The sequence below is a fragment of the Pseudomonas fontis genome, from assembly GCF_028656955.1.
Classification (GTDB): Bacteria; Pseudomonadota; Gammaproteobacteria; order Pseudomonadales; family Pseudomonadaceae; genus Aquipseudomonas; species Aquipseudomonas fontis.
The window spans coordinates 1-56,602 of sequence record NZ_JAMDGY010000029.1 but is presented as its reverse complement, the minus strand read 5'-3'; the positions used below and the strand labels follow the sequence as shown (position 1 = coordinate 56,602).

57 protein-coding genes and 1 pseudogene (1 of these 58 cut by a window edge) are annotated in these 56,602 nt (G+C 53.8%); 30 read left to right on the top strand and 28 right to left on the bottom strand.

Annotated elements, in window-relative coordinates:
* Positions 1-1,681, bottom strand: the 5' portion of a protein-coding gene (locus M5G11_RS13105; protein WP_273913324.1) for an SIR2 family protein. 101 nt of this gene lie to the left of the window's left edge; 1,681 of the gene's 1,782 nt are visible here — the first part of the coding sequence; its start codon is at positions 1,679-1,681; the stop codon falls past the left edge of the window.
* 276 nt (positions 1,682-1,957) lie between these two features.
* Between M5G11_RS13105 and M5G11_RS13100 the strand changes: the two genes are divergently transcribed.
* From M5G11_RS13100 to M5G11_RS13060, 9 genes are all read left to right on the top strand, one after another.
* Complete coding sequence (locus M5G11_RS13100; protein ID WP_273913325.1) at positions 1,958-2,797, top strand: toll/interleukin-1 receptor domain-containing protein; 840 nt, start codon at positions 1,958-1,960, stop codon at positions 2,795-2,797.
* Positions 2,798-2,839: 42 nt separating this feature from the next.
* Entirely contained in the window at positions 2,840-3,421 is a 582-nt protein-coding gene (locus M5G11_RS13095) for a toll/interleukin-1 receptor domain-containing protein (protein WP_273913326.1), read from the top strand.
* 481 nt (positions 3,422-3,902) lie between these two features.
* Positions 3,903-6,050, top strand: a complete 2,148-nt coding sequence (locus M5G11_RS13090) for a TonB-dependent receptor (protein ID WP_273913327.1) — start codon at positions 3,903-3,905, stop codon at positions 6,048-6,050.
* A 1-nt stretch (position 6,051) separates the two neighbouring features.
* Positions 6,052-6,843, top strand: a complete 792-nt coding sequence (locus tag M5G11_RS13085) for an ABC transporter ATP-binding protein (RefSeq protein WP_273913328.1) — start codon at positions 6,052-6,054, stop codon at positions 6,841-6,843.
* 5 nt (positions 6,844-6,848) lie between these two features.
* Positions 6,849-7,793 carry an ABC transporter substrate-binding protein gene (locus M5G11_RS13080; RefSeq protein WP_273913375.1) on the top strand — a complete coding sequence of 315 codons (945 nt, stop codon included), beginning with the start codon at positions 6,849-6,851 and terminating at the stop codon, positions 7,791-7,793.
* Between the two features lie 2 nt (positions 7,794-7,795).
* Positions 7,796-8,818: a FecCD family ABC transporter permease gene (locus M5G11_RS13075; protein ID WP_420793863.1), complete on the top strand. Its 1,023-nt coding sequence runs from the start codon at positions 7,796-7,798 to the stop codon at positions 8,816-8,818.
* A 411-nt stretch (positions 8,819-9,229) separates the two neighbouring features.
* A complete protein-coding gene (locus tag M5G11_RS13070) occupies positions 9,230-9,970 on the top strand; it encodes a metal ABC transporter ATP-binding protein (protein WP_273913329.1) in 741 nt (246 codons plus the stop codon).
* The gene (locus M5G11_RS13065; RefSeq protein WP_273913330.1) at positions 9,967-10,839 is read left to right on the top strand and encodes a metal ABC transporter permease; all 873 of its coding nucleotides are present in this window, start codon (positions 9,967-9,969) and stop codon (positions 10,837-10,839) included. Before M5G11_RS13070 ends, M5G11_RS13065 begins: the two co-directional genes overlap by 4 nt.
* A gap of 14 nt (positions 10,840-10,853) precedes the next feature.
* Positions 10,854-11,747, top strand: a complete 894-nt coding sequence (locus M5G11_RS13060; RefSeq protein WP_273913331.1) for a metal ABC transporter solute-binding protein, Zn/Mn family — start codon at positions 10,854-10,856, stop codon at positions 11,745-11,747.
* Between the two features lie 155 nt (positions 11,748-11,902).
* Here M5G11_RS13060 and M5G11_RS13055 read toward each other — a convergent pair whose 3' ends face one another.
* From M5G11_RS13055 to M5G11_RS12995, 13 genes are all read right to left on the bottom strand, one after another.
* Complete coding sequence (locus M5G11_RS13055; RefSeq protein ID WP_273913332.1) at positions 11,903-12,316, bottom strand: hypothetical protein; 414 nt, start codon at positions 12,314-12,316, stop codon at positions 11,903-11,905.
* A gap of 12 nt (positions 12,317-12,328) precedes the next feature.
* The gene (locus tag M5G11_RS13050) at positions 12,329-13,087 is read right to left on the bottom strand and encodes a TIR domain-containing protein (RefSeq protein ID WP_273913333.1); all 759 of its coding nucleotides are present in this window, start codon (positions 13,085-13,087) and stop codon (positions 12,329-12,331) included.
* 11 nt (positions 13,088-13,098) lie between these two features.
* The gene (locus tag M5G11_RS13045; protein ID WP_273913334.1) at positions 13,099-13,695 is read right to left on the bottom strand and encodes an SLOG domain-containing protein; all 597 of its coding nucleotides are present in this window, start codon (positions 13,693-13,695) and stop codon (positions 13,099-13,101) included.
* Complete coding sequence (locus tag M5G11_RS13040) at positions 13,692-14,846, bottom strand: toll/interleukin-1 receptor domain-containing protein (protein ID WP_273913335.1); 1,155 nt, start codon at positions 14,844-14,846, stop codon at positions 13,692-13,694. Before M5G11_RS13040 ends, M5G11_RS13045 begins: the two co-directional genes overlap by 4 nt.
* 37 nt (positions 14,847-14,883) lie before the next feature.
* The gene (locus M5G11_RS13035; protein WP_273913336.1) at positions 14,884-15,402 is read right to left on the bottom strand and encodes a TIR domain-containing protein; all 519 of its coding nucleotides are present in this window, start codon (positions 15,400-15,402) and stop codon (positions 14,884-14,886) included.
* Between the two features lie 134 nt (positions 15,403-15,536).
* Positions 15,537-17,543 carry a threonine--tRNA ligase gene (gene thrS, locus M5G11_RS13030; protein WP_273913377.1) on the bottom strand — a complete coding sequence of 669 codons (2,007 nt, stop codon included), beginning with the start codon at positions 17,541-17,543 and terminating at the stop codon, positions 15,537-15,539.
* Between the two features lie 114 nt (positions 17,544-17,657).
* Positions 17,658-18,251 carry a 6-pyruvoyl trahydropterin synthase family protein gene (locus M5G11_RS13025; RefSeq protein WP_273913337.1) on the bottom strand — a complete coding sequence of 198 codons (594 nt, stop codon included), beginning with the start codon at positions 18,249-18,251 and terminating at the stop codon, positions 17,658-17,660.
* Positions 18,245-18,499, bottom strand: coding sequence for a membrane protein insertion efficiency factor YidD (gene yidD / locus M5G11_RS13020; RefSeq protein ID WP_100851716.1), 255 nt, complete (start codon positions 18,497-18,499; stop codon positions 18,245-18,247). Before yidD ends, M5G11_RS13025 begins: the two co-directional genes overlap by 7 nt.
* On the bottom strand, positions 18,496-19,911 hold the full coding sequence (gene cysS, locus M5G11_RS13015) for a cysteine--tRNA ligase (RefSeq protein WP_273913338.1): 1,416 nt from the start codon (positions 19,909-19,911) through the stop codon (positions 18,496-18,498). The genes yidD and cysS overlap by 4 nt, the downstream gene beginning before the upstream one ends.
* Positions 19,908-21,080 (bottom strand): CobW family GTP-binding protein, encoded by a 1,173-nt coding sequence (locus tag M5G11_RS13010; RefSeq protein WP_273913339.1) that lies wholly within the window; start codon positions 21,078-21,080, stop codon positions 19,908-19,910. Before M5G11_RS13010 ends, cysS begins: the two co-directional genes overlap by 4 nt.
* Positions 21,025-21,945: a GTP cyclohydrolase FolE2 gene (folE2, locus tag M5G11_RS13005; RefSeq protein ID WP_273913340.1), complete on the bottom strand. Its 921-nt coding sequence runs from the start codon at positions 21,943-21,945 to the stop codon at positions 21,025-21,027. The genes M5G11_RS13010 and folE2 overlap by 56 nt, the downstream gene beginning before the upstream one ends.
* A 52-nt stretch (positions 21,946-21,997) precedes the next feature.
* Positions 21,998-23,209 (bottom strand): zinc metallochaperone GTPase ZigA, encoded by a 1,212-nt coding sequence (zigA, locus tag M5G11_RS13000; RefSeq protein ID WP_267273204.1) that lies wholly within the window; start codon positions 23,207-23,209, stop codon positions 21,998-22,000.
* Between the two features lie 48 nt (positions 23,210-23,257).
* Complete coding sequence (locus tag M5G11_RS12995) at positions 23,258-23,659, bottom strand: Fur family transcriptional regulator (protein ID WP_267273203.1); 402 nt, start codon at positions 23,657-23,659, stop codon at positions 23,258-23,260.
* Between the two features lie 184 nt (positions 23,660-23,843).
* Between M5G11_RS12995 and M5G11_RS12990 the strand changes: the two genes are divergently transcribed.
* Positions 23,844-25,043, top strand: a complete 1,200-nt coding sequence (locus M5G11_RS12990; RefSeq protein ID WP_273913341.1) for an N-acetylmuramoyl-L-alanine amidase — start codon at positions 23,844-23,846, stop codon at positions 25,041-25,043.
* 55 nt (positions 25,044-25,098) lie between these two features.
* Here the strand turns inward: M5G11_RS12990 and hemB are convergent, their stop codons facing one another.
* Both hemB and M5G11_RS12980 read right to left on the bottom strand, forming a co-directional pair.
* A complete protein-coding gene (hemB, locus tag M5G11_RS12985; RefSeq protein ID WP_267273201.1) occupies positions 25,099-26,106 on the bottom strand; it encodes a porphobilinogen synthase in 1,008 nt (335 codons plus the stop codon).
* 68 nt (positions 26,107-26,174) lie between these two features.
* A complete protein-coding gene (locus M5G11_RS12980) occupies positions 26,175-26,612 on the bottom strand; it encodes a DUF4440 domain-containing protein (RefSeq protein ID WP_273913342.1) in 438 nt (145 codons plus the stop codon).
* A gap of 101 nt (positions 26,613-26,713) precedes the next feature.
* Between M5G11_RS12980 and hisI the strand changes: the two genes are divergently transcribed.
* The 4 genes from hisI to ykgO all read left to right on the top strand — a co-directional run bounded on the left by hisI (position 26,714) and on the right by ykgO (position 29,155).
* Complete coding sequence (gene hisI / locus M5G11_RS12975) at positions 26,714-27,127, top strand: phosphoribosyl-AMP cyclohydrolase (protein WP_273913343.1); 414 nt, start codon at positions 26,714-26,716, stop codon at positions 27,125-27,127.
* Positions 27,124-28,470, top strand: a complete 1,347-nt coding sequence (locus M5G11_RS12970) for a dihydroorotase (protein ID WP_273913344.1) — start codon at positions 27,124-27,126, stop codon at positions 28,468-28,470. Before hisI ends, M5G11_RS12970 begins: the two co-directional genes overlap by 4 nt.
* 32 nt (positions 28,471-28,502) lie before the next feature.
* Positions 28,503-28,889 carry an RNA polymerase-binding protein DksA gene (gene dksA / locus M5G11_RS12965; protein ID WP_273913345.1) on the top strand — a complete coding sequence of 129 codons (387 nt, stop codon included), beginning with the start codon at positions 28,503-28,505 and terminating at the stop codon, positions 28,887-28,889.
* A gap of 125 nt (positions 28,890-29,014) precedes the next feature.
* Complete coding sequence (gene ykgO, locus M5G11_RS12960) at positions 29,015-29,155, top strand: type B 50S ribosomal protein L36 (protein ID WP_273913346.1); 141 nt, start codon at positions 29,015-29,017, stop codon at positions 29,153-29,155.
* Between the two features lie 104 nt (positions 29,156-29,259).
* On the opposite strand, the gene M5G11_RS12955 is transcribed toward ykgO, so the two are convergent.
* The gene (locus M5G11_RS12955; protein ID WP_273913347.1) at positions 29,260-29,979 is read right to left on the bottom strand and encodes a DUF4198 domain-containing protein; all 720 of its coding nucleotides are present in this window, start codon (positions 29,977-29,979) and stop codon (positions 29,260-29,262) included.
* A 239-nt stretch (positions 29,980-30,218) separates the two neighbouring features.
* Here M5G11_RS12955 and M5G11_RS12950 point away from each other — a divergent pair, with 239 nt between their 5' ends.
* Positions 30,219-31,676 carry a TonB-dependent receptor gene (locus M5G11_RS12950; RefSeq protein ID WP_273913348.1) on the top strand — a complete coding sequence of 486 codons (1,458 nt, stop codon included), beginning with the start codon at positions 30,219-30,221 and terminating at the stop codon, positions 31,674-31,676.
* Positions 31,677-31,684: 8 nt separating this feature from the next.
* Complete coding sequence (locus tag M5G11_RS12945) at positions 31,685-32,236, top strand: TonB-dependent receptor domain-containing protein (RefSeq protein ID WP_337994621.1); 552 nt, start codon at positions 31,685-31,687, stop codon at positions 32,234-32,236.
* A 170-nt stretch (positions 32,237-32,406) separates the two neighbouring features.
* On the opposite strand, the gene M5G11_RS12940 is transcribed toward M5G11_RS12945, so the two are convergent.
* Positions 32,407-32,661 (bottom strand): type B 50S ribosomal protein L31, encoded by a 255-nt coding sequence (locus M5G11_RS12940; RefSeq protein ID WP_273913350.1) that lies wholly within the window; start codon positions 32,659-32,661, stop codon positions 32,407-32,409.
* A gap of 225 nt (positions 32,662-32,886) precedes the next feature.
* Here M5G11_RS12940 and M5G11_RS12935 point away from each other — a divergent pair, with 225 nt between their 5' ends.
* From M5G11_RS12935 to M5G11_RS12905, 7 genes are all read left to right on the top strand, one after another.
* Entirely contained in the window at positions 32,887-33,861 is a 975-nt protein-coding gene (locus M5G11_RS12935) for a toll/interleukin-1 receptor domain-containing protein (RefSeq protein ID WP_273913351.1), read from the top strand.
* Between the two features lie 285 nt (positions 33,862-34,146).
* The gene (locus M5G11_RS12930; protein ID WP_273913353.1) at positions 34,147-34,512 is read left to right on the top strand and encodes a histone-like nucleoid-structuring protein, MvaT/MvaU family; all 366 of its coding nucleotides are present in this window, start codon (positions 34,147-34,149) and stop codon (positions 34,510-34,512) included.
* Positions 34,513-35,160: 648 nt separating this feature from the next.
* Positions 35,161-35,673, top strand: coding sequence for a hypothetical protein (locus tag M5G11_RS12925; RefSeq protein WP_273913354.1), 513 nt, complete (start codon positions 35,161-35,163; stop codon positions 35,671-35,673).
* Positions 35,674-35,846: 173 nt separating this feature from the next.
* Positions 35,847-36,047 (top strand): MbcA/ParS/Xre antitoxin family protein, encoded by a 201-nt coding sequence (locus M5G11_RS12920; protein ID WP_273913355.1) that lies wholly within the window; start codon positions 35,847-35,849, stop codon positions 36,045-36,047.
* Positions 36,048-36,238: 191 nt separating this feature from the next.
* Positions 36,239-36,805: an AbiV family abortive infection protein gene (locus tag M5G11_RS12915; RefSeq protein ID WP_273913356.1), complete on the top strand. Its 567-nt coding sequence runs from the start codon at positions 36,239-36,241 to the stop codon at positions 36,803-36,805.
* Between the two features lie 88 nt (positions 36,806-36,893).
* Positions 36,894-37,808 carry a toll/interleukin-1 receptor domain-containing protein gene (locus M5G11_RS12910; RefSeq protein ID WP_273913357.1) on the top strand — a complete coding sequence of 305 codons (915 nt, stop codon included), beginning with the start codon at positions 36,894-36,896 and terminating at the stop codon, positions 37,806-37,808.
* A gap of 497 nt (positions 37,809-38,305) precedes the next feature.
* Positions 38,306-38,911 (top strand): hypothetical protein, encoded by a 606-nt coding sequence (locus M5G11_RS12905; RefSeq protein ID WP_273913358.1) that lies wholly within the window; start codon positions 38,306-38,308, stop codon positions 38,909-38,911.
* A 103-nt stretch (positions 38,912-39,014) separates the two neighbouring features.
* On the opposite strand, the gene M5G11_RS12900 is transcribed toward M5G11_RS12905, so the two are convergent.
* Complete coding sequence (locus tag M5G11_RS12900; protein WP_273913359.1) at positions 39,015-39,209, bottom strand: hypothetical protein; 195 nt, start codon at positions 39,207-39,209, stop codon at positions 39,015-39,017.
* 255 nt (positions 39,210-39,464) lie between these two features.
* On the opposite strand from M5G11_RS12900, the gene M5G11_RS12895 reads away from it, so the two are divergent.
* Both M5G11_RS12895 and M5G11_RS12890 read left to right on the top strand, forming a co-directional pair.
* Positions 39,465-40,085, top strand: coding sequence for a hypothetical protein (locus M5G11_RS12895; protein WP_273913360.1), 621 nt, complete (start codon positions 39,465-39,467; stop codon positions 40,083-40,085).
* Complete coding sequence (locus tag M5G11_RS12890) at positions 40,085-41,983, top strand: caspase family protein (RefSeq protein ID WP_273913361.1); 1,899 nt, start codon at positions 40,085-40,087, stop codon at positions 41,981-41,983. Before M5G11_RS12895 ends, M5G11_RS12890 begins: the two co-directional genes overlap by 1 nt.
* 106 nt (positions 41,984-42,089) lie before the next feature.
* Here the strand turns inward: M5G11_RS12890 and M5G11_RS12885 are convergent, their stop codons facing one another.
* The gene (locus tag M5G11_RS12885) at positions 42,090-42,530 is read right to left on the bottom strand and encodes a helix-turn-helix domain-containing protein (protein WP_273913362.1); all 441 of its coding nucleotides are present in this window, start codon (positions 42,528-42,530) and stop codon (positions 42,090-42,092) included.
* Between the two features lie 284 nt (positions 42,531-42,814).
* Between M5G11_RS12885 and M5G11_RS12880 the strand changes: the two genes are divergently transcribed.
* From M5G11_RS12880 to M5G11_RS12860, 5 genes are all read left to right on the top strand, one after another.
* Entirely contained in the window at positions 42,815-43,555 is a 741-nt protein-coding gene (locus tag M5G11_RS12880; protein ID WP_273913363.1) for a metallophosphoesterase, read from the top strand.
* Between the two features lie 18 nt (positions 43,556-43,573).
* Positions 43,574-43,882 carry a hypothetical protein gene (locus M5G11_RS12875; protein WP_273913364.1) on the top strand — a complete coding sequence of 103 codons (309 nt, stop codon included), beginning with the start codon at positions 43,574-43,576 and terminating at the stop codon, positions 43,880-43,882.
* Between the two features lie 72 nt (positions 43,883-43,954).
* Positions 43,955-44,452, top strand: coding sequence for a hypothetical protein (locus M5G11_RS12870; RefSeq protein ID WP_273913365.1), 498 nt, complete (start codon positions 43,955-43,957; stop codon positions 44,450-44,452).
* 94 nt (positions 44,453-44,546) lie between these two features.
* Entirely contained in the window at positions 44,547-45,275 is a 729-nt protein-coding gene (locus M5G11_RS12865) for a metallophosphoesterase family protein (protein ID WP_273913366.1), read from the top strand.
* Positions 45,276-45,817: 542 nt separating this feature from the next.
* A complete protein-coding gene (locus tag M5G11_RS12860) occupies positions 45,818-47,188 on the top strand; it encodes a hypothetical protein (protein ID WP_273913367.1) in 1,371 nt (456 codons plus the stop codon).
* A 167-nt stretch (positions 47,189-47,355) separates the two neighbouring features.
* Here M5G11_RS12860 and M5G11_RS12855 read toward each other — a convergent pair whose 3' ends face one another.
* The 8 genes and pseudogenes from M5G11_RS12855 to M5G11_RS27605 form a co-directional block, all read right to left on the bottom strand.
* Positions 47,356-47,811, bottom strand: coding sequence for an amidohydrolase family protein (locus tag M5G11_RS12855; RefSeq protein ID WP_273913368.1), 456 nt, complete (start codon positions 47,809-47,811; stop codon positions 47,356-47,358).
* 97 nt (positions 47,812-47,908) lie between these two features.
* On the bottom strand, positions 47,909-48,139 hold the full coding sequence (locus M5G11_RS12850; protein ID WP_273913369.1) for a hypothetical protein: 231 nt from the start codon (positions 48,137-48,139) through the stop codon (positions 47,909-47,911).
* Between the two features lie 133 nt (positions 48,140-48,272).
* Positions 48,273-49,931: a UvrD-helicase domain-containing protein gene (locus M5G11_RS12845; protein WP_273913370.1), complete on the bottom strand. Its 1,659-nt coding sequence runs from the start codon at positions 49,929-49,931 to the stop codon at positions 48,273-48,275.
* A complete protein-coding gene (locus tag M5G11_RS12840) occupies positions 49,928-51,859 on the bottom strand; it encodes an ATP-dependent nuclease (protein ID WP_273913371.1) in 1,932 nt (643 codons plus the stop codon). Before M5G11_RS12840 ends, M5G11_RS12845 begins: the two co-directional genes overlap by 4 nt.
* A 433-nt stretch (positions 51,860-52,292) precedes the next feature.
* Positions 52,293-52,778 carry a transcription elongation factor GreB gene (gene greB / locus M5G11_RS12835; protein WP_273913372.1) on the bottom strand — a complete coding sequence of 162 codons (486 nt, stop codon included), beginning with the start codon at positions 52,776-52,778 and terminating at the stop codon, positions 52,293-52,295.
* Positions 52,779-53,085: 307 nt separating this feature from the next.
* On the bottom strand, positions 53,086-53,682 hold the full coding sequence (gene gmtX, locus M5G11_RS12830) for a gamma-mobile-trio protein GmtX (protein ID WP_273913373.1): 597 nt from the start codon (positions 53,680-53,682) through the stop codon (positions 53,086-53,088).
* Entirely contained in the window at positions 53,679-56,501 is a 2,823-nt protein-coding gene (gene gmtZ, locus M5G11_RS12825; protein ID WP_273913374.1) for a gamma-mobile-trio integrase GmtZ, read from the bottom strand. The genes gmtX and gmtZ overlap by 4 nt, the downstream gene beginning before the upstream one ends.
* Positions 56,502-56,516: 15 nt before the next feature.
* Positions 56,517-56,573, bottom strand: a pseudogene (locus M5G11_RS27605) (hypothetical protein); the annotation flags it as partial.
* Between the last annotated feature and the right edge of the window lie 29 nt (positions 56,574-56,602).

Sequence of the window (56,602 nt, the reverse complement as noted above, 5' to 3'; positions counted from 1 at the left end):
ATTCTTCGGTTGCGTACTCGTGAGCGAAGCGGTTGATGGTCTCCGAATGCCATGAGATCCGTCCGCCTGCGATGGTTCTGATCTTACGATTGTGAATGATGTCGATCAGCGATTCCTCGCTGATTAGGCGCGTTTCGCAGAAGAAAAGGAAAGAAAGAAACTCAAACCGTTCGTAGAGCAATCCTGCGTCGTGCAGACCTGCAAAATCTGGCGCCCAGCGCGGTGCCAGTACTTCAGCGAGGCGGTTGCAGAACGGTGTAGTGGAGCTGTCTTGCCCCTCGAACATTCGCCAGCGTTCGAACAGGCCGATGCCCGCTTCGACGTACAGCGGAGCGAACCTTTCCCCTATGGTGCTAGGGATTTCGTGGCGGGCAATTAGCGGAGTGCTGAACAGTTTACGGAGCTCTGTCAGGCGTTCAGCCCGGACTAACCCCATTCCGTACGCGTAGATGACCAACGTCGCGGGATAGCTCTTCAGTGAGACCCAATGCTGCCAGCCGGACTGCTCTTTTTGAGATGCGGCATACAGCCCTTTGATGGCGTCCAGTACCAATGGGTACTCGCCACCGCTTCCCCAGCGTCCCAAAACTGCGCAGAGGCGAGCGAGAGGTTCGATAGTGGCTTCGTAGCTGACGACCCGCTCTGTGAAGTCTTTCGGTGCATCTCCTTGAGGCGGTGAAGTGAACAATGGTGTCAGCTGTGTGAGGGAGCGCTGAGTCTGTGCTGTGATCAGGTCATCTAGCTGGATCCTGTGTTCCGGCTTCGCGAGGAAACGCTTGGCCATTGCAAGTGTCAGTTCTATTCCTGCCGGGTTGGGTAGCCGGGACTGTTGGATGGTTTCCAGCTTAAAGCTCAAGTCATCAAAGAACGTGTCCGCATCCAAGCCATTCACCACGGTCGCTCTGCGCTGCGTGATGAGCTCTTGGCCGCGTTCGCTTGGGCGGCCTCGAGCTAGCCAGTATGTTGGATAACGACGAGAGGGGGCTCTGATGAACGCAGCTCTCAGCGCATGATCCCACTCACCTGACCAACCCGCGACGATCAGCCCAAACTCATCGATGATGCGATCAAGGAGCGTATTGAATGCGGGTGGATAGTCTCCCAACTCATCATCCGTGTTGAGGATCCTGGCATCCTTGTAATCGCCATGGATTTTCAGGATGTAGCAAGTCGAGTGGGTAAGCGGCTCCGCGCCGGCGAAGCTATCAGCCGAGCTGACCACACTAGGTTCGATGCCGACATCTCTTAGCGCGTTTTCCATCAGGCGATCGAAGTTCGTTGTCACAATCACGCGAATGTGGCCCGTCTTGACCATGTTCGCGATAGCTCGGTGTGCACGTGTGGGCAGTTTAAGGCCGTCCTCGGCCTCCTGTTCATTCGGTTCGAGAAAACCCTGAATTATGGCTCTGCGTTCGGTTTGGGTCGCCGCCAGGCGCTCAAGCAGCTTAGAGTAGTTGGGCTGTTCACTCGTCTGCGCTACATACCAAGAGACCCAGTCATCCTGATCGCCCGCTCCTGTGGCGATGCCCCAGCGTTTGACCAGTTCCATTGTGATCTCCCAGCCCGTCTGTATTCCTGCGGAGCGGGAGACGCCTGAGCCAACAAGGACTGCGTAGACGCCTTTGTTCTCGAACATGGAGAAAGCAATTTGAGCAGTGGCATCAGGGGCTGTTGCGGTCATGCGGAGTCCTCGGTCATTAAGCGTAATACGCTCATAGGCAGTCGTGCATTTCAGTCCCTTGGTACCGAGCCGACGTAGGCATGAGCTCCATGCCACAAGGATGCTCGCCTCAGTTCACCCCCGTCCAGTCCAAGTGCTGGCAATTTGCCGTGTTTGCGTTCAGAGTGCTGTTGCCTGCCTGCTTCTACACGGGTGTGCTTAGCATTGTCCGCTATGCGGATCAGGTTCAGGAGGTTTCAAAACCTCGCAGAAACTACAGATCAGAAGGGATTCAGTATGTATGTAGGGCTTGAGTTGACCAGCTATGAAAGCTATAGCTCGGTACCCGCGTCGGAAATCCAGAAGTTCAAGGATCAGGTGCAAGGTCAGTTCGGTGAGGTGTCCGACTACCTGGTCGATGTATTCGAAGGCAGGCGTCTGATCGACGCTAACCTGCTGTCGAGGCATATCTTCCCTCAGCAGCAGAGGACGCACGTGTTTCTCTCGCACTCCCATGCTGACGAGGATAGGGCTGTCGAGCTTGCAATTAAGCTCCGTAATTGTGGCGTCAACGTATTCGTGGATTCCTGTGCCTGGGGGGCGTCACAGCATCTTATTGAGAAGCTGATGGCTTTTTACGCAGACCAGAAAGCAGACGGACAGCCACTGAGTGAGCGTGAAGTAAGCGATCTTTCGGCTGGCGTGCATCTGATGCTGGTAGGTGCGCTTCAGGAGATGATTGATAGAACGGAGCTTTTCGTGTTCCTGAACACTGAAAATTCCGTTCCCTTGAAGGCTTACGAAGGTTCAGATCGCACGTTCTCGCCCTGGATATATTCGGAGCTTCAGTTCAGCGCAATGGTGAGACGTCGGGTGCCAGCTCGCCGCAGACGCCGTAGCCCAGAGGTCTTGTCGTTGGAACACGAGCAGGCCAAACGCTTGCTGCCAAATTTTGCTCACAAGGCACTCAACTCTCACCTGCCCAAAGTCGACGGTTCAGAGTTCAGTGGCTGGATTGAGCTTTTGCTCGAAAAGGGTGAGCTCGCTCTTGACAGCTTGTATGGGCGCTTTGAGATACCAGGCCAGTTCAGACGGCTTCGGGCTCAGGCGGCTGCTAGGAGTAAAAAGCTCTTGTAAGAAGGCTCCTGGCACCTTCTCAACACCTACATGGATTGAAAAATGGCATTTTTTACGAAGTCTGAGGCTCGTGCCGCAGCAAGACGAGCGATGAGGAATCGCAGCCTCGGCGAGATGATGACCGAATCGATGGAGTCCAGTAAGCGGGCGACCAGCTTCGACGTTTTCCTGTCCCACTCGATCAACGATGCTGAGCTGGTACTCGGGGTGAAGGTGTTGCTGGAGGAAATGGGCAAAAAGGTCTACGTCGATTGGGTGGACGATCCTGAACTGGATCGTAGCCAGGTGAACAAGCATACGGCGGCGCGGCTGCGGGGCCGGATGAAACAGTCCAAGACGCTCCTCTACATCGCTACCGAGAACGCTACGAATTCGAAGTGGATGCCATGGGAGCTGGGCTATTTCGACGGCCACAAACCTGACAAAGTCGCCATCCTCCCTGTCCTGGATAAGGAAAACCAGAAATTCGAAGGGCAGGAGTACTTGGGGTTGTATCCGACCGTAGACAAAGACAGCTTGAGCGAGCCTTCTCGGCAGAGTCGAGACCCCCTTAGGGATCTGGAGGCCCTGCGCAGGGGACTTCCGGGCGGGCCGCTCCCGGGGTTCGGTAAAATATACCTTTGATCGATGACGTAATTTTCACAATGCGCAGCGTACGTTGAGATAGCTCCCTAATGATTGAGTCCAGCCCGCTCTCCCCATCGCGGGCTTTTTTTTGCCTCCGATTTCATGCCCAGAGAAGGTTCTCGTTTCCTAGACACGCGGAGAGCGACTTGTCCACGAGGCTGCCTGGCCGCATTCCGGTTGTTGATGCCTGAGCAGAGCACCTCGCAAAAACAGACTCACGACTAGATCCCCACTTCAGCTCGAGAAGCAGTGGGCTGACGATGTCATGGGAGAGATCGACGAGAGCCTCCCGCTGGGGCTGGTAACGGAATTCTGATCTCTACCTAGGGGCGATTTGGAGCTGCTTACCGCTCCAAGAATCGCGCCTTGAGGAGTAAGCGCTGACCAGGCCGTGCTGGGTTAATCATAAAGATATGTTATAACGTATCTTTTTTGGCTGGGCATTCATTGCACGGCTACCCAAGGCATGAATGACCTCATGAAATCACTCAGATCTACGCCGCTCCTCCTGTCTGCGCTTTGCCTCCCACTTTTCGAGTCCAGCGCATTCGGCGCAGAGGCCACTCCGATTGCTTTGCCTGCTAGCACCATAGCCGCCGACCTCCTGGAAGACGAATCTACCGTGGGACTAAACGTGGCGACCACGGCTGGGAGTCGTTTGGGCCTTACCGCTTTAGAAACGCCTGCAAGCACCACATCCCTGACTGGGGATAGCGTTCGGAGCCATGGAGACTCCACCGTCCAAGATGCTGTAGCCCGCAGCCCTGGTATCACGAATATTGGCGCGCCTGGCGATGGTGGGACTGCGTTATCTGCTCGCGGATTCACTGGGCAGGGCTCAGTCATGCAGCTTTTCGACGGTACTCGTCTCTATTCGGGCATGGGCTCATCGACGTTTCCCGTAGATACCTGGTCGGTCGATCGTATCGACGTGCTTCGAGGCCCGGCTTCGGTTCTTTATGGAGAAGGCGCGACGGGGGCAGTGGTGAATGTCATCCCGAAAAAGCCATTTGATGGAGAGATCCGCAATCGACTTCGCCTGGGTTACGGTTCCAACGACAGCCAGCAGACGGCACTGGACAGTGGCGGCTCACTGAGTGATGCATTCACATATCGACTGAATCTGAATCAGCTGCGTAGCAATGGATGGATCGATCACGGCGATTCTCAAGGCACATTTATTAGTGGCTCGCTTCGCTGGCAGGTAAACGAGGCGTTCTCGCTTCAGCTATCGCATGACTCGGGTGACCACACCCCGATTAACTATTTCGGTGTGCCCCTCGTTGATGGTCACTACAAGAGCAGTTTGCGATACAAAAACTATAACGTTGGCGGGGCTAAGCAGCATTACGATGACCAGTGGACGCGGCTGACGGCTACCTGGCAGATTTCCGATGCGGTCAGTTCTACCAATGAACTGTATTACCTGAAGTCGCGGCGTCGATGGGCTAACGCGGAAAACTACAATTGGGACACCGATAACCAGCAGCTACTGCGTAGCGGGTTCTACGGTATCAAGCACAATCAGGAGCAGGTTGGCGACCGACAAACCTTCACGATTCAGCACTCCTTATTCGGGCTGAACAGTCAGAGTCTTGTAGGGTTTGATGTCAACCGTATTCGCTTCAAGCTGACCAATAACTCTCCTTACTATGATGTGGTGACGGCTGGCGAGCCGATCGATCTGCACCACCCGAACCGGGACGGATTCCACAGCGCCTCGGAATACCTTCCATTGTCGAAAAGCGTTACCCGCCAAGCTTCATTCTTTGCAGAAAATCGGACTGAATTGACGGAGCGTCTGTCTCTCATCACCGGCTTGCGACGTGATTATGTGGATATCAACCGAGACGACCTGCGAAGCGGCTCGAGCTCCGGAAAAAATCTGATTGGAAATAATTGGAAGGTCGGCATCGTCTATGAGTTAACGCCTGACATGTCCATCTATGGTCAGCAGTCGACCAGCACGGACGGGGTAGGGGGGCTAATCAGCCTGAGCCCGAGCCAGCAACAGTTTGACCTAGCCACAGCCCGTCAGACCGAGATGGGCTTCAAGCAAATGTTTTGGGATCAAAAGGGGTCTTGGACAGTTGCTGCCTATCACATTGTAAAAAAGAAACTCTTAACCGCAGATCCGCAAGCGCCTAGGTCGTCATTACAGGTGGGTCAGCAGTCGTCGAACGGAGTCGAAGCCAGTCTGGATCTTCAACTGCCCTATGACTGGAAGCTCCAAGCAAATGCCGCTCTGGTAAAGGCGAAGTACGACGATTTTGATCAGGCGGTGAATGGCGTTGCGGTGTCACGCAGCGGCAATCGACCGGTTAATGTACCGCGCCGCACTGCCAATCTCTGGCTGGATAAGGCGTTTTCGCAGGACTTGAATGCAGGGGCGGGCCTGCGCTATGTCGATGCTCGCTATGCCGACATCGCGAACACGAACAAGCTTCCCTCCTACACCGTCGTCGATGCAGCCGTTTCCTGGAAAGCCTTGAAGAACACAACATTGGGTCTGCAGCTCAGGAACGTTTTCGACCGAGAGTATGCGAGCACGCAATACAACGAGGGGCAGCAGTGGATCCTGGGCGAGCCTCGCTCCTTCTATCTGACTGCCGACATTGACTTCTGATATGACAGGCGCCCTATTAACCATCAGGGACGTGGGCTGGACATCACCAAGGAGTGGTTCTGGCGTGGAGCCATTCACGCTCAATAACATCTACATGCGCATCGAGTCAGGCGAATTCGTGGGGCTTATAGGGCCTAACGGAGGAGGAAAGACCAGCTTACTGCGCTGCGCCATGCGCTACAGCAAGCCCGAAAGTGGGCTGGTAGGTCTGGCAGGAAATGACCTGTGGGCGCAGCCGGCGCGATGGAGTGCCCAGCGAATTGCTGTCGTTGGGCAAGAGTTCCCTTCGGCGTTCGGTTTGAGCGTGCGGGAGGTGGTGACAATGGGGCGCATTCCGTACCAACGGGGCTTTCAGAGCGAAAGCGTCAAAGATCGCCTAAGGGTCGATGATGCACTCGCGACCATGGACATAGTCCACCTCCAACATCACGAGTTTGGGCTGCTTTCCGGTGGAGAAAAACAGCGGACGTTGCTCGCCCGGGCGGTGGCTCAAGATCCCCAGGTACTCATCCTGGATGAACCTACCAATCACCTTGATCCCAAGCATCAGGTTGAGCTACTGGCTCACGTCAAGAAGCTGGGCGTGGCGGTGATCGCGAGTCTTCACGACCTCAATCTAGCCGCGGCTTTTTGCGACCGACTTTACGTAATCAAGGATGGGCGGGTCGCTGCCCAAGGACGCCCGTGGGATGTCCTTACACCGGACACCTTGTTCGAGACCTACGGCGTTGAAGCCTTTGTTGATGCGCATCCGCAAACCGGGACGCCCCGTATTACTTGGAAAATCGCGTGAAACCTATCCTTACGCTGGCAGTTTTTGCGGTCAGCTTGTTGGCCTCGATCAATGGCCAGGCGAGTTCATATCCCGTCACCGTCAAAAGCTGCAATCGAAGCGTCGTTTTCACCCACCCACCTGCACGCGCGGTAAGCCAGGACGTAAATCTGACAGAAATGATGGTCGCTCTTGGGCTGCAGTCTCGAATGGTCGGGTATAGCGGTGTCACGGGCTGGAATAAACCAACTGCGGGATTGATGACAGCCCTCAAGGGGTTGCCTGAGATAGCCACGCACTATCCAACCATGGAAACCCTGCTGAACGTGAACGCAGATTTCTTCTTCGCTGGCTGGAACTACGGAATGAAGGTTGGGGGTGATGTCACGCCTCAGACGCTGGAGCCTTTTGGTATCCAGGTTTATGAGTTGACCGAGTCCTGCTCGCTCCTTGACTCAAGTGCCGCGGCTAGCCTGGAACAGGTCTACACCGACCTGGCTAACCTCGGGAAAATCTTTGATGTCGAAGATCGCGCACAATTGCTGATCACACAGCTACGCAAGCGTCAGCAGGCGGTTACTCATCGGGTGGCTGGCAAGAAAAGGCCGCGGGTGTTTGTCTACGATAGCGGAGAGGATCGTGCATTCACCGCGGGCCGACAGGCTATCCCTCAAGCCCTGATTGATACGGCTGGCGGGCAGAACGTCATGGACAAGCTGAATGCCAGTTGGACTCAGGTGGGGTGGGAAAGCCTGGTAGAGACAGATCCGCAGTTCATTGTCATCGTCGACTACGGCGAACGAAGCGCGGCGGAAAAGATCCAGTTTCTGCTCGGGAGCCCAGCACTGCAGTCTGTACAAGCGATCCGAAACAAGCGCTTCGTGGTGCTTCCCTACAGTGCGATGACGCCGGGAATTCAGAACCTCGATGCCATCGAATCTTTAGCTGATGCGTTTGATAGGGGGCGATGATCGTGGCCCCGATCAAAACCTCAAGCGCTTACGCCTGGCTCCTTGTATTGCTGGTATGCCTGATTGTGTTTGCTTGCTTATCAGCACTCGCTATCGGTGCTGCGCCTGTGCCGCTCAACGTTGCGTGGCAAGTCGTTCAAAGTCATTTGTTCGGGGCTGAGCCTCTGGATGCCACATATGGGCAGGATCACATCATCTGGTTGATCAGGGCGCCAAGGGTTGTCTTGGCTGTGCTCGTTGGAGCGGGGCTCGCAATGGTTGGTGCTGCTCTCCAAGCGGTAACGCGTAACCCGTTGGCTGATCCACACCTGTTAGGGGCCACGTCGGGTGCGACCCTTGGAGCCGTGGTTGTCGTCATATACGTTGGGGAAATGCTAGGTCAGTTAACGCTTCCGCTGGCCGCATTTTTCGGAGCATCCGCCTCTCTGTTATTGGTGATGGCGATCGCGCGCAAGCACGGTACCTTCACGAGTGATCGGCTGCTACTGAGCGGTGTAGCTGTCTCGTTTGTGTTGATGGCTGCGGCCAATCTTTTGCTGTTCTTGGGTGATCACCGCGCGAGCTCATCTGTGTTGTTTTGGATGATGGGTGGACTTGGCGCGGCTCGTTGGGAGCTGCTGTGGCTTCCGTTCAGCGTGATTCTGCTGGGCGGTTTTGCGCTGTGGGCGTGTGGCCGTTCTCTGAACGCACTGATGACCGGAGAGCAGACGGCAGTTACCTTGGGTGTGGATGTCCATCGGGTACGGATCGCTGCATTTGTCGTGACGTCATGCATGACAGGGGTAATGGTTGCGCTGAGCGGATCAATAGGATTTGTGGGGTTGATGGTGCCTCACATGGCCCGGAGACTTGTGGGCGCCGAGCATCGACGCTTGATTCCGCTCTGTGGGCTGCTCGGTGCGTTGCTAGTGGTGTGCCTGGATGTCGTCGCCAGGACTGTGATAGCGCCTCAGGATTTACCTATCGGTGTCGTATCTGCGGCGATAGGTGGTGTGTTTTTCATTGTTTTGATCTATCGCAGCTAGCCGATGGACGAGGCTCTCTAGGGAGGCACACTGTCTGGCTACCACCCCCGGCCTGCAGCAATAAGGATCTCGAGTATTGCCGTAGGTGAGCTTATGGTCGCCACAGGTATCCCGGGGTGCAGCTCTGCCGCCGTGGATGAGCTCATAAGAAAAGACTGTTCTGATCAGCAATTTCCAGATCTAGCTGATCTCCTGGGGCGCAGGTCTGATCATCGTTCCAGATCAACGGTGCAGAAGGTGAATCTAAGTGATATGTTATAATGTATCATTATGTGATTGGGTCTCCTGCTTTCCTATGCACAAACATTCCTTCAATTCTCTGCTGGCGATGTCCGCGTGGCACCGGCTGATAGGTGCGGCGTTCGCATTGATTCCGTTATGGCTCGCCATCACCTGGGCGGTGTCTTTGCCATGAGCAGCGTAGCGATTTGCGTAGACGATCTATCGGTCTCGTACGGCTCAACTCCCGCCATCCGCGGGGTTTCGGGAGCGTTTGAACATGGAAGTCTCACAGCCATCGCAGGCCCGAACGGGGCTGGTAAATCTACCTTCTTGAAGGCCTTGATGGGGGAGGTTTCTGCTACAGGCACCATCGACCGTGGTGCGTTAAAGGCTCGCGACATTGGCTACCTTCCCCAGGCATCCTCAATCGACAGAAGTTTCCCAATCACGGTGGCAGATGTCGTTTGTTTGGGGGCTTGGAAACACATGGGTTTTTTTGGTGGCGTCTCCTCCAAAGCTACTATCGCCATGCGTCAAGCTTTGCAGGACGTCGGCTTGGTGGGCATGGGCGATCGCCATATCAATGCACTGTCGGTAGGGCAGTTCCAGCGAGTCCTATTCGCAAGATTGCTGGTTCAGGATGCGAAGGTACTCGTTCTTGATGAGCCTTTTACTGCAGTCGATTCTCGTACCGTCCATGACCTGACTCAGATCATTCTGAAATGGAAGCAAGAAGGGCGGACTGTAATAGCGGTGCTGCACGACTTCGATCAAATCAGAGCGACCTTTCCGAGAACGCTATTGCTATCCCATACCGTCATTGGCTGGGGTAGTACTAAAGATGTGCTTACAGATAAAAACTTGAACAGGGCTCGCGCTCTGGCTGAGCAATGGGGCGAATCTACCGATCAAAGGCAGTATTTGGCATGACGCTTTTTTCTTTGCTCATATCGCCATTTGTAGATTACGGCTTTATGCGACGTGCTTTGGTTGCAACCCTTGCTATCGGATTGAGTTCTGGGCCTGTCGGTGTGTTGTTAATGCTCAGGCGTATGAGCTTAGTCGGTGACGCAATGAGTCACGCTGTACTACCTGGTGCTGCGATTGGCTTTATGATTGCAGGCGGACTTTCTCTGCCAGCTATGGGGCTTGGAGGGTTGATCGCGGGCCTCAGCGTCGCCTTGTTGTCGGGGCTAGTAAGTCGAGTGACTTCGTTACGAGAGGATGCGAGTTTTGCAAGCTTCTATCTCATGTCTCTCGCACTAGGCGTAATGATTGTTTCGTTGCATGGCTCAAATCTTGATCTTCTGCATGTGTTGTTTGGGACGATACTGGCGGTAGATAATTCTGCTTTATTTTTAGTGGGTGGCATTACGTCTTGCACCTTGTTGGTGCTTGCTATGGTCTACAGGCCTTTGATAGTAGAGTGCATTGATCCAGGATTTTTACGAGCTGTAGGTGGGCGGGGAGCGGTGTTTCACTTCATCTTTCTCCTGATTGTCGTGCTGAATTTAGTATCTGGGTTTCAAACACTTGGTACGTTGATGGCGGTAGGGATGATGATGCTGCCGGCAGCAATTGCGCAATTGTTGTCAAGGCGCCTCACCACAATGCTGATGATTGCTGCTGCAAGTGCGGTTGTGTCGGGGTATGTTGGTTTGGTGCTTTCCTACTACTTGAGTGTCGCATCTGGGCCCACGATCATATTAGTCTGCAGTTTTATCTACATCCTCGCACTGCTCTTCGGCCCTAATGGCTTTCTATGGCGAATGGTTCGCCCTGTGTCACACAACCTGTGAAATAAGGAGATGAGATGCGACTCCCCCGTGCTCTGCTTGCTCTGATTAGTGCTATAGGATTAGTGATATTTGCTTTGCCAGCAACAGCTAAGACTTTACACGTTGTGGCCAGTTTTACAGTATTGGCAGACGTGGTGAAAAACGTAGGTGGCGATAATGTCCAGGTCAAAAGTCTTGTTCCTGCTAACGGCGATCCTCACGATTTCCAGCCGTCGCCAAGTGATGCTAAGGCGCTCAAGGAAGCTGATGTTACCTTCGTGAGCGGGCTAGGCCTGGAGAGCTGGTTCGAAAGACTCGCACGTGCATCTGGTAGCGAGAAGAACCCTGTCGTCGTTTCGGAGGGAATCGAAACCCACACGTTCGAGGAAAATGGCAAGACCATCGCTGATCCGCACGTTTGGAATAGTGCATCAAATGTAAAAATTTGGGTGTCGCGTATCGAGGCTGAGCTAAGCAAGGCTGATCCGTCTCAGTCGGAGGTTTTCCATGCTAACGCACAGCGTTACTTGGCGAAGCTTAACGCGCTCAATACTCGTATAGGTATGCACCTTGCCGAGGTGCCAGTTGAACAGCGCAAGGTGCTCACTAGTCATGACGCTTTTGGCTATTACGCAAAGGAATACGGGGTTACTTTCTTGTCTCCTCTTGGCGTGTCGACAGAAACTGAAGCTTCGGCAGCAGAGGTGGCATCGCTGATTGATCAGATTCGTAAGGAAGGCATAAAGGTCTACTTCATCGAGAACTCGAATGACGCCAGGCTGGTTAAGCAAATCGCAAATGCAACAGGTGCACAGGCAGGAGGGGAGCTCTATCCGGAGTCTCTGTCCGACACCAATGGCCCGGTGCCGACCTATCTGAAGATGATGGAGTACAACACACAGCAAATGGTGCGCGCTTTCAGAAAGTAGGGAGGAGGGGCTGGCCGCTGTTGAAGACGGCCTAATAGTTTCGCCCTGTATCATCAGCGCTGGAGCTAAGGCCTCCTGACACTACCTTTTAATGCGGTGATAGATCTGAGGGTAGGCCAGGGCACGTTCGAAATTACGAGCCCTGGCCAATCCAACTACGCAGCACAAGACTTGATGAGGTAGACCACGACCACTGCAGTGATGGCCGCGAAAACTGCGCCATGGAAGGCAATCAGCGTTTTGGAACACGAAGCGTTGAACCAGTTTTTCCAGCCCTGACCTTTGTCGATCACCATGATGAAATCGATCTTGTCTTTGTCCGTCGCACGAACTTTGTCGTAGAGCCTCCGGTAGCAGCGCTCGAGCGCCAGGAAGTAGCCATCTAGGCCCCAAAAGGCGATGCCTGGGATGTAGGCCAGGAGAGCGAAACCCTTGTCAGAATCCTTGGCGGACAACGCGAAGAGTGCCGAGATCAGGATGATCGACCAGCCTTTGAGCAGGAACGAGTTTGTAGAAAGGCGATTGACTACGCCTTGAACGAATTCGAGGTGTTTGAGCTTGGCATCCATGGAGAGTATCCGTCAAAAATTACTGTATAAAAGATCGATTGCTTTCGAACCTTTCAGAATAGACGCCTGCAGCATCCACTTTCGGAAATCGCTTTCTGCAATAGATGTTAGGTGGCTAGTAGGTGCCTCATGGGCAACGTTCAAATTCTCACCCGAGTAAACTTCGTTAAGTGCACGTTTGTTTACTATCACAGTTGATTTGCGTGAACGACGACGCACCAGAGTACTGAAATTGAGCTCCATGTGAATCCAGGGAGAAAGCGTCTTTTGTTTCTCATCCACCGAGTGCTTAAGTGAAATCGATTGGTCTGTATTCATGAAGATGACCGTGTCGGTCTGATCAATCATGCGCTGCAGGGCGGTGGTCAGAATCATGTGCACGTGCGCTGTCGAGCGATTACGTTCGTCATAATCGTAAGTTTTTTGACCTTCACGACGACAGTACTTATTGTCGATGGCCTTTAGCAAGTCGTAGATCGAGCCCCAGATGCAAGAGTCAACAAACACATTCAAGCCGCATTTTTCCTGGAGCTCCAGTGCGATTTGGATCGCTTCGTTTGCGTCTGCGGAGGAATGGGACAAAAAAATGTCGGCCTTCACTGCTGGAAAGAGAGCCTCCAAGATGAGGGATGCATCGAATGTGTCCTCATCAATCATTAACTTGGCCAGGTCGTCAACGCGCTTTTGATTTGCATCTTTATAAGCATGGACTTTCGTGAAGTCGACGGGGTATGGGCCGGTGTTAATGCTCAGGTTGAAGCCGCGATCCATTAAACTCTTCCTTAGTTACTGAAAATCCGTTCGCTATTCGGGTCGATGCCTAGGATGCTGTTGAACAGCGAGAAATAGTCTCCAGACTCTTCAAGCGCCTGGATGGCTGGGTCTGATTGCGTGCAGGGAAGGGTCGCCGTAGCGCCGCCGCCGGCTCGGACTGCGATCACTTTGGCGTCAGGGGACTTTTCTCTGAACATTTCATATTCATCGATAATACCCTTCATACCGCCTATGAAAATACCGACCGCAAATTCGTTATCTTCAAGCATCCGCCGGCGCATAGACAAGATGCTGTCTTTCAGTTCTTCTTCTTTGGCGACAATCCGGATGTCAGCAAATCCCTGGTTCTCGAGAGGGAACTTGTCTTCAAAAAATGCGGATTGGTAAATGGTCACACATTCGATGGTGTTGAGTCCAAAGCTCCTGCCCGCGGCATAAACCATGGGTGTGATGGAAGGATGCCCGCCAAATACCAAGCGTTGTCGTCCCAGTGCCAGGAGCAACAGTGATCTTACCGCTATTTGTATTTGATACGGATGGCAAGAATCAAAAAATTCTCTACCATAGGTTGGCACGCTGGCGGATAGAAATATTGATTTCTTCATTTTCGCCAATCCAGGAATCGCCAGCCCGAATTGTAGGGTTCGACTAACCGCACATCCTTTTCTAGGTAGTTGCTGATCCATTCCATATGTGTCTGCCACCTACGTTCTTCAATACCCGCATTATCATATACTACGGCCACCGGCGCAGGGTGATTGTCAAGGGTGGCGTCGTGCAGGGTGTAGGTCGTCGGCACGCCGAGCGCTGGATAGACGTAAATTGGCTCTCCACGTTTTGGCTTGACGGTGAGGCTGCGTCGGAGTGAATAGCCCTCGATTGTTGCTTGGGCACGCTCCAAGGAGGTACCGAATGCGTTCATCAGCAGGCGATAACGGGTAGCGACGCCTTCTGCGCGCAGATCCTCAGCCGATCGGCAGATCCGTGCGAGGCATTCATTGGTGAGCGACACGCCATCCGACAAGAAATCGTCTTTGGTCAGGCGTAAATCCAACGTAGCTTGGCTTCGATCATCGAGAGCTACTTCTGGCCAGCCAGCCCTGAGAATGGGAACACCGCGGAACACGGCGCGCCCAAACTCTGCTGTTGTCCAACGGCTGTCGAAGTAGGACGGGGTATCCAGGTAGATCATGACATCGCTGTCGCACAGCTTTTGCCACAGCACCTCCTGAAAGTGCTCCCCTGGCAAGATCTCATGCGTGTCGAGAAAAACGTCAAACAACCGTTCTGAAAGTGCCGCATAGAGCTGTAGCGCTGCGGTGGTTGATTCCGTTCGTCTGTAGCTCAAGAAAACGCGTCGTTGGCGAGGCAAGAGCGAGGCGCATTCCAGCAAGCAATTTACGATGGTTGGGACGTCCGATGAGTCCAGTCCCAGCCCATTGAGGATCGATACTGACGGAGGAAACTCCGCGGCCAGATGCCCGAGTTTCGATGCGACAGGAATGACGGGGACACCATCCTTCATCAATTTAGTGATGTGTACGTCTTGTCCATCAGGGAGAGGAAAACACAGGGCTGCGGTGCATTTTCCGTTGGCTACGCGGTACTCGGCAGGCATGCCTGTATACCAATCGACCTCAATACCGAGGTTGAGTGACAGTACCGCGAGCTTCGCTTGCAATGCTTCGTGGAATTCATCAACGAAGCCTTCGGGAGGTGAACCGAAAATAGCCAGGTGGTAGGAGGCTTCCTGCATGATGATTCTCAAGGGCAGAGTGGTGAAGGGCGCGCGGCTAGTATCGGTTGCGGATCGCTATCGCTTCTTCGACCCACCTGCCAAGATTCTGGGAGATGTTGGCGTACCGGGTCGCGCTGTCGTAGCCCGCTGGATCGTAAGTGCGAACGATGTTGGAAAGAGGGACATTGTTCACATCGAAGCCGTTGAACGGATTTGAACCGACTCTGGAGGTCTGGTTGATGCGATCAGTTATGCCGTGAATGTAGACCCCGACCAGGCCCATGCCTTTGTTCCAGGCTTGCTCAATTTCGTAGTTGATCCATTTGCGTCCCGCCGTTTGTGAGCCGATAAGCACAATCGCGCAGGAGCAGCCGTTCATTTCGGCGGCAATCCAGTTTTTGATTGCCTGTTCGCTGCCATTTTTCACAGCTTCCCAGCCGTTGTCATAGGCCTCGCGGGCGCCATGGATAGCCCCGATCGAGCGAATCTTAGCCGCTCGCCAGTTGTCGGCCTCGTAGTGAAAGCTGTAGAAGCAATGGCGCATGATTCCGTCTCCGCGCAGGTAATGCAGCACCGAATTCTCGGCGCTGCGAGGGCGTTGATATCATAGGGCCGCTACTCTCGGGGCGCTACATCACGCTTGCAAAAAGGCTGCGCAGACTCAAGCGCTTGCGCTGGACGCTCGTTCTTGAGCGTGCGCAGTTCAAGTTACGCCGATTGCTTGGCCTTACTGGCTTCCAAGCGCAGCTGAGCCTCCCTGGAAATTACACGGCGCTCCAGAGCGTCTGGAGCTTCGACTGCTGCAAGCAGCCAAGCTATAGCTTGGGTCAGATCCATCACGCCCAGATCCTCGCCATCTCGGCTACGAATCGCGATGGTTCCTTCTTCCTGTTCCTTAGTGCCAGCAACAAGGAGGTAGGGGATGCGCTGTAATGTCTGTTCGCGGATCTTGTAGCCGATCTTCTCGTTCCGGGTGTCAGTCTCAACCCGCAGGCCATTGCAGCGCAGTAATGTGGCGATGTCTCGAACGTAATCTGCATGCTGCTGCGAAATAGAGCAGACGACCACCTGAATCGGTGAGAGCCAAGCGGGGAGTTTGCCAGAGTGATGCTCAAGCATGATTCCAGTGAAACGCTCCAGAGAGCCGAAGAGTGCTCGATGCAGCATGACAGGGCGCTTGCGAAGGCCATCTTCGTCGACGTACTCAATGCCGAACCGTTCAGGCAGGTTCATGTCCACTTGAAGCGTGCCGCACTGCCAGTCCCGGCCTATCGCGTCGCGCAGAACGAACTCAAGCTTGGGCCCGTAGAACGCCCCCTCACCTGGATTGATCTGGTAGTCGAGGCCCATTTCTTCTAAGGAGTGGATCAACGCCCCCTCGAGTTGATCCCAGGTTGCGTCACTGCCGATTCGGTTGGCAGGTCGAGTAGACAGCTTGATGCGCACGTCCTCGAAGCCAAACTGGCGATAGATGTCCAGTACCAGACCCACGACGGATCGGCATTCTTCGTTCATCTGTTCGGGGGTGCAGAAAATGTGCGCGTCGTCTTGGGTGAAGTGACGTACCCGAAGCAACCCATGGAGAGAGCCGGAGGGCTCATACCGATGGACTTTACCGAATTCGCCCATGCGAATCGGCAAGTCGCGATAGCTCTTGAGGCCGTGTCGATAGAGGAGGGTGCCGCCTGGGCAATTCATCGGCTTGAGAGCTAGGGCGCGACCATCCTCGGTTTCGGTCGTGAACATGTGATCACGATAGTTATGCCAGTGCCCGGACGTTTCCCACAGGCTGCGATCCATGACGTCTGGCGTGTTCACTTCGACATAGCCCGCGTCATTCTGTCGGCGTCGCATGTAGGCGATGAGAGACTGAAACACCGTCCATCCCCGCGGGTGCCAGAAAACTGATCCTGGTGCGTCGTCCTCGAAATGGAAAAGGTCGAGTTCTCTTCCGATCTTGCGATGGTCACGCTTCTCGGCTTCCTCAAGTCGAACGAGGTGGGCTGACAGCTGCTTTGCATCGGCCCAAGCCGTTCCGTAGATGCGCTGTAGCTGCTCGTTCTTTGCATCACCGCGCCAATAAGCCCCCGCTAGCTTGGTCAGTTTGAATGCCTTCAAGAAGCGAGTATTGGGCACGTGAGGGCCGCGGCACATGTCCACGTATTCTTCGTGGAAGTAGAGCCCCATCTCCTGGGTATCTGGCATGTCCTCGATCAGCCGAAGTTTGTAGTCTTCGTGTCGTGCCTTGAAGATCTGGATGGCCTCATCGCGCGGCGTCATGCGCTTGACGACATCGTACTCTTTGGCGATCAACTCGCGCATGCGAGCTTCGATGGCTTCGAGGTCTGCCGGGGTGAATGGCCTTTCAAACGCTACATCGTAGTAAAAGCCCTCATTGATCACCGGGCCAATGACCATCTTGGCATTCGGGTAGAGTTGTTTGAGTGCATGGCCAACCAGGTGGGCGCATGAGTGACGGATGATGTCCAAGCCTTCATCATCTTTAGGGGTGATTACCTGCAATTTAGCATCGCGGTCAATCATCTCGCAGGCGTCCACCAAGCGGCCATCAACCCTTCCTGCCACTGTGCTACGTGCCAAACCGGCGCCGATGGATGCTGCTACGTCGTGGACAGTGACGGGGTTGTCGTAGGTACGAATTGATCCATCTGGCAGCGTGATGGAAACAGGGGAGGGGTGTGCGTTATCTGGCATCGTCACAGGCTTCTCGATCTTAAAATACTGTGGGTCGTCCGCTAGCGGACGCCCTGGTCATAAATTGAGTGGGCTGCAAGTTCTAGCAGCGAGTACGGCTACTCCCGCAGGGCATCAGCTACACAAACCTTCCAGCTCGGTCTGGATCATGGTGGGCTTCGACTTCACCCGTTCGTACAGCTTGGGGTCAGTCCACTGGGCAGTGATCGCGGGAGAGAACTCAATGAGGTCGAGGTCAATCAAGCCCATACGGGGGTTCACAACATCCTCGCGGAAGCACTGCGCATACCCCGTCTCGGTTTCGTGCACGATCACAGAGTGGAGCTGAACGCCGGATTCACCGCTCTTCATTTCGGTGTTCTCCAAGGCGGCTTCCACCAAGCGGAAGATCAATCTGGAGAACTGCTCAGCACTCGGTGACACGGGGATGAGTACCCAGCGCTCTGAATGCCTGCGAATGGACGCAATGTAATCAGGATCATCCTGTGACCAGATCGCGACGGCGTGATCGAAGGCGTCGATCAATTCACGAACGTCCCCTTTAAGCAGCCCAAAGTCATACACCATCTGCCCGTGATCCAGGGCGTCAGCTTGCAAGAGCAGCTCCACTTTGTAGGAGTGCCCATGAATCGAGTGAGAGCAGCGACGGGTGCTGCAGCCTCGCACGATGTGCGCATTCTCGAATTTGAATAGCTTACGGATCAGCATGAACCACCTTTTTCTTTGCTGCCTTTCGACGGTACAGGGTCAAATCCACCGGGATGCAGTGGGTGGCAACGCAAGAGCCGGCGTAGCGTCAACCAGCTGCCCATCAGCGCGCCATGAGTTCGCAGTGCTTCTATCGAGTACTGGGAGCATGAAGGGTGAAATCGGCATCGATTGCCTAAGGCTGGGCTGATGAACAGTTGGTAGCCGCGCACCAATGCAATCAAGATCGCGTTCGGCCATCGCTTCATATCACGCTCCTTGCTGCCGGGCGCAGCTTGGAGCCTTCTGGGCTGTCCTCGATGCTGAAGCCAGCTTCTAGCAACTCGTCACGCAAAGCGTCGGCTCTCGCGAAGTCGCGCGCACTACGTGCTTTGTTTCTTGCTTCCAGCAATGACTCAAGATGCTGTCGATGACTCAGCGGTTGTTCCAAAGGCGCTACTGGGGGGCTCAAGGCAGCGAGGGCGGCGTGAGGCTCTTGCTGCAGTAGGCCGAGCAGTCCAGCAGATTTGAGCAGCCGTGCTTTACTGAGCGACCGCATTTCATCTGTCTCCGCCTGATCAAGCTCCGCCCTGATTACATGCAGCCGGGCCAGTGCCTCGGTCACGCCCAAGTCATTCTTCAGCGAATTCAGCACTTGGTCGTCCGGCACCACATCAGCAGGGGCGGCCAGCGAACTGACCTTCGACAGGGAGGTATAGAACCGAATCAGGGTTTGGACAGCAGACTGCAGGCGCTGCGTATTCCAGTCCATTGGGCGGCGGTAGTGGGTAGACAGCAGCGCAAATCGAATCGCTTCTCCAGGTGCCTGAGCAAGCAGGTCTCGGACTAGCAATACGTTGCCCAGTGATTTGGACATCTTCTGCCCATCGACGGTAACGAAGCTGTTGTGCACCCACGTGCGGCAGTAAAGTGTGCCGTTCGCACAAGCGCCCTGAGCAATCTCATTCTCGTGGTGAGGGAAAATGAGGTCTTGGCCTCCACCATGAATGTCGATGGTATGGCCCAGGTGTCGACCAATCATGGCAGAGCACTCTACATGCCATCCTGGTCTACCTCGCCCCCAAGGGCTGCTCCAGCCGGGCATTTCAGATGTCGAAGGTTTCCAGAGAACGAAGTCCAAAGGGCTGCGCTTATAGGGAGCTACCTCGACCCTTGCCCCCGCCAACATGTCTTTGGGTGAACGCCCTGATAGGTGGCCGTATGCGGGGTACGAGGGGACATGGAAGAGCACATGCTCTTGCTCGACGTAGGCATGGCCGCGATCAACGAGTCGTTTGATCAGCGCGATGATCTCTGAAATATGGTCGGTAACACGTGGCTCCAGGTCGGGCGAGGCGACTCCAAGGGCTGCCATGTCTTCATGGTAGGCATCAATGAAGCGGCTAGTGATGTCCGCTATGGGAGAGCCTGACGCGATTGCTGCCGCATTGATCTTGTCGTCCACGTCCGTGAAATTTCGCGCGTAAACGACCTCGTTAAATTCGTGGCGCAGCACTCTGGCAAGGATGTCGAAGACAACTGCAGGTCTGGCATTCCCGATGTGCGCGTAGTTGTAGACGGTAGGGCCGCATACATACATGGTCACCCGATCAGGCTGCTCTGTGCGCAACGCTTCTTTCTGGCGGGTGAGGGTGTTGTGAAGGAGAATGCTCGACCTCATACGCTGATGCCTTCGATATGTCCTGCTTTGTCTTTAAAGGCTCTGAACGTCGCCTCGATCATCTCTCGTGTTACGTCTTGAGTGATGAAGACCAAGCGGGAACGCCGGTCGTCAGTCGGCCAGGCAGGAAGAGGCGCGGACGGATGGAAGATGTGCTGCACGCCATGCAGGGCGATAGGCGTGTCTCGTCCCTCAATGTTGAGGATGCCTTTAACCCGGAGGATGTTGCTTCCCAGCAAGGTCATTAACACCTCAAGCCAGCATTCCAAAGCAAGCTCACTGATGGGGTTGTCGATGGTGAAGCAGAACGCACGAATTCGGTCGCCGTGGCGGTTTACGTCCTGCTGCGGTGCTCGCAAGCCCGCAGAGAACAGCCCTCGATTCATACTGTTCTCAGGCTGAGGTGCGACTTGGAATTTAGGGGCAGAGGTGATCTGGTACGCGTGCTCCTTTAACCAGCCTTCAACATCGGGCGACTTACCCTCGTGGGTGAACAGGCCCAAACCGAGAATCTTCTCAGCCTGCAGCTCGCCGTTCTGGATTTCCCAACGAGGTGCTGCCGGGTTGATGTCGGCGAGCCGCTCAAGCAGATCGGCCCTGTGTTCTGGAATCACGAGGTCACCTTTGGTGAGCAGCAGCACGTCAGCCATGGCTGCTTGCTTGATCGCCTCCTGATGACCATCAAGCGTTCCCATTCCGGTGGCCAGGTCTACTGTCGCAACTACACCATCAAGTCGATATTTTGGCGCAATTTGGGCATGCGTCATGAGCGTGTGGATGATCGGTGCAGGATCGGCCAAGCCGGTCGTTTCGATCAGTACACGGTCAAACTGGCGGTTCCCCTCCCGCGAGAAACGCCATGTGATGTCTCGCAACGTCTGGACAAGGTCTCCGCGAATGGTGCAGCAGACGCAGCCGCTGCCCATTTCCATGACGATGTTCTCGTTACTGTGGGTAACCAGAAGATGGTCGAGAGCCATCTCACCAAATTCGTTGATGATGATCAGCGTGTTGGCAAACGCCGGCTGCCTCACCAGCTGGTTTAGCAATGTCGTTTTGCCGCTGCCCAGGAATCCAGTCAGCAGCGTGACGGGGATCAGCGAACGCTGCGATTCACTTCCCATGATCAGCCTCATGTCGGTGAGGAGCAGACCACGCAGCAGCGTCATGAGGGTGCAGGCTTTCCAAGTGTCTGACGTGGACTCTTGGGGCTCGGTAGTTCGAAAGGGCTGCACGAATCCGCCGTGCGGCATCTTCTACGAACATGAGGTTCTGACCATTCAGTGCTGCGAAGGCTTGTTCGTCGGCTCGTTTCACCGCGGTCTGCACCGGCGTACCCAGCGCATTTTCTACCGAGTTGATCAACGAGAGGAGGCCCAAATTGGCAGCTTGTTGATCAATTAAGACAGAGACACGCGCCTCGCTCCGCTGGCTATGTGGAGTTGCTATGGATGCGTTTGCACGCAGCCATTGCGCCACGATCGCGGGTTCAACTGCGGACTGATTTGTGAACGCTTTCAGGAAGCTTTCTTCGACTAGCTGACGCGACAATGCCGCTGAACAGGGGCACGTCGATGAGTAGCCGATCGTGGCTTCAACGCTCAAGGAAAACGCGCCCTCTACCAAGGACGCATTAACGTTCACTGGGTACGATTTCCAGCCAGACAAACCCTCGGTGACTAGTGCCGGTCGGCGCACGAGGAGATCAAAGTCCAGCTGAAGGCGAGCGCTTCGGCTATCACAATCGTGATGGCTTTCGATCATGCTGCTGAGCAACTCGCGAACATGCGGTGGTGAGATGTGATGACCTTCTCCCCAGCTGTCCAGTAGGCGATAGAGCCGGGACATGTGGATGCCCTTGACTTGGGGTGCAGGTAGGTCGACTTGTACGTCCGCTCTGGCATGAAGCTCGCGGTGATAGCCCGCTTCGTCAATCGTCACCGGTATGTCGATGCCTTGCATGCCAACCCATTCCAGGGGGCCAAGGGTCGGGGCAAGATCGGTGACGGAAACGTCGGGTAGTTGTGCACTCATTTGGTATGTCCGCAGGTGTCTGGCCCTCCCATGACAGGAGGGCTCTTTCAATTCAGTTCCAGCCTGGAAGTGGGTTGGCCAATTTCATCCAGCCCTTCGGGCCTAACGCCATTTCTTCATCGGTGAGCAAGCAGGCATCGAAGCTTGCGCGCAGCGCGGGCTCATCCATGTCCATGCCGATGAGTACGAGCTCTTGTCGTGCATCGCCCACGTCCTTGTCCCACTTGGCGCGAATGTTCTCGACGGACTCGGTATCCGTCGGCCAGCGGTCTTGTGGGATGGCTGCCCACCAGTAGCCCGCAGGGCCATGTCGGGCCACTGCGCCTGCTTGCGACCAGTTGCCCGCCATTGCCGGCTCGCTGGCGAGCCAGAAATAGCCTTTTGAACGCACGACGCCTGGCCATTCACGCTCCACCAGCTCATGGAATCGCTCGGGATGGAATGGTCGACGGGCGCGGTATACGAAGCTGCGGATCCCATACTCTTCCGTTTCAGGTGTATGGGTGCCGCGCATTTCCTGCAGCCAGCCCGGGGCTCGAGAGGCCTCGTCGAAGTCGAACAAGCCTGTGTTGAGCACACGATCCAGAGGGATTTTGCCAAACTCTGAGATCTCCATCTTTGCCCGAGGATTCAGGCTGTTGAGGATCGCGATGAGTTGTTGCCGCTCGTCCTCACTGATCAGATCAATCTTGTTGAGAACGATCACATCGCAGAACTCGATCTGCTCGATCAGCAGATCTACTACGGTGCGAACATCCTCTTCTCCCAGCGATTCACCTCGTGCCTGCAAGCTGTCGCGCGAGCTGTAGTCGCGGAGGAAATTGAACGAATCCACCACTGTGACCATGGTGTCGAGCCGAGCTACCTCGCCGAGGCTGCGACCATCCTCACCTTCAAAGGTGAAGGTCTCCGCCACGGGCAGGGGTTCAGAAATGCCAGTGGACTCGATGACTAGCTGATCGAATCGTCCTTCTTTGGCCAGGCGATCTACCTCAAGCAGCAGGTCTTCACGCAGGGTGCAGCAGATGCAGCCGTTGCTCATTTCAACCAGCTTCTCATCGGTACGGGAAAGCTCTGCGCCTCCCTCACGAACCAACGCAGCATCGATGTTGACGTCACTCATGTCATTGACAATGACCGCGACCCGTCGACCTTCACGGTTATTCAGAATGTGGTTGAGCAGCGTGGTTTTGCCGGCTCCCAGAAAGCCAGAAAGGACTGTCACAGGAAGCTTTGTCGCTTCACTTGAATGTTGGGCTGTCATCAGGAGGTCTCACGGAAAAGGGTGACGAAAATAAGGGACTCGTCGGTGCTAACTGTCGGAGGTGCGATCGAGCTTGCTACAAGTCGCGCATTTCCCATGAAGCTCTATGGTTGAGCTGCCCAGGGAAAATACGTTTTGCTTCATCCAGGTGCCGAGGTACCGGTTGAGCGATGGGACGATGAACTCATCGACGTGGCCGCATGAGTCGCAGATTGCAAACGCCCTTACACCTTGCTCGGTGGAAGGGGGAGCACATCTCACATAGGCATTCAGAGATTCCAGGCGATGCACCAAACCACGTTCGGCGAGACAACCGAGTGCTCGGTAAATCTGGGTGGGCGCCTTGAAACCCTCGCTCTTCAAGCGTTCAAGAATCTTGTATGCGCTCAGCGGCCTGCTCGACTGCTGAAGGGTTGCCAGCACCCGTTGCTGATTAGTGGTCAATTGCATGCGGCCCCCCTGTCGAACGTGAAACTTGAGTCTGAATATCTATATTTGGCATGTTATAACGTAACATTTGTGGGCGCGCCACAAAAAAGTCGCGAGGGCGTGTCAGGGTTCCGGGCGGGTGAAGGCGTATGAAATGCCGAGATTCTGTCTGGCCGGCGGAAATTTTTGAATGTGCGGAAGGTGTATGGACAGACGTAGCTTGTTGAAATTTATCTTGGCTGGTCTAGCGCTGCCGGCCTCGTTTGCTGCGCAGGCATCCCAGGCAGTTCGGCGGGTGAGCGTCGTTCGCTCGGGGGGATCTACCAAGCTTCTGCTTGACCTGAGCGGCCCGGTGATTGCGAACAGCTTGAGTTTGGATTCTCCACCGCGCTTGGTACTTGATCTTCAGCAAGCTGCACTTGATACGACGCTGGACGGTCTCTTGCTCGACGGTACATCGATCCGCGCTGTGCGTAGCGGGAAAACACCCACGGGGGATCTGAGAATTGTCCTGGATCTGGCCAAGTCAGGTATCCAAGGGGAGCTTCGACCTATCTCAGGCAATGGCCGTAAGTTGGAGCTGCTTCTTCCTGATCTACCTGTCAGGGGAAGCGTTGTCGCAGCTGCTACTCAGCAATCACCGGTACAAGCAAAGGGGAAGGTCAACCGAGACCTCCTGGTAGTCATTGATGCGGGACATGGCGGCAAAGACCCGGGTGCGGTTGGTGCAAAAGGGGAGCAGGAGAAGATTGTTGCACTGCAGATCGCTACGCTGCTGGCTAAACGAATTGATGCCCAAAAGGGTTACAAGGCTCGGCTCGTGCGCTCCGGCGATATCTTCATTCCGCTACGCAAGCGAGCAGAGGTGGCACAGCGTCTGAACGCTGACCTGTTAGTTTCTGTTCATGCTGATGCAGCCCCAAGACTTACCGCATCAGGGGCATCTGTCTTTGCGCTTTCGCAGAATGGCGCCAGTTCTTCAATGGCGCGTTGGATGGCTCAGCGAGAAAACGGGGCTGATTCTGTCGGTGGGGGCTTGGCCGTGAAGCTAAGGAAAGAAGACCCGATGGTTGCGGGTGTACTGCTCGACATGTCGATGAATGCCACCATTTCAACCAGTTTGGATCTTGGGCATCAGGTGCTTTCGCAGTTGGGACAGGTCTCGGGGCTGCATCAGTCGAAGGTTGAGCAGGCTGGGTTCGCGGTACTCAAGTCTGCCGCCATACCATCAATTCTGGTCGAAACAGGTTTCATCTCCAACGTCAGGGACTGTCGACGGCTGCACGATACACGTCACCAGCGCAAAATTGCCGATGCGATTTTCGCGGGGGTGGATAGCTATTTCCGGCAGCAGCCACCACCAGGCAGCCTGATCGCCTCTCAGGCCAGAGCCGAAACAGCCTGAGGGATAGCGCACTCTCGCGACGCTGCAGCCTGCTCAGCGTCGCGAGATCGTGATGTCAGCCACGGTTCAATCGCTGAGCGGCCTCGATGGCAAAGTAGGTGAGTACGCCACTGCAGCCGGCTCGCTTAAACGCCAGCAAGGACTCCAGGATGACTTTGTCCGGATCCAGCCATCCATGATCAATGGCGCCCTTGAGCATCGAATATTCACCACTTACCTGATAGGCAAAGGTCGGAACGGCGAATGTCGCCTTGACGCGCTGAATGATGTCTAGATAAGGCATACCTGGTTTGACCATGACCATGTCCGCACCTTCTTGAAGATCCAGAGCAACCTCTCGCAGGGCCTCGTCGCTGTTTGCGGGATCCATCTGGTAAGTGCGCTTATCGCCTTTCAGTGCTCCAGAGGAGCCGAGGGCATCTCTGAAGGGCCCGTAAAATCCAGAGGCATACTTGGCCGCATAGGACATGAGCCGTACGTCTTTGAGATCTGCTGCGTCCAGGGCTGATCTCAATACGCCGATGCGTCCATCCATCATGTCCGAAGGCGCGAGCGTGTCGATGCCAGCCTGTGCCTGCACAATAGCCTGGCACGCCAGAAGCTCCAGGCTTTCATCATTTGCGACCAAACCCTTGCGCAGCACGCCATCGTGACCATGGTCGGTGTAGGGATCCAAGGCTACGTCGCCAATCAGGCCGAGTGTAGGGAAGGTCGACTTCAGTAATCTGGCTGCCTTGCAGACCAGGTTGTCCGGATTAAGCGCTTCGCTGCCTTCGCTATCTTTTCGCTCTGGTGATGTCGCCGGAAACAGCGCGATAGCGGGAATTCCGAGCTCCACGGCTCGCCCGACATGGTCAATGAGTTCGTTGAGGCTCACCCTTAGCTGGCCAGGCATCGAGCTCACGGGTTCATTTCGACCCACACCTTCTTTTAGAAAAATGGGCCATATCAGATCGTTTACGGACAGCGTGTTTTCAGCTACCAGCCGACGCGTCCAATCGTCAGCACGGTTACGACGAAGACGTGCGGCAGGATAGCTTCCTAGTGCTGGAAAGTGATTCATGAGTCAGTCTGTATTAGCGAGCAATCAGAAGAACAGGCTCATCCCTATAAGGATAAGCCCAGATTGGATCAAGCCTCGATCGAAGAGTGATGGCCAGTGATCAGCCACTCGTCGTTGATGCGCTCAAAAGTGAAAAGGAATCGCGCTGGTACAACGCGCTGCTCGCCGCCATCCCGGTAGACGAAGGTGTAGAGCCCTCCGACAACCACGGTACCCAGCTTTCGGCTTACCCGTTTTTTGAAGACCTGGATGTCGCAGACAAGGCCATCGTTGGCTAGGAAGTTCTCGAAGTAGTTCCGGCGACTGTCATCGCAATCACGCACCTGGTTGGACAGTGTAGGAACCAGAATGGCATCTGCGGCGTAGAGCTCAAGAATCTTGTCGACATCGCGAGTAGCGACGGTTGCCGCCCACCGATAGAGGGCAGCTTTAGCTCCCGCGAGGCAGGCCAGCTCGGTGTCGGCGTACGTTTCAGTGTTGACGGAGAGGGTAGGGGCTTCGCTCATAAATGCTTACCTCATGGGTCTGAATTGGGAGGTGAAATGCTCATGCTAGAAGAAATATATGATACGTTATAACATAACTATTTTGATTTGGGTCTCGGATCATGTTTCTCAAGCTTGAACAGGCGGGGGCGGGAAGCCGCTTCGCTTTAAGTGACGTGCTCAGCCAGGTGCCCTGGAGCTCTCAAGGTCTTGTCGCTGCAATTGCGCTGCAGCATGACAGCGGTGAGGTGCTGATGCTCGCCTGGATGAATGAAGATGCGCTCAGAGAAACCTTGGAAACCCGTCGGGCCTGTTACTGGTCGCGTTCTCGGCAGGGCCTCTGGCGTAAGGGCGAGACATCTGGGCATGTTCAGCACGTTAAGGAGGTTCGCTTGGACTGTGATGGGGACGCGTTGCTGCTACTCGTAGACCAGGTCGGGGCTGCATGTCACACGGGTCGTCGCAGCTGTTTCTATAACGTAATCGACGGTGATGAGGTGGTGGTGACTGGCAATCCAGGGGAGGCTGAAGCATGAGCCGCATTCTTATCAGAAATGCTCGGCTAGTGAACGAGGGCAACGTCTTCGATGCCGACGTTCTTATTGCCTACGGTCGGATTGAGAAGATCGCCGGAAGCATCAGTGGCCATAACGTACCCGTCGAAATCGATGCGCAAGGTTGCTGGCTTGTGCCCGGAATGATTGACGATCAAGTGCATTTTCGAGAGCCAGGCGCCTCACATAAAGCGACCATGTCAAGTGAATCGCGAGCCGCTGTCGCAGGTGGGATCACCAGTTTCATGGACATGCCAAACACCAATCCTGCGACACTTTCTGTCGACGCTCTTGACGACAAAAAGGCACGGGCTGCTGCGTCCTCAGTAGCCAACTATGGCTTTCATTTTGGCGTGAGCAAAGACAATCTGGATATCGTTGCCGGACTCGATCCTCGTCGCGTCGCTGGGGTGAAAGTGTTTATGGGGGCATCTACGGGAGACATGCTCGTTGATGATCCCAAGGTGCTTGAGCGCCTCTTTGACTGCGTGCCCACTATCCTGTTGGCGCACTGCGAACACACGCCTTCAATCCTGGCTAATGAGGCGCGTTACCGGGAGCAATTCGGTGATTACATACCGCCGAAGATGCATCCAAAAATTCGTGATGTAGAAGCGTGCTTCCGTTCCTCCCGCTTGGCGGTAGAGCTGGCTAACAAGTTCGGTACAAGGCTGCATGTGCTGCATCTGACTACCGCCAAAGAGCTGGGATTGTTCGAGCCTGGGCCGCTGGCAAACAAGCTGATCACCGCTGAGGTTTGCGCGCACCATCTGCTGTTCGATGACCGTGACTATGCAAGCCTTGGGAATCTCATCAAGTGCAATCCCTCCATCAAAACTCGTGAGGATCGAGATGCTTTGCGGCAAGCATTGCTCTGTGACCGTATCGATGTGATTGGCACTGATCATGCGCCTCACACCTTGGCGGAGAAGCAGCGGCCATATGCATCGGCGCCTTCAGGCCTGCCGCTTGTGCAGCATGCGTTTCCGGCTCTTTTCGAACTGGTTGAAGAGGCCGTTCTGCCGATCACTCAGCTGGTGCGCAAAACTAGCCATGCGGTCGCCGATTTGTTCGCCATTCATGAGCGTGGGTATCTGCGCGAAGGTTACTGGGCGGATCTGGCATTGATTGAGCGGCTTGAAAGTCCGCGCCCCGTCAGCCTTGATTCCATCTTGGCTCACTGCCAGTGGACGCCGTTCCAGAATCATCGGCTGCGTCATCGTGTCAGCACCACGATCGTATCTGGGCAGATTGCATGGCACGAAGGGCGGCTTAATGAGGGTTGCCAAGGGTTACCACTCGCCTTCGGTGCGCAGCGTTCCTGATAAACCTAATTACTGATGTGGAAGCGACCGACATGACCGAACAAGAACTGCTATCACTGCCCGATGAGGCCTACATGGATGCTGCACAGCAGGAGTTTTTTCGCGAGCTCTTGCTGTCTCAGCGGGCGGAGCTTCAGGAGCGCATCTCCGGAGAGTTCCAGGTGATGCGTGAGTTTGAGCCCAGCAGCGATCCTTCCGATCTGGGTACGGTTGAAGAGCAGAGGCAGTGGCAATTACGGCTTCTGGAGCGCGAGAAAAAGCTCTTAGACAAGATTGATGAAGCTTTGGAGCGAATCTCGCGCGCGGAATATGGGTGGTGCAAGGAGACCGGCGAGCCCATTGGCTTGCGGCGATTGCTCTTGCGGCCTACAGCGACGCTGAGCATAGAGGCAAAAGAGCGGCATATGCGTGAGAGCTGACTTATTCAGTAGCCCGAGCAGCATGATCTGGCGCATGGAGAAACCTGGCAGGCAAGCCTCATTACTGCTTGTGATGGAGAATGAGATTCGTTATCGTTACGTTATCACATAACAGGAGGTGTTCAATGCAGGTTCTTTCATCGCTCAAGCAAGCTAAACGTCGTCACCGGGACTGCCAAGTCGTTAAGCGCCGGGGCAGGCTTTACGTGATCTGCAAATCGAACCCCCGGTTCAAAGCCAGGCAGGGTGGTGTGAAGAAGAAGTAAGGAGTATCCGCGCTGCAGCGATCCATGTTGAGCGCGGTTCGATAAATCATGCAGCGGGCTACGCCTTGGGCTTTGGCATCAAACCTGAGCCTCGGAGTGCTCCGTCAGTGGTGGTGTGGCTCGCCAACAAAACTCAACGAGGTGAACAGGCTCCTCTCCGAGCTCGGATCTCCGTCCACGGCAACCTTAGTTTGCGCTGCAATGATGTTGAGACCGCTATTCCGAACAATCACGGTCGCTCGCCCGTTGGGGTCAGTCTTGACGCTATTGCCTTCCGGCAAGCCCCGATAATCTTCAAACAAAGCGATATTCGCTGCAGGCTTACCATCGATGGTTACCTCCACCGGTAAGGGCTTTCCAACACCGACTTCAAGCGGGTCTTTGAGTGGACGAATGATCATCGCAAGCTTGAGGCGGTGAGGCACTTGAGCATGCGGCCTCAGAATAGCCAGGTTGTATTTGTAGCTATGACTGGTGCTGATTGCGCCAGGGACATCAGCGTTGGGCGCATTGATGGCCTTACCATCTTTTCCTTTGCTCCATATGCCGTTATCCAGTGCGACTGTAACCACAGCAGGGGATGCCGTTGGGTGCAGGCGAGCATGGTCATCCAGGCGTTCAACGGTGACTGGTACCAAATGACCGGTCTGGTCATATGCCCAGACACCCTTGATCCTTTCCGCTTGATAAGCCTCATCCTCTGCACCATGACCGTAAACGACCTCAAGGTGACCGTAACGCTGTTCCGTCCAAATGCCATGTGCGCTTGCGGTTTGAGCACTAACCGCGCTGATAACCGCTGCCAGCGAAAGTACGAGCTTCATATGTCTGCCTAACCTCTTGAACGCCGCGATCATTGGAATGAAGGGCACGCCTGCGTCGGGTGTGCCTCTTGCCAAAGCACGCATACCGATTCATAGCGGATGTCTATGCAATCCTGTATGGTGTTAATTATACGTTATAACATAACTCTAAAGTTGTTTTTATGTCTGGATGTGCGATGTGCAGCAGGGTGTGGATTCTCACAGGCGCTGCGTTGACAGGGTTGAGTGCATTGGAGCCGGTGAGCGCGGTTGAAGTGCAAGCCGCAGGGGTAACCGAGCTCGAAGCAATCGAGGTCACGGGGGAGGGAGGGAGCACTAATCGTATTGAGCCATTAGTACGCAACAAGGTCAGCACCGCACCAGAAAGCTTGCCGGCGGCGGTTTCGACGATCACCGATGAAGACATTCGCACGCTCAACGTGGGTCGTGACATTTCTAATATTTACCGCCGCGTGCCAGGCGTGGTTGCAAACAACATCGATCAGGGCGACACCGGTAATGGCTTCCGCATGCGTGGTTTCGCCACGAATGGTACTCACGGTGCGGACGTGGCTGTGTATGTGGACGGCGTACCCCAAAACATTCCGTCCAGCCAAGGTGGTGCTGGTCATGGCCCTGTGTTCATGGAGTGGCTTACGCCACAGATGATCAAGCGGGTCGATGTCATCAAGGGGCCTGTGTCGGCGTTGTTTGGCGATCAAAATCGAGCAGGTGCAGTAAACATCGAGACACTGGATGGGGGCGATGTTGCTTCAAGCATCGGTTTGGACATCGCGAGCTATGACGGTCGCCGAGCAAACCTGGTTCTCGCAGGAGAGCACGAAGGCTTCGAGTCCCTGTTCGTTGCCGATGTCTACAAGACGAATGGGTATCGGAAAGCTGCAGAAACCAACCGTGACAACTATTTCTGGAAGCTTTCCAAGGTCTTCGATGATGCAAAATACTCGGCCCGGTTCAGCCACTACGAGTCGGATTTCAAAAATGATGGTTATCTGAACCTGCCCGCTCTGCGAGCAGGTTCCATCAGTCGGCGAGACACTGACAACCTGTATGGTTTTGGCAACGCCAATCGAAATACGATCGTGGTCAACCGAGCTCCAGCCTATGACGAAGCCGGTCTGTACTACACGGGCTATTACGAAAATTTTAGACGTGTCCGAGCTATTTCCAACGGTACCTTTACCCACAATTACGGCAAGGACGATCGCGACATCTATGGTGGCCGTGTAGCGTACAATTTCGTCTACCCGGAAATCGCCTCCTTGATGGTGGGCGCAGATGTACGCCGAGATAAAGGAGATGCCTTTCGGCAGCAGTATCGAAATTTCGAGCCAACGCCGAATTTTTACTACGACTTTGACATGGACTTGATCACCTATGGCGTATTCGCCCAGGGCCAGTACAAGCCGTTTGATTCACTGAAGGTGTTGGCCGGAATTCGCTATGATCGTTTCGACTACGACATCGACAACCTGAAATTCCGCAACGCAGATACGGGATATCACAGCTCTGTTACCACGCCGAAGCTGGGACTGGTATGGACTCCGATTGAGCAGCTTGAAATCTTCACCAACGCTGCAGAGGGATTTCGGTCACCTGCAGCTGAATACATCAGCTCCGGTAGCAGCAGTGCGTTGCCACCGAGCCAAACGGGTGGCCAGATCAACAGCAGCGTTCGCCCAAGCAAGGTTACGTAGGCTTCACAGTGAGGCCAACTGAGCGACTGTCAAACACCACCGAGTTCTACTACATCGAGAACGACAGCGAAACCGTGCAGACCTCGCCCGGGGTTTATGAACAGGTGGGCGACACCACTCGGCGAGGAGCAGAAACCAGCTTCAATTATCAGGCGACATCCACGGTCAGTGCCTACATGAGCTACGGTCGTATCATCGACGCGGTGATCAACAATCCACCGTCAGGTACCGGGGCACAACTGGTTGTGCCAGAGCACACCTACAAGGCCGGTGTTCAATATCGAAATGGGTTCATGGGCGGCCAGTTGACCCTCAACGCGGATGTCTACCACCTGGATGGGATCCCCTATTACATCCGAACCGAGAAGCATGAAATGCCTCCCTATACCCGCTATGACTTGCGAGCGAGCTACGACTATCAGGACTACCAATTCAGTGTGTATGGCACCTTCCAACCCCATCGATACGGGACTGAAATTGCTTACGGGACAAACGATGGTCTCGTGATCGTCCCGCAGCCTTCGACTACCCTAGGGGCGTCGGTCAGATACTACTTCTGAGCCAAAATCAGATTGAGGAGCTGCGACGAGTGATCAAGCTGGGCAGTACCGTGATCGCTCGTCGCTGTTCACCATGGGTTCGGAGTCGCTGCCGCGGTCAGATACCATTAGCCTTCTAATGAAGGCTCATAGTGAAGTGGGGCGGAGCGACTATTCCGTTCGGTGGGCCATTACTTCGAAGTGAAAGCACCAAATCGCTTGTTGAACCCTGCTACGCGACCCTCAGATTTAGCTTTGCGCTCTTGGCCGGTGTACACAGGATGCGAGGCGCTGGAGACGTCCAGGGTTACGTAAGGGTAAGTGTTTCCATCGGTGTGAGCATAGGTTTTGTCGGTATCAATGGTCGAACCAATCAGCCAAAAGGCGTTCGCGGACACGTCATGGAACAGGACGGGCCGATAGTCTGGATGGATGCCGGGTTTCATCAAAAGCTCCAATTGCAATGATATAAAGTAACAATAATAAATGCGAAAGCATCTCATTACAAGCCGGCTGTGCGAGGAAGCCGCTGTGATGCACCAGCGATCATTGGGAGCTGGACGAGCTTCAATCTGGCCGGTTCGTCGAGCCCTGAGATTAAATCAGCTCGCTACCGAGGCGGGTTCGAGTCGTGATAACGTCGGAACCACGAATTCATAGGGAGCGCCGTAATGGCAAAAGTGTTTTTCTCATACAGTCATGATGATGAAGCACTGCGCAATCAACTGGAAAAGCACCTCGCCTCCCTGAGGTACGAGGGGCTGGTTGATTCGTGGCATGACCGGCGCTTGGTCGCCGGCGAGATGGTAGACAGTGCGATCGACGCGCAAATTGATGCCGCAGATATCGTGTTGCTGTTGGTCAGTGCCAGCTTCCTGAGCTCCCACTATTGCTATTCGGTAGAGATGCAACGCGCGCTGGCCCGGCATGCTGCTGGGGAGTGCCGGGTTGTGCCCGTCATTTTGCGCGCGTGTGATTGGACTCATACTCCGATGGGCAAGCTACTAGCGGTGCCCCAGGATGGGAAACCGATCACCAGTTGGACGAACCTTGATGAGGCTTTCACTGATGTGGTACGTCAGATTCGGGTACTGATCAAGGAATTATCTCCTGGTACATCTGCACGGGGTGCAGTTGCTCAATCCCATCGACCATCTGCTACCCATGGTGCAGCAGCGGATACGGTAATTTCGACGATGTTTGAGTCGGGGCGATCGAGTAACCTGAGGCTTCGAAAATCCTTTACAGACTTCGAAATTGACCAGTTCGCTCATGATGGTTTCACTTACATCCAGCGTTTCTTCGAGAACTCTTTAGCTGAGCTCCAGACGCGTAACCCTGGGATTCAAGCAACATTGAGACGACTTAGCGACACGCGGTTCTCCGCCTCCATTTATCGAGACGGGAAGGTCGCTTCGGAATGTGCGATTGGGATGGGGGATGGTATCAGTCGGAATGGTATTACCTACTCGGGTCAAGTGTCCTCGAGTGGATTTAATGAAATGCTGACCGTTAGCACCGATGACCAGTCGATTTTCTTCAAGCCTTTGATGGGTTTCTCCTGGAATGCACGGGATGAAAAGCTGAGTCACGAAGGGGCCGCGGAGGCGTTTTGGGCGAAACTTCTTGAGCCTCTGCAGCGCTAAGCCAGTTTCAGTGCGCCTTGGAAGGTGAGAGCCAGGACTTTCCACCGATTAGATCTTCATATCTGGGGCTACCGCAGCCTCTCAGAAACTCTCAAATTAAGCTGCTTTCAATGTCACCCTCCTGTATTAGAACCTTGCGACTACCGCTGGAGTGATTCGTAGCCTCCGTTTGCTATCCAAGCGTGGGCTGCTGCCCAGCTTGAGAAATTTCTGACGACACGCTCGGGTTAATCAACTAAGATAAAGCTATTGTTCACCTGATGATCCGCGTACTAAGGAGTTAATATGTCTCGTTTGGCTGAATTTCGGCAGTTAGAGCAGAAGCTGGCAGCGCAACTTGCCGAATTAGAAGCGATGAAGGGGAGCTCTGAGCTTCAGCATGAAATCGAATTCGAGCAAAAGTTACGGGATCTGTTGGCAAAGTATAACTATAGTTTGCGTGATATCATCAATATCCTTGATCCGCAGGCTGGTCGTGCTAGCGCGACCCCTCAAGTGGCTAAATCTGCACGAAAAGCACGCCAGGTTAAGACCTATAAAAACCCTAATAATGGCGAGGTGATTGAAACCAAAGGCGGCAACCATAAGCTTCTGAAAGAATGGAAGGCAAAATATGGGGCTGAAGAAGTAGAGGCTTGGGCTTCCAAGTGAAGTGTGTAAGATGACAGATTTCGAATGAGTAGGGCCCCGTTCGCGGGGCTTTTTTTTGTTAAATTGTTGAGGTTTGCTAGGGGCAACGCGTGAACTGACAGAATTTCACATTGCGCTGGTCTTGCTCATCCTATTTTTTGGGCATCTAGGGCATCTGAGATTTTTCGTTCGCAAGCGCTTCCATAGTGCGCCCTAGTAGACCTTCTCGGTATTCGTTTGAATGTCCCCAATCCGCCGTCGCTGAAGTACACGCAAAAATCGGGCGTGGGAGATGCGGCACAGTGCGTGCGTCGCGGGGAGGGCATTCAACGAGAACCATTGAGAGAGACGTCCGCTCTGGTGGTAGGCTCATCGTGACCTAAGCCTCGAATGGTACCGCATTCGATCTATACCTATTGCTACTGGTACCTGATGGAGGGGCTAACCCTATGATCGAACGGGCCAGCCGTAATATCAATTCGGCTAGACCGTACTGGAATCGTGTGAGCGCTCCTGTTCCAGCTTCATCAATCCTAAGACGCCGACTAAGGGCCCGACAGTCGACTTCAAGCAGGGAGGCTGCACTGAGTGTACCTAAGGGTAAGATGCACCGCGTCGCGTGGTGGTTAAGACCTTGGGGTAAATGAAAACTTTCTGAAGGGGATGGTCATGGGAAAACATCAACATCTCGTCGACCTGGCGCTGAGTGGGGAATTGCCCAAGCTTGCGATTGAGTTTTTCATCGTGTTCTCCAGGTTCGAATGTGCTCTCAAGCGGTCAGCGGACTATGCAGCGCCAGGCGACAACGCAAAGGTAAACGCCAATTGGGATGCTTTCGCAAAAGATCTCGGGAATGGTTTTTTCGAAGAGGTGAAGGCTCAGGGTTTAGCTCCAGAATTGCTGCACAGCCCGCCCAAGCTACAAGTCGTGCTTCCCAATGGCGGTGGGCTAGGGTGGCGCGAGCCTCCCGCAGTCAACAACTCTGTGGAGCTTTTTCTCGCAATCCGCCGTGCCCGGAACAACCTGGTGCATGGAGCTAAGTACCGTGACCGAGCCACCGGGCGGGTAGATCCCGTTGATGGGTCTGAGCGTGATGAAAGGTTGCTTGATCAGGCGTTGGCTGTGCTTGGCTTGGCGCTCGAACGAAATGCAAAAGTCCGGGGCTTTTTTCATCCCTACTGAGCTGTAACGGTACGCTAGGTAGCATTGCGTTGGTTGATGGCTGATGTTGTCTCAATGCAGGGGCTGAGCCTGTGGGCGCGAAGCTTGCGCCTTGATGTGTTGATGCGTTTGTCTACCCTGGCGTCGATCAGTGTATGCATATCGGTAACATGCCCTAAGCGAGGTTTTGAACGATGGTGACGATTGAATTCTCAGATCTGCTTCGCAATCAAGCCGAGCAAGTATTCGGTGACAGGGTCAAAGCTGCGGTGTGGCTAAGGCAGCCACGGTCGAGCTTCAATGGACGTTGCGCGCTGGAATTTGTGCAGGACGAGGCCAGTTATCTGCTTGCTAAAGAAACGCTAGACAGGCTCGAGCATGGTTTTGCGTGGTGACAGCTCAATCGGGGAAGGTGTTTGAGGGAAGGTCAGCAGTCGCCAGTGGCTGACCAGAACCCGGTGGATGTCGATCTCGCACAAACGGGATCTAAATTGGGCGCCCTTCGCCGGTAAAAGCAAAAATCTTTTCGATATTTGATTTTGCCTTATGCAAGTATAAGTGGTCTTTTAAAGGGAGGTTGGATAGCGTGCATACCTTATCAGTGGAACAGCTAAACACTTTGCGCATGGCGATCTTTGATAATGCAGCGGCATTGCATCGAGAAGCTGAACTTTTATTAAGAAATGGCATGTACAGTCGCGCATATTTGTTGGCTCATTTCTGTGTCGAGGAACTTGGCAAGATTCCAATTTTGATTGGCGCTGTTTTCAAGCTCGAAAAAGAGGAGGCGATTGACTGGAAGAATATTAAAAAGCGCTTTACTAGCCATGTGGAGAAAATCTCTTCGCAAAACGGTCACTTCTATGCCTTTGGCCGAACACCTGAGTTGAGTGGTGATAAGGGTGTTCCTTGGCTGGTGGCTGCGAACGGCGCCATACTTGAATCCTACAATAGGAAAAATCTTTCCACCTATGTGGATGTCAAGGGTGGGAACATACTCCGACCAAGTGATGCAATATCTAATGAGGACGCGATGAGGCTGGTGGGTTATGCGGAGGACTGCCTGAATGCTCATAGGCGTTCTGAGGAGTTAACCAATCCAATAATATACAAGGAGCATGAGGATGGCCGGGTTTGGAAAGGCGCTGATTAACTAAGTTTTGGGTGAGGTACAGAATTTATGATGTTACTTAGCAAGTAACGGGTGTCGCAGCCTTACTGCGCAAGTTGGAAGTGGACTCATGAGTGCGGATCTATTTATTTCATATGCCTGGACTTCAGATAGTCATCGTTCCTGGGTTCGAATGCTCGCTAGCCAGCTTCACCTCATTGGGTTTAACGTAATACTTGATGAAGAAGTCGATTATGGGGAAAGTCTGCATGGTTTCATGCGGCAAGTGGTTGAAGCTAAGCATGTTCTTTTGATTGTCGACGAAAATTATGTCGACAGGGCCGACAACCTTCCCGCCTCTGGAGTCGGCATTGAGACAAAATGGATGAGTGAAGTATTCTCAAACAAACCGTCTACTTGGTTGTCAGTCATCTTCGTGCAAAACCCTAACCGCCTTTTGCCAGATTGGCTTACGACTTACAAACCAATGGGTTTTGACTTTAACTGTGACCCTGAAAAAAATGAGTTCCCAGGATCGCTCCAGCTTGAAGATGTTTGGCGATGGGTAGAGGGACTGCCGCCTTGTAAAGCTCATACCGTCCCACTGTCGGTAGTTAGGAAGCGAGCCGCACGGCTTGAGCGTATTGATGTTCGCCGCGACCCTGCGCGTTATGTAAATCCCTCACTCAGTGGTAGTGTGACTTTTAGATATAACGACAATGCAAACTATACCGTTGGTTATGGTGACTATTCGTTCAAGATAAAGTTTAGTGGATGTAACAGCAATAGTGTGTACGTTTACACCGATGGTAGCCTCAAGGCGATCGGCCTGATAACTGATCCGGGTTATGATCGACTCGAAGTAGAGTCGTTTTTAACTCTGGGGAGAACGGTCTCCCCTGTGGTCGGGCAGAGTGTGGTTTTACTCAATCTGCAAGGTAATTTCTGTGTTATCTCAATAAGTGAAGTGCAGCGTGAGGTTAATGAGGAAAACTACATTCCAGAGCACGTCGCCTTTACTTATCAGGTCTTGATGGATGAGTAAGTGCTGGGAGGTGAGGCGAAGTAATGCAAAGTATCTGGACAGGGGAGGTTAAGGGCGTATGGCCTTGGGATGAGTGTAAGCGGCGAGATCTTGGGGCGGAGTTCTCGCCGCCAGTTTCCATAGGGTGTGGTCAGCCGACACGGAAAACATTTGAACTACCTGATTTCACCAGTGATGAACTCGAGCTCAAGCAGGAAATGGTGCTGCAAGGTTTACCCAAATCCGGATGTAGCCCGCAGAGCCCCATCTTCCCCAAGAAAAACTTGTGGAAGTGATGACGGATAACGGGTCGCAGCCATATGACCGTTTCTGTAATCAAACGCACCCGTGGATGGCGCCGCCGAGATTACGATTCGGTGCCTGACTTCTTACTGGAGGAACTCAGCGCTGTGAGAATGCGCCACGGTGTTTGCGTGGCTAATGCAGTGGTCGAAGATGGTGCAAGATATGGCGGTTTCATCTAAGATGTTGTTTTATATAAAAGTGAGAGCTAACTTTTGACTACGATTGTTTGGGATGGGACTATCCTGGCTGCAGATAGGCTTCACTCGAGTAGGATCGCGGCGAAGACGTATGATGCAAAGATTTTCCCGCCAAAAATTAAAGTTCTGTTTGAAGGCTCTCCACTTATCGCTTTTGGTGGGGCTGGAAAATCGTTGTACATTAAGACCTTCGAGGCCCTGCTGTCAGACAGTGCGGTTGTCTCACTTGAAGAAGTGAAGTTACAGTTAGCCGAAGATGCACGAATGGCGATAAATGAAACACTTTATACGAGTCTTCTGATTCTGACTGAAGACGCGTGCTACAAGGTCTGGCTGGAAGGTAAAAAACCTTTGCATGAGAACGTTAGTGGTGGCTGTGCTGCCATCGGCTCAGGGAGCATATTTGCTAAGCCGCTAATTTCAGAGGCAGGAGTTTTTGCTGCACTGGCACGTGCCGCTCGCTGCGATGCGAGAACAGGGTATAGGGTTGACTTAGTGTCAAGAGCTCCTGGAAGTAAGATTAGGCCAGCTAGCTATCGAGAACAGATTTCAGGTTGTATGACAGATCTGCGCCTAGTAACGCGTGATAAAGTGATATCGGCAATGAAGAGGTTTAGTTGATAGTGCAATATTACTGGTAGGCCAGTGGAGGCTCGCCAAGAGTACATACTGCTAGGGCGGGTCAGCCTTTGAACTGAGAGTCAAGCTGAAGACGTCAATAGAGTCAGACGTCGTTGGGAAGAGTGACCGTTTTATTCGCCTCACTTCCGTGCGTAGCCTGCCGCTTGAGCTTTTCAGCGACTTTGAATACGTCGTCTGCAGGGTCAGGTTTATCGGATACATAGTCGTTCTTGGCCAGCTCTTGAAAAGCTTCCTCTACCGCCCGTTCTTTTGGGTTCCGCTCGATGAATGTACTCATAGCCGCATTGCCACTAGGGTGATCGGATCGACAAGCAGGATGACATGCAGAGCCAGTTTAGTCACAGGGTCGCGGTGAAACGTTGTCGGGTGCGGTATCGACAGATGCCATACAATGGCGATCGCTTTCTTTCTAAATCCGGCGAGCCTCTCCAGGCAGCGTGTTGGCAATCGCGCAGGTCGAGGGGCATGAGCAAGGGCGATGCTCAGAGCGCTCAGGCCGGCCAAGCTGAACTGGGCCAATGAGGAGTGACGCATGAGGGACAAAGCCCATCCTTTCCCATTTGATACGGAGTCGAAGCTCGTCATGGAAGCATTCATGAAAGCTACAGGGGCAAGGCTCGATCAAGCGCGCAGAGAGGTGGGGGGCGGTGGCGACGTCCAGCGCTTTAGCCATGGAGGATCTTGGCAGTCACACCACAGCTATGCCCCTGACCGTGTCGATCAGATGCAGACAATTAAGCACGAAACAAGGTTGGGCGTAGAGGACATCATGGAAGATCAGCTCCAGGTCATTGAGCGCACTGCCGAGGAAATATCCAGCAGCATGGCGGACAGCTATGCCAAAGCGTTTTACCAAATGCTTTCTAATACGTGCGAAGAGAGCGGCAACGTCATTGATGGCTCGGCTGGGAGCTTGGGCGAGCAGATGCTTAAGGCCATCGAGCAAGTCGAATACTCGGTGGATCGGAACGGTCAAGTATCGCTTCCCGAGTTTCGGATGCACCCCGACCTAGCCAAGCGCCTTCATTCTGATCCTTCGCTCCGAGATCCGGTACTGCTGGCGAAAGCCGAGGAAATCAAGGCGCTCAAAACCGCCCAGGCACTGGCGGAGGAAGCGTCGCGGAAATCCAAGTTTCGATGCAGGGAGCAGTGATGGCAAAGGTATTGCTGTGCATTGGTTGTGACGACTATCAGTCCCTCAAAAAGCTGACTGGGGCCGAGCGTGACGCGATTTCTATCCATACCGCGCTTTGCACTGGGCCACTAAGCAGTATTCAGCCAGCCGACACCTATCTGCTTAAATCTCCGGCCCGGCATGATCTGGATGCCACGCTGCTGCAGATTCAAGATCGTTACGATGAGATCGAAAGCTTCACGCTTTTCTTTGCCGGCCATGGCGGAGAAGCGAATGACAGTTACTTCCTGTGCCTGAGCGATACCCGGGGCGATCGCCTTTCGACCACTGGCTTCGCACTCAGTCGTTTGTTCGAATATTTTAACGAGCTCAAAGCTGCTCACTGTAACGTCATAATCGACGCCTGCCACGCTGGCGGTATGGTTTCCAACCTGGGCATTTTGCTCAAGCCTGAAGTGATAGGTAAGGCCAAGACATTCGGCGTTTCTTTCTTTGTGTCCTCGGCTGCGGATCAGTATGCCGGCGAGACCCGCCGCGGTGGCCATGGAACCCTCGCATTGCTCAAGGTTTTAGACGGGGAGATCGACACGGGATCGCGGGCACGGATGCTCGATCTGGTAGATATGGGGCGGCCTGCTGCGCAGTATGTGGCAGAACAAACCCAAGGGAGGCAAATGCCATCGGTCTGGGGCGTGAATCTCTACGGCCACATGCCGCTGTTTAGCAATCCGCATGCTGCCGACAATCCAGCCTCCTCATTGCTGGGCCTCACTGGGATCTTACCCACCTCTTTAGCTGGGCAAGCTATCAGCAGTCATTCCGCCGAGCTTTACACGCTCATGTTTGCCCCGGAGCACGAGCTCACTCCGGACAAGCTTTTCCCTGTTTTAATCAGATTTGTCGATCGCCTGGCCGAGATACCCAACTCGACCGGGGTGTTCATAGGTGGGATCTGGCAATCCTTGGAGAAAAGCACAGGGCGTCATGCTAATAGCTTCTCAAGGGTAGAATTGAGCGCGACATGCGTAGCTTTGCTCCTTCAGTCGTCTCACAAGGACAACACCGCTCGAGATTGCATTGAAGGGCTTGCCCACGAGATTGTCAGGGATGTTGAGCGCCTCCTTTGCGCGATCGTCCAGGGACTTCATGAGAATCCGGGTTCCTTATGCTGTCATGGTATTCCTGACCTGTTCTACCTTCCGCAGCGTATATCGCGGATCTTGGGTTGGGCTGGCGCAGCAATGCACCTGGCCCGGGAGCTAGGCATCAGAGAGGCTGGACTTCGAGAGGCCTTGGAGCAACTGAGCGTCTTGCTGATGGAGCACTATGCAAGCACGTGTGCTGGTATGAGCGAAGACGAAGCACCGTACTGGGCAGCTTTCCTCACATCGATCAAAGCCGATGACCTCAATGGCCTAGGTGAATTGGTCGTTAGCATGTTGATCAATGCGCTTGTTGAGCATGATGGGCGACTCGCCCGGCCATTGCTGCCGGCAGAGGATGTGTACGCGTATCTCAAGGCGCGCGCAGACAAGGATTCTGCTGCTCTGAGCACTTTGAGCAATTCTCCTTCAGAAACACTGGCCCTTGTCCTGCTCATCAGCGGGCGCCACTCGCTGGAGGAGGAGCTGGATTATAACCTTGCGAGTCTTGACCACGCACACCTCAACATTTTCATCCCGCAAAGCTACTTGGACTTCGGCGTGTCTTTCGTTCCTAACGGGATAAACCATGTGTTTCAGATCGGCCAAAAGGTGTGGACAGTTGCAGATGTTGTCCAGCGTTGGGAGGCCGTGTGCAAACCCCAGATGGATAGTGACCCGTCACTTCGAGATCCAGCAACGCGGATCGGCGCTATCTGCGCATCACTGCTTTTCCCGAATCGAGTGCCTTGGTTTTTACTCAGCGAGCAGTAGTCACAGATTGCTGGCAGATCTTCATGCGTATCGGGCGCTGAAGCGCGGCTGCTAGTGGCCCTGCCAGCTATCCACTGAAAATGACCAAAGCAAGCGCTCACTCAGCTCACCAATGCCTCGCCACGGTCGACTTTGAGATCCCCAGCATCCTGGAGGTCTCCGCTTTCGAGTGGCCAAGAGATTTCAATCGCTGAACTTCATCGCGCAATTTTCCCGCTTCGATGACGCGAGGATGAGGCGCGGCTTGATCGTCAATCGAGAGCGGCTGGTCAAGAGCATCAACAGCCTCTAGCTCAGTGCGGACGAGCTCCAAAAGCTCCGCCGGAGGCATTTTTTCGCTAGCTCCATACGTCAAAGCAATCAGAGTAAGGGGATGGATTTTCAGCAGACCGGCAATTTCATCGAGCCGTTGCAGTGTGACGCTCGATTCGCTCCTTTCAAGCCGAGAGACGTGCGACTGGGACACGCCCCCCTCGAAATCGCTTTGGAAGACTTGGCGTCGAAGGCGCATGAATTTGAGCGCTGAAGCAAAAGCTTGCCGGAGCATGAGCATCCCGTACCCGAAATCCGACTATATGCCGCGTTTGCGCAGTTCGACTCAAACCCTTATAGTAATTCCTGTGGAGCCATTGTTTGTGTGTGTCCTAGCGTTTACCTGAGCAGCAGCCCCATCACTGTCTAAGGCGTGCCGCATCACATGATGCACGCTCAATACTCTGCTAAATCCTCCTTAGGATTGGCGAGCGGCGAGTACGTCCTCAAGCGACGTCAATTTTCTAGGAAAACGTTTAGTCCATTCCTGCCAGCCTGATCCGGAGAGCAGCTGTTGTCATGAGAGTGAAGATCTACTCAGACCTGCACTTAGAATTCCCTTCGCAGTCTCCTCTCGATCTGGAGGCCGGTGAGGCTGACCTCGTCATACTGGCCGGTGACGTCCATACGAAAGGCAGGGGAGTGGCCTGGGCCCAGAGCACATTCACGCCGCTGGTCGCTTACGTCAGCGGCAACCACGAATTTTATGGTGGTCATATCGACCGCACCCTTCAGAAAATGAAGCACCTCGCTTCAGGCAGTAATGTCCATGTACTGGAAAATGAGACGCTAGAGATTGGCAACGTTCGCGTTTTGGGAGCCACTGCTTGGTCAGACTTCACCGCTGGCGGACGCCCTTTTCAATCGGCTGAGGTAGCGCGACGAAGCATGAATGACTTTCGTCTGATTCGCAGTGGGGAACGGTATCGTGCGCTGAGCATCTCTGATGTCATTAACCGAAACCGGATCACATATGAATGGCTGGCTCAAGAGCTGTCGAAAAAGTTTGATGGCAAAACTATCGTTGTTACTCATTATTGCCCGATTATAAATCTCTCTGGGCCTGAACAAGGCTCTTCACTTATGCCAGCTTTCACTAATGAGTGGCCGGAACTCGTCGCTCAAGCTGACCTGTGGGTCTTTGGGCATACGCATAGTCATGTTGACGTGGAGTTTTATGGCTGTCGAGTAGTGAGTAATCCTCGTGGCTACCCACAGGAAGGCTGTGGATTTGATCCACGTTTTACTGTTGAGATTTAAATTGGTGCTGAGAGCGGAATGTATAACTATCTGGAAAAAATAGCTGAGGCGGCTCAGCAACAATTCAGCCATCCAGTGACGGGCTTTTTATTAGATGCCCGCCTCAAGGATAAGGGTGTGAGGGGTGCGGTTTTTAATGACGCCTGCAATCGCTACGAAGACGGAGACACCTTTACAACAAGCGCGGTTAGAGAAGTGCGTCAAGAGCATGGATACACACTGTACATGACGGAAAATGGTTCCTGTTATGTAGCCGTAAGCCACATGCTTTTCATTGAGGACGTCGTCGATGGCGTGCCCCAGGCGCTGATCCTGCGTGCAAGCTGACCGGGGGCGAGCGACCTCGTGCCCGCGGCGCTTCGTAAAAATCGCAGCTTTGCATGATTAAGGAAAAAATGCATGTCTGATCTAAAGAAAATGGTTGTCACTATCAAGAACTATGATTTCCAAGCTGCCGGTGATCTTGATGAGCTTTATAGTCGTGTGCGGCTGGAGGATGAGCAAGGCAATACGTTCTACTATAAGCAAGTTGTAGTGCCTAAATGCCTTAGAGGGCACGGGGCCATGGCTAAAGATGTCCCGCGTACCTGGTATTTCAAACATGTGGCAAAAAAATCCATTGTCCTAATTGCTTATGAAAAAGCTGATGGTAAAGTTGAATATGATCTCGATGATTTTCGGGTCATTGCAAGGACAACGGTCTTAAAAGGAATTGTGGTTGCGCTACTCTCTATTCCCGGAGGAGTTATCGCTGCTACGGCGACATTTGGACTAGGTTTGGTAATTATCCCTATGGGGGTTTATTACGGCTATCGCAATGTGTTCAGGCTTCCAAAAATGTTGAGTCGGAAAAAATTGATTGATGAATTCTCAGCGTTTGGTATCTCCGTACGCTGATAGCCTAGGGAAGCAGCTACTCCTGCAGGGCCCCCGCTTCGCTGGATGTACCAGAGAGCCAATTAGCCTGTCGATACGGAGACCTGGCGATACGATGCGAATCACAATTTACTCAGATCTTCATTTGGAGTTCGCTGAATTCTATCCTCCCGCCACGGGTGCTGATCTGGTCGTATTGGCCGGCGACATCTCAGTGCGTGGCCGTGGAGTAGAGTGGGCGAACGACAATTTCAAGTGCGAGGTAGTCTACGTCTGTGGCAACCACGAGTTCTACAAGGGTCATCTAGACCGGACGTTCACAAAAATGCGTGATGCGGCTGCTGAGCACGTGCACGTTCTAGAAAACCAAATCCTGATCATCGGTAACACGCGTTTTCTGGTCGCTACAGCTTGGACGGACTACACGGCTACGGGCGACTACAAAGCGGCGATGAGGGTCTGTGCGGAGTGGATGACCGACTTCAAGAGGATTCGAATCGGAGAGGGCTACAGCAAGCTTCGCCCTGTCGATCTCATCGCTCGAAATATCGCAACACGCGAGTTCCTAGCTTCAGAGTTGGCAAAGGACTTTGACGGCAAGACTGTCGTTATAACCCACCATTGCCCCATCCAAGATGTCGCCGGCGAGGGTCACGAAGGGCATCTCGGCGCAGCGTACTTCAATCAGTGGCATGATCTGGTCGCTCAGGCTGATGTCTGGGTTTTTGGTCACACTCATCAAGCAGTCGACACGGTTGTGGCAGGCTGCAGAGTGTTATCGAACCCGAGAGGTTATCCTGGCGAGCCCACTGGCTTCTCGCCTGATTTCACCATCGAAATCTAACCATTCATGTGACGATCTCTGAGAGTTTCGCAGCGGTGTTGGCAGCCTGGGGATTGGTGCGATATCGATACCTGATCTGGCACGCTTGGCCTCCTAAACGCTCACCGAAATCAATCAGGGAGAACAACTCTAATTGCTGAAAACGTAGGCCGGCCTCGGACAAACTTTCCAAAAAGGGACATTACTTTTATAGATGCGACATCCTGTCCACCCCCCCCTCTTGAAAATTTTTAAGCGAGACGGAGTTCTTATATTTGAGAGCAAGAGAAAAGCTGCGGTGCCTGAGCCTCGCCGCTCTGTCAGGAAAAATCCGCTCTGCTTTCGCTTTTCTGCTCTGGCCTTTGCTCTTGATGTTGATCTGAAGGTATTCGGTTTTCCAGCCGGATGCGTCAGCCGGCAGGCGGCGGGGGAGGGGGAGATCGGTACTTCGGCGGCAAGGCCGCCGCTTTCGCTTTGACTCCAAAATGAAGCTTCTACAGGCAAAAAAAATTTGAGTCGGGCACAGGGCCTGAAGACGGATCACTCCGTTCAAAATTTGCGAGATGTTAAGCTCGATCCAGTTGATGCCAATGAATGGAGTTGTTGAGATGGCAGGCGTTGTGCCAGAGATTGTTGATGCACTCAATGATGTGTGGGGCGTACCGCCATCCAACGGTGGTTTTTTTTCTGAGCCGGCGTTCAAGCGGCTCGAAAAGGTATGCAGAGATCAATACCAGCAAGGCAAGCACAGTTTTGGCTTGCAGTTTGCGCTGAATAACGCATTGAGATCTCTCGGGGCTCCATGCGGTCAGACTTCAGGCCGGATAAACGACACAGGCGACATAGCTGAAGCCGCGAGCAAGCTTGATGCGGCTTTTGGGCAGACGGAAGCACGTCGCATCTACATCTGCCCACTCAATTACGCGGAGGATATCCCATCCCTAGCGTTTGGGGCCGCCAAGCTGGGAAGATTTAAACCCGCTGAATTGGAGCTTCTCTTTGACAAGACCAGGCTCGCAAGGCACTACCCGAGTCACGCACTCGATACAGCAAGACTTTGTCAGTTTCACTGGCTGGTGATCGAAGAAACTGTGGCTGTCCCGACCAGTGCAGGGCAACGTGCTTTGCCGGACTTTTCAACGTTCATGGAAAGAGACAGTGGTGCGATCAACCCTCATGAAAGCCGTTTCCCCTTTGCGGTGGAGAGGGTGCTTTTCTTCCTCCTGCTAGCACCCTGGGAGGAGTGGTCAACCATGAATGAAATGAGCTGGCGTGGCTTCGAAATGCCCTGGGTGTACTGCCGAACGGATGATATTTTCGATTCACCTAGCCGACCACCGGATCCTGATATCCTCGCATGGGAACCTTTCATCTACGACGATGAGTGGGGAGAAGCAGTCGAGATAGAACGTCCCATTGAGTTTCCCCTGACCGCCTCTGCGACCCGCGAGATGACCCTGTTCTGTGAAGAACGATGGGTAAGCTTCCAACAGGCTCTCGATTCGGAGCTGCTGAAGCCTCCGGTCATGCATTTTTTGGTCAGAGCGTTTCTAGCCGATGGCATTGATGAGTTCATGGCGCACCTGACCTCCATTGAAGCCGCTTTAGGGCTTCAGGGAGATCACAACCCAAACGAGCGAAAGCTGCATCATAAAAACCTTGGGGCAACCAAGCGGGTTGGTACTCGATTGGCCGCCTTGCTGGATGATGCCACCGCTCTGGGCATTTACGCGGACTTGTACCACCTGCGAAGTGCCTTCATACACGGAAGAGGTGGGATTGAGAGGATCCCCACTCAGAAGCGCGTTGAAGCTCGACGTCTGGCTGCTGCCTGTGCAGCGGCGCTTGTGGAACAGGCAACTCGCAGTTCGCAGGACAGGGAGAGCTTTCTTCGAGGGTTGCTGGACAAGGGCGTACAGCTAAGGGGGACGTAGCCAACACGCACATGTGCTCGGAGCTGGGGCTCGGTTGATTTGTCCCGTAGTGAGTTCAAGCTCTTGCAATGTGTTCCTGTCGGGGGAATGCACAGGGTAACGATACTTTTCGAGCGCAACGGCGAATTGGTGATTGAGGCTGCCATGAAACCTAGTTCCGGGGGCGGCTATCTCTCCAGCAGATAATGAACACCCTGACGAGCTTCTCGCGCTAATTCGTGCATATCGAAACCCAGCATTACCCCACCGCGTTTCACCAACCTTCCGTTAGCAATGATGTTGGTCACGTCTGCTGGCGTAGCAGATTGAACAACCGAGGCGACAGGATCGATGACGGGAATCATGCCGATATTTCGAGTACTGATCATGACCAGATCCGCTCGCTTACCGACAGTGATGGAACCGGTCTTATCGCCCCATCCCATGATGTCAGCGGCCCCTTGCGTTGCCCAGTGAAGTACATCACGCGCGGTCATTGCCTGCTCGTCACCGGTGCAAGCGACGGCAAGGTTCATACAGGTTTGCATAAGCATGAACGGGTTTGCATTGCCTCCGAGCACTAGGGTATCTACGCCAAGACTCACCGGCAGTTTTGCGAGGTGGAGCGCAGCAACTGGGGGCAAGCCATAGAGTTAGCCTTTAGTGGGAAGAATGCCGACTCGCTGCGCCGGGAACCCAAGAGCAACGTACGCGTCCGGTCAACCCAATGACAGCCACTGATCAACACTGAGCGCTAAGGTTTGCCTCGTTTGCATACACCAGTGCTTCTTCCGCCAACTCAAGCATTTTCGCTAACGTTTCCGCATCCACGGCGTGTGCATCACGCAGCGCGTATGCCTGGTGCAACAGTTCTCGATGATGCTTCTTGGGTTCGCTGATCAGCGCATTGGTGTCTTGGAGGAGGTGATACCACTCGGGAATGGTGATCAGCTTGGTTTGTTGAGCGAGCATGTGGAACCTGTGACTTATGCTGTATGTGCGTACAGTATTGGAAAACGTTTCTCAAGTACAGGGGAGTGTGAGGCTCGTCTGGGTTGATCTGCGCGCAATGTATGAGTCGCATCACAAATGTTGCCCCGAGAGCCTATAACCGGCCTGTAAGATGCCTTGTCACTTGAGAGACGAACTCGCCGTGAGGAGTGCGGTGCTCCGTCCAGCGGCCCGCGCCCCTGGGCTTCGCTCGGTACTCTGCTGTTGTGATCAAAAGTCGTTCTTTGGCACGTGAAACGCCTACAAAATAGACGCAGCGTTCCTCCGCAAGCTTGCTCCAGAATGCCTGGGTTTCGGCCCCGAGAATGATGACCGTGTGAAACTCAAGTCCCTTGCTTTTGTGGATTGTGAGAAAGCGTACGGCATTGTCGTCTGACAGCCGGGCGAGCGCACCGGGAATGGTGTTCTCGCTGACGAGCAGCGCTCCGATCCGATCTCGGACTTCGCGCAGAATTTCACGCAGGCGCGGCTTCGACTCGTACTCTCCAGAAAGCGCCGTAAGAATCGGATAGCCTACGTCCTTGAGGAAGCTGCTTGAGAGAGTCCACCAGGCCTCATAGGGCGAGGTGGTTTTAGCCGCGGCCTTAACCTGGCGCACATGGGCGCGATATGTCGTTTCAAACAACCTGTGAAGGTGGTCACGACTTGCCTCCTCATAGGGGGTGAACAAGTCCATCAGACGCGCCCAGGCATCCGACTGGCCTTTGCCATACAAGCAGGTCAGGTAGTCAATTATCAGCCGGGCTGCTGGCTCTTTTAGCAACTCCTGCAGCTCGCTGTCGTTCCGTGCAGCAATGCCCCGGCTGGCAAGCTCCGCCATCAGGGCCGAGCCGTAGTCGTCTACTTGGCGAGGCATCAATACTGCGATTTCCCGCGGTGGAACTCCCGCTTCGATCCACTGGCGAATGTTGTCAGCCAGCACCATCGCTTCTTGTGAAGAGTTCTGGAAATGAACCGCCAAGACCTCCCCCTCATCACCCGAGATCAGCTCTGCCGGCGTCACTGCTGCAGGGTCGATTTCATGGATGATTTCATTCTGAACGCGCAGCAGATTGGGCTTCGATCTGAAATTCGCGTATAGGTGGAGGGGAAGGGCATCGAAGTCAGTCGCATACGTCTTGAAGATGCCCTCCAGCGCTCCCGCCCACCCCATGATCATTTGCTTGCGATCTCCGACTGCGGTGAGGTGGATGCCGGTACCGAGGAAGAGCAGCTTGATGAGCTCATACTGGTCAGCGGTGCAATCCTGGAACTCGTCCAGGAACACATGCGCGTAGGTTTTGCGGATTGCGTTCCGGGCAACCTCGCTGCGCTGAATGATCTTGATGGCGAGGGGTAGAAGCTGCTTGAAGGTGATCTGCTTGCCTGGAATGGCCTCTGCGCCAATTGTGTAATCCGGACTCAAGCCTTCCTCCGCAATGATGGGGAGGAATTTATCGATGATCCGTTTTGCGAAGCCATGGAACGTCACACTGTCGAAGCGTGATGCGAAGTTCCAGCCGCAGCGGAGCTGAATCCTCTCCTTTAGGTTACGGCTGGCATCTGTCTTGAACGACACCGCAAGGATTCGCTTGGGGAAGCGGCAGCTGTTGGTTCGCAGAAGGTAATCGGCACGTTGGGCCAGCACCTCGGTCTTGCCGGCGCCTGGCCCCGCGGTAAGCAAGATCGACCGATCAAGCTCGCGAACCACGCTCCATGCATTTTTCTCCAAACGCACGCCAGGCGAGGGAGCCCATTGATCATGAGAAATCACTCGGGAGATTCCTCGAGCTTGGCTTTGACCTTGTCTGCTAGTCGATCGAGGGATGGTGGCAGCGAAGCCAACAGCTGCGCGTCGGTGAGCTTGCCCAGCGCATCCAAATGAGCTGCTGGTTTACTGCTCAGCTTGAACAGGACATGGTAGGCCGAGAGGAGTTGCTGCTCATCAGCGTCGTACTGCCCGGGATTGAAGTGGCATTTACCGAGGACAGCTAAATGATCGTGCTGCGTCGGGTTAGATCGCACAGCAAGGAAGGCGTCGGGAAACGCCTTGAGCATCGCGAAGTCTAGATCCAGTGGATCCGAGAAAAAGACGTCTCGGTTTTCTAGCTCCTCGAACAAGTCGATCTGTTTTTCCGAGCCATTATCGAACCAGTGGTGGGTTCTGACAGGCCGCTGGGCATCATTCCAATCAAGGCGTACCCACTCCTTGGGGATACTACGTACTGGATCAAATTTGTCGAGTTGGTCACGTACGTAATTCACACGTCCCCAGCCACCTTGATAACGGCCAAGGTCGAGGTCGAGCAGAGTAATGTGAGGTGTACCTAGCGCGTTCAGCAGTCGCCAGAAGTGATTCACATGCCGGCCTCCCAACGGAGCGATCGCCACAGCGTACTCATCAACGGGAGCTCCCTTAGCTTGAAGAATGCGAGGCAGCACGATCTCTTCACTGTCGCCTTCACCGAGCACCACCAGGCGTGCGAAATAGAGCTCGGGGAAGGCTTGGACAGCTTCTCTGACGAACTTGTATGCGTCGCTGCGCTTGTCTGGGAGCACGATGGTCGACACATCCGTTTCGCGCTTTGAATTCAGACGCAGGTACCTAATCTGGTCAGGCTCAACTCGCTTGAGCATCGATGGGGCCTGCGTGGCGATCAATGCTTGTGCGTCCACACCCACGGATGATTTCAGGGAGCTCACGATACGCCCCAGGTAATGGGGAGACAGGCTGTTCTCGGGTTCTTCGACCGCCAGAATTGTATAGGCAGCAGGCTTAAGCTTGAGGGGATCGAACGAGGTGTTCAGTCCTGATCTGACCTCACGGCCAATGGTCAGGGATGTGAGAACGAGCGAGAGATACAGCATCGATTTCTGCCCATCGCTCAGCCTGGCGTAGTCCACGTGGCTTTCACCATGGCCAGGCGTGAAGGAGATCGAGAGGTGCCGCAGGATGGCCTCTATTTCAGAGTTCGCGAAGGTAAGAGATGGATTTGCGAAGAAGTCGCCCTTGTGAAGACGTTGCCATGCACCGCTGAGGCTAGTGCTCAAGGTCTTGATCGACTCGTTTTCCGACAAGCAGTCAGTGATTTGCTCAGTTAGCTGCTTGATAGAGTCCCGGTCATCGCTCCAGTTGACGGCTCGAAGGAGGCGGCCTAAAAGCGCGCTAGCACCAAAGGCAATATGATCAGCAGGATCCCGGCGAGCAGGTAGGTAATGAACGTGTATCTCGTCTCGTTCACGCTTCGCAACGGGCTTGAGCGTCGTGGGTTGCCCATGCTCGTCCATCCGGGTCACGTAGAGTAAACGCTCCTCTACCTCGCCATCAGCGTGTAGAACGCCTTCCAGGCGGTAGCGAATACGGGGAACCCCATCAGCCGCCTGCAGCGTCATTTGCGTAAAAAATGGCGGTACTGTGTCGTCTTCCTCATCATCGAGCGTTTCGTCGAACGTGAAGTCCGCCTCAATCCAGAGCGAGCGCTGAGCGGGTACCTCCTGCTCGTTCAAGGGGACATGGAAATCTGATCGACGCAGGCGACGTAGGCCTGGCTCGAAACCAAACATGCGCGCCAATGCCTGCAGAGTCGCAGTCTTCCCGGCACCGTTTGGCCCTAGAAGGTATGTAACGCCGTCGAACGTTATGTCCGTGACGTCTTGTCCAAACGACTGAAAACCGCTGATCCGCAGACTGCAAAGCTTCATGTGATGGGATTCCTTTCGGTTCCTCCTGATCTCTCGCTCGGACTTACGAGAATAGGGTGAGGAGGTGGCACCGTGCCGCTACAAGATACGGCATGCTCCCGGTGGGTGACTAGGAGGGCCTTGCCTCAAGGGGGTACAGCCTCTCGGGCAGTGCATCGTTGCTGGTTCGAATCAATGATTACTGGAGTGTGGAGATGGCCGCGGGGTGGATTCGGGCAGAAGATCAGAACGGAAAAGACATCCTCGGGCGGGCGGAGCAGCGTCGCTGAGATGCGACGGTGAGGCCTGCTAAGCCAGCTGTTACAGCCCAGGCTGGTGTGTCTGTTTAGCCTTCGAGGATCGATCTTTGCTGATAACCGACCCTGTCTGACCTGTTTGTAGGCGCTGGCTCTCTCGTGATGCAAGCAATGCTGCCGAATCCTCGTGGGGGAGGCTACCCCTGGGCAGGCTGTTCGTAGGAAATGCTAGCGATGAACCAAGTCGCTTCGCCCGTCGGCGTCTGCACCACGACCTCGTCCCCTTCCTCTTTCTTCAGTAAGGCGCGGGCCATGGGAGAATCAATCGAGATGTAGTCCTTCCGACCGTAGATCTCATCGTACCCGACGATTCGGAATCGCTTGCTCTCACCATCTTCATTGTCGATCTCAACCCAGGCGCCAAAGAAGACTTTGCCCTCTTGCTCGGGGGCATAGTTGACAACCCGGATATCCTCCAACCGCTTCCGGAGGTATCTGATCCGACGATCAATCTCTCGAAGAAGCTTTTTGTTGTATTGGTAATCCGCGTTCTCACTCCGATCCCCTAGAGAGGCGGCCCAAGTAACCTTCTGAGTGATTTCGGGACGGTAGGTGTGCCAGAGGTGGTCTAATTCAGCTTTCAGAGCAGCGTGCCCTTCTCTGGTGATGATGTTGGTCGGCAACCTCTACTCCTGATACAGATACGGTGGCACCTGGATCAGTGGGGACGGAGCCGCCAGGAGAGTCCTTAGGCAATCGCCGCCGGGACGATGATCCAAGTCAGATTCTAGCGAGACTACCACGCCTTGGATTGCTCTTTGAACAGCATCCGATAGGGCAGTGCTTAGGGCCTCATAGATGAGGCCGGCTGTTCTCTCTGGGGGGGATTGTGTGTGCTTGTGCTACAGCCTTGGCGCTGGCCACTTCTAAGCGGTCAATTCGATTGCGAGAGACCGCTAGAGACGAGCCTACCAGGCTCGTATGCCGGCATCAGAGATGCTCGAGCGCTTTTTTCAAGGCATTGAAGGTGCCTGGGCGGAACAACTGCTCGCCGTTAGGGCCATACGCATCGCCGCGAGAACCAAGTGTCAGTGAGCGTTCGGACAGGAAATCGCTAGAAATCAAGTACTCAAGGGCGCGCCTTTCACCGGGCAAAAGCTTGAATAGCTCAGATGGCTGTTGACGAGTATCGAGACTGACGATCTTATTCGGCGGTAAGATTTCCCTTAGTTTAAACTCTGCAGCTTTCAATTCTGCGAGCAGCATCTTCGTCAGCAGCTTCTGCTCCCCAATGGGCAGCCCTTCAATCCAAGCGTATTTGCCAGAAACCGGTTTTGGCTTTGGCGGTACTTCCGCTGCAAACGCGTCGATCAAGGTGCGGTACCGGGCACCGCCTTCATTGTGAAGGCTCTGTTTAGCCGGAACGCCATACACTTTGCCGACTTTCGCGATCATCGCATAGCTGAAGTCGGTGCTCTTCCGTTCCTTCTGCTCTTTGCATGCCAGATACACAGCATCAAGGGTTTTGTGCACGCGAGGCGGACTGCTGGCCTTAAGGCTTTCCAGGACTTCTTCAGGCGACATCATACGAAAACCTCCTCTTCATATTCGATCAATACTCGAGACTGGGGCGTGCTGATTGCATTTTTGGACTGACGGCTGGAGTGGCTGAGGTGTGACCCATCGTCGCTTTCGATACCCAGCAACTCTTGGGCCTTGGCGCCAGAAATTAATTGTTGGATAGAGTGCTCTGACACTCGCTCATGCTCAGGAAGATCGCACATCAAAATGCGCCCATCGACGACCGCATCAAGCTTCGTCCAAGATTTGAGTCGGGATAACATGAACTTTGTTAATTGGTTGCCGATGGCCAATTGTTGTTTGGCGTCTAGCATGAAAAGCGATGGCTTCATCTCGTTGAACTGAATCATTCGATCAAGAAGCTGGGTTCGAGGCGTGACTGCTAGTTCAGCTTTGGCAGAAATATAAATTTCAGCGTTTTCACAAACTTCGTTTAGTTGGTGAAAGAATGAGGTTTCTTCAACTTGAAGCGTGATCTCATGATCGCTGTGCATAATAAGCTGAGTTGAGTCGGCGCTGTCGTCGTTATCAATGCGCTCATTCATGACGGCCTGGCATTGTTTGGCGAGCCGGTTGATAGAGTTCATGTCTGACAAATACATGTTTGCTTTCTGGGAGGCAGTTTCTATCTGTCCCTTAATGGCTAGTTTTTCAATCTCAAGCTCGCTGATCGGTGCTTCGTCAAACACTAGTCCTAGAGCCTCCGCATCATGTTGCTGGAAGCCCAGCTCTCGCAGGCGATCTTCGATCTTAGCGACTTCCTGTTCCATGCTGTCAAGGTGGTCAAATTGCATTCTGGCAGAAAGCGAGATTTCGTTGGCGAGCGAGAGAAGTCCGCCCAAGAAAACAGGCCCGGTGACAAAATGACGGCAACGGATGCAATTATCGCTTCCCAAGTAACCCGCAGGTACTGCTACTGCTTTGCCAAGCTCATTTAGATAGCCGTCGTGGCAGCGGCTCCCGGCAAAGGTGCAGAGGCCGTAATCGCGGAACAATGCACTACCAGCGGCAATGTCGCCAACAAAGCGCTTGATAGCTTCCTCGTTGTTAGTGATGAGCTGGCCTTTGACTGCATTGGTTCGTCCTTGCTGAACCTTCTGCCAAACCGCTTTGGCTCGATCGGCTAGCGCCCGTTTCTCACCTTCTTCAAATTTCATGCGCAACATTTCGCCATTCGCTTTGACGTAATAGATGGTCATGATTACTGAACTGTGGCCGGCAATTTTTACAATGTCAGCAAGAGGCAGCCTGAACTCCATGACATATGCAGTAATGAGGCTGACCCTCATTGTGTGAGCGGTGTATTGGGACGAATATGAGCTAACTTTGTCCGGGTCACCATCAAGCGTAGCTAGCTCAATTTCAGGTGGCTGGATATTATAAAGTGCAATTGCAATGCGCCATCCTAATCGAATGCCAAAGCTTCCGATGCACTCTTCCTTATGAAGGTCTCTGAATAAAAAGCAATTTTCTTCTTTTGCTTTTCGATCTTCAAGATTTAAATTGGTGTTTTCACAGTCTTCCCATCGCATGGGCTTACTGATGGGGTTGTATTTTGTTTGCCAGTTTCGAAGTCGAATGCACCAGATTGCCAGCGACTCCGGAATCCAAGGAACATCGTACTCCGGCCTCTTACGCGACGTCTTGTTGGTCGTTATGTGCATCCCGAGCTCATTATTGGGGTACTTTTTTACAAACCCCTGATTTTTCTTACAGCCGCGAAATGGCGAAGGATTGGGAATCCAAGAAATCTTGCCGTCTTCAAATACAGGGATTTCATCGTCGCCTTCACCGGAATCAACGTAGGCGAGTTGGATTCCGCGAACTGGAACAGAGGCCAGCGCATAGGTATGCATCCAAGAGACAGGGAACCAGATTTTGTATTTCCCTTTCTCACACTTCCAAACGCAGTCTGGATCGTCATGATCAATTTTATCTTCGTCAATATCGTACCAATCCGCTTGAAATTTATGAAGGTGAGTCAGGTCGGAAAAGCTACTGGCGGTTGGAGGAATGATCCAGTTTTTCAGTTCGTCAACAAAATGATAGGCCAGAGCGGGCTTAACCGTCTCAGTGGGCGAGATGGCGATTCCAATTTCTTTGTTCAATGGCGCGAACGGATCGCGCGCGCCTGGGATCAACGTGCGCTCCCCGGTATCCTCGCAAATGATGCACAGGTTTTCCTTGATGAAACACTCTGCAAACTCTCGAAGCGCGTGCACAGTTTTGCGTTGTTGGGTTTCCTTGATGCTCCCAATGAATAACTCGAATTCAGTCAGCGTGAATCTGTCCGTGGTGAACACCGCTATTGGATCCTGCCCGATTTTCAATGGCACAAGGAAGTCGCGCACGAATCGCACCAAATAGTTTTCTTTCACACTACCGGATTTTACCGCTTTCAGGTGCGATCCGAGGACATACTGCCACGCTGCATGGCTTTTCGGGATCGTGACAATGGTATACGGTTGCTCTCGCCCAAGGTAGTCTGCCCAGTTAATCCACGATGCTTGATATACTTTGTCTGGTGCGAATGGAAAGCGGCGATCATTACTGGCTACGATATGTTTTTTGTAATCGGCAGCGGAGGACAAGTTAAGGTTTCTCAGAAGTTCTTTCGCTTCTTCAAAAGAATATGGCTGAACAATATCGCAGAAATCATACCAGTCGACCCAGTCGTTATGGAAGTCGCGATGCGGGTTGGCGGGCAAGCAAGGGTGTAGTGCTTGTTTTTGGCGATACTCAGCACTATTTTTTATGCCAATCACTTTGACGGCAAATTTTGCCTCTTCATAAGTAGTGCATCGTTCAGGAAGGATAAATTGCATCCATGATGCACACTCTTTGTACACTGCGCGAGGAGCATTGGGAAGCTTAGGGTCAAGATGATAGCGCTCTGCGTAATCTTTCGGCTATTCGGAATAGTGTG

What these genes read in the sequence shown, in the direction of transcription:
- M5G11_RS12935 (WP_273913351.1), top strand. Translation starts at nt 32,887, where the DNA reads ATGGCAAAAGTGTTTTTCTCATACAGTCATGATGATGAAGCACTGCGC.
- M5G11_RS12885 (WP_273913362.1), bottom strand. Translation starts at nt 42,530, where the DNA reads ATGCTCCGGCAAGCTTTTGCTTCAGCGCTCAAATTCATGCGCCTTCGA.
- M5G11_RS12910 (WP_273913357.1), top strand. Translation starts at nt 36,894, where the DNA reads ATGAGTGCGGATCTATTTATTTCATATGCCTGGACTTCAGATAGTCAT.
- M5G11_RS13055 (WP_273913332.1), bottom strand. Translation starts at nt 12,316, where the DNA reads ATGGATGCCAAGCTCAAACACCTCGAATTCGTTCAAGGCGTAGTCAAT.
- M5G11_RS12995 (WP_267273203.1), bottom strand. Translation starts at nt 23,659, where the DNA reads ATGCAATTGACCACTAATCAGCAACGGGTGCTGGCAACCCTTCAGCAG.
- zigA (WP_267273204.1), bottom strand. Translation starts at nt 23,209, where the DNA reads ATGACAGCCCAACATTCAAGTGAAGCGACAAAGCTTCCTGTGACAGTC.
- M5G11_RS13085 (WP_273913328.1), top strand. Translation starts at nt 6,052, where the DNA reads ATGACAGGCGCCCTATTAACCATCAGGGACGTGGGCTGGACATCACCA.
- M5G11_RS12930 (WP_273913353.1), top strand. Translation starts at nt 34,147, where the DNA reads ATGTCTCGTTTGGCTGAATTTCGGCAGTTAGAGCAGAAGCTGGCAGCG.
- M5G11_RS12970 (WP_273913344.1), top strand. Translation starts at nt 27,124, where the DNA reads ATGAGCCGCATTCTTATCAGAAATGCTCGGCTAGTGAACGAGGGCAAC.
- M5G11_RS13100 (WP_273913325.1), top strand. Translation starts at nt 1,958, where the DNA reads ATGTATGTAGGGCTTGAGTTGACCAGCTATGAAAGCTATAGCTCGGTA.
- dksA (WP_273913345.1), top strand. Translation starts at nt 28,503, where the DNA reads ATGACCGAACAAGAACTGCTATCACTGCCCGATGAGGCCTACATGGAT.
- thrS (WP_273913377.1), bottom strand. Translation starts at nt 17,543, where the DNA reads ATGCCAGATAACGCACACCCCTCCCCTGTTTCCATCACGCTGCCAGAT.
- M5G11_RS12870 (WP_273913365.1), top strand. Translation starts at nt 43,955, where the DNA reads ATGTCTGATCTAAAGAAAATGGTTGTCACTATCAAGAACTATGATTTC.
- M5G11_RS12895 (WP_273913360.1), top strand. Translation starts at nt 39,465, where the DNA reads ATGAGGGACAAAGCCCATCCTTTCCCATTTGATACGGAGTCGAAGCTC.
- M5G11_RS13040 (WP_273913335.1), bottom strand. Translation starts at nt 14,846, where the DNA reads ATGCAGGAAGCCTCCTACCACCTGGCTATTTTCGGTTCACCTCCCGAA.
- M5G11_RS12925 (WP_273913354.1), top strand. Translation starts at nt 35,161, where the DNA reads ATGGGAAAACATCAACATCTCGTCGACCTGGCGCTGAGTGGGGAATTG.
- M5G11_RS12980 (WP_273913342.1), bottom strand. Translation starts at nt 26,612, where the DNA reads ATGAGCGAAGCCCCTACCCTCTCCGTCAACACTGAAACGTACGCCGAC.
- M5G11_RS12940 (WP_273913350.1), bottom strand. Translation starts at nt 32,661, where the DNA reads ATGAAACCCGGCATCCATCCAGACTATCGGCCCGTCCTGTTCCATGAC.
- M5G11_RS13060 (WP_273913331.1), top strand. Translation starts at nt 10,854, where the DNA reads ATGCGACTCCCCCGTGCTCTGCTTGCTCTGATTAGTGCTATAGGATTA.
- M5G11_RS12900 (WP_273913359.1), bottom strand. Translation starts at nt 39,209, where the DNA reads ATGAGTACATTCATCGAGCGGAACCCAAAAGAACGGGCGGTAGAGGAA.
- M5G11_RS12850 (WP_273913369.1), bottom strand. Translation starts at nt 48,139, where the DNA reads ATGCTCGCTCAACAAACCAAGCTGATCACCATTCCCGAGTGGTATCAC.
- M5G11_RS13095 (WP_273913326.1), top strand. Translation starts at nt 2,840, where the DNA reads ATGGCATTTTTTACGAAGTCTGAGGCTCGTGCCGCAGCAAGACGAGCG.
- M5G11_RS13090 (WP_273913327.1), top strand. Translation starts at nt 3,903, where the DNA reads ATGAAATCACTCAGATCTACGCCGCTCCTCCTGTCTGCGCTTTGCCTC.
- M5G11_RS12865 (WP_273913366.1), top strand. Translation starts at nt 44,547, where the DNA reads ATGCGAATCACAATTTACTCAGATCTTCATTTGGAGTTCGCTGAATTC.
- gmtZ (WP_273913374.1), bottom strand. Translation starts at nt 56,501, where the DNA reads ATGCAATTTATCCTTCCTGAACGATGCACTACTTATGAAGAGGCAAAA.
- folE2 (WP_273913340.1), bottom strand. Translation starts at nt 21,945, where the DNA reads ATGAGTGCACAACTACCCGACGTTTCCGTCACCGATCTTGCCCCGACC.
- M5G11_RS13045 (WP_273913334.1), bottom strand. Translation starts at nt 13,695, where the DNA reads ATGAAGAAATCAATATTTCTATCCGCCAGCGTGCCAACCTATGGTAGA.
- M5G11_RS12860 (WP_273913367.1), top strand. Translation starts at nt 45,818, where the DNA reads ATGTTAAGCTCGATCCAGTTGATGCCAATGAATGGAGTTGTTGAGATG.
- M5G11_RS12955 (WP_273913347.1), bottom strand. Translation starts at nt 29,979, where the DNA reads ATGAAGCTCGTACTTTCGCTGGCAGCGGTTATCAGCGCGGTTAGTGCT.
- M5G11_RS12880 (WP_273913363.1), top strand. Translation starts at nt 42,815, where the DNA reads ATGAGAGTGAAGATCTACTCAGACCTGCACTTAGAATTCCCTTCGCAG.
- yidD (WP_100851716.1), bottom strand. Translation starts at nt 18,499, where the DNA reads ATGAAGCGATGGCCGAACGCGATCTTGATTGCATTGGTGCGCGGCTAC.
- M5G11_RS12875 (WP_273913364.1), top strand. Translation starts at nt 43,574, where the DNA reads ATGTATAACTATCTGGAAAAAATAGCTGAGGCGGCTCAGCAACAATTC.
- ykgO (WP_273913346.1), top strand. Translation starts at nt 29,015, where the DNA reads ATGCAGGTTCTTTCATCGCTCAAGCAAGCTAAACGTCGTCACCGGGAC.
- M5G11_RS12920 (WP_273913355.1), top strand. Translation starts at nt 35,847, where the DNA reads ATGGTGACGATTGAATTCTCAGATCTGCTTCGCAATCAAGCCGAGCAA.
- M5G11_RS13010 (WP_273913339.1), bottom strand. Translation starts at nt 21,080, where the DNA reads ATGACGCTGCTGCGTGGTCTGCTCCTCACCGACATGAGGCTGATCATG.
- M5G11_RS13050 (WP_273913333.1), bottom strand. Translation starts at nt 13,087, where the DNA reads ATGGATCGCGGCTTCAACCTGAGCATTAACACCGGCCCATACCCCGTC.
- hisI (WP_273913343.1), top strand. Translation starts at nt 26,714, where the DNA reads ATGTTTCTCAAGCTTGAACAGGCGGGGGCGGGAAGCCGCTTCGCTTTA.
- M5G11_RS13025 (WP_273913337.1), bottom strand. Translation starts at nt 18,251, where the DNA reads ATGCTGATCCGTAAGCTATTCAAATTCGAGAATGCGCACATCGTGCGA.
- M5G11_RS13070 (WP_273913329.1), top strand. Translation starts at nt 9,230, where the DNA reads ATGAGCAGCGTAGCGATTTGCGTAGACGATCTATCGGTCTCGTACGGC.
- cysS (WP_273913338.1), bottom strand. Translation starts at nt 19,911, where the DNA reads ATGAGGTCGAGCATTCTCCTTCACAACACCCTCACCCGCCAGAAAGAA.
- M5G11_RS12890 (WP_273913361.1), top strand. Translation starts at nt 40,085, where the DNA reads ATGGCAAAGGTATTGCTGTGCATTGGTTGTGACGACTATCAGTCCCTC.
- M5G11_RS13065 (WP_273913330.1), top strand. Translation starts at nt 9,967, where the DNA reads ATGACGCTTTTTTCTTTGCTCATATCGCCATTTGTAGATTACGGCTTT.
- M5G11_RS12990 (WP_273913341.1), top strand. Translation starts at nt 23,844, where the DNA reads ATGGACAGACGTAGCTTGTTGAAATTTATCTTGGCTGGTCTAGCGCTG.
- gmtX (WP_273913373.1), bottom strand. Translation starts at nt 53,682, where the DNA reads ATGATGTCGCCTGAAGAAGTCCTGGAAAGCCTTAAGGCCAGCAGTCCG.
- hemB (WP_267273201.1), bottom strand. Translation starts at nt 26,106, where the DNA reads ATGAATCACTTTCCAGCACTAGGAAGCTATCCTGCCGCACGTCTTCGT.
- M5G11_RS12840 (WP_273913371.1), bottom strand. Translation starts at nt 51,859, where the DNA reads ATGAAGCTTTGCAGTCTGCGGATCAGCGGTTTTCAGTCGTTTGGACAA.